36 protein-coding genes (1 of these 36 only partly in view) are annotated in these 43,142 nt (G+C 50.1%); 14 read left to right on the forward strand and 22 right to left on the reverse strand.

Translation table 11 applies throughout. The features are described from left to right. The 3 genes in view from ACG2E4_RS10350 to ACG2E4_RS10360 are tightly spaced (at most 33 nt apart) and all read right to left on the reverse strand, a layout consistent with a single transcriptional unit that may run on beyond the window. Positions 1–62 carry the 5' portion of a sigma-54-dependent transcriptional regulator gene (locus ACG2E4_RS10350; RefSeq protein ID WP_395276489.1) on the reverse strand. It extends 1,318 nt beyond the left edge of the window, so the window shows 62 of its 1,380 coding nt (coding positions 1–62); the start codon lies at positions 60–62; the stop codon falls past the left edge of the window. Positions 63–70: 8 nt separating this feature from the next. Further along, positions 71–1,537 (reverse strand): D-alanyl-D-alanine carboxypeptidase/D-alanyl-D-alanine-endopeptidase, encoded by a 1,467-nt coding sequence (gene dacB / locus ACG2E4_RS10355; protein WP_395276490.1) that lies wholly within the window; start codon positions 1,535–1,537, stop codon positions 71–73. A gap of 33 nt (positions 1,538–1,570) precedes the next feature. Further along, entirely contained in the window at positions 1,571–2,041 is a 471-nt protein-coding gene (locus ACG2E4_RS10360) for a PTS sugar transporter subunit IIA (RefSeq protein ID WP_395261078.1), read from the reverse strand. A gap of 129 nt (positions 2,042–2,170) precedes the next feature. Between ACG2E4_RS10360 and ACG2E4_RS10365 the strand changes: the two genes are divergently transcribed. From ACG2E4_RS10365 to ACG2E4_RS10380, 4 genes are read left to right on the forward strand one after another with little or no spacing between them, the layout of a single operon-like run. Continuing rightward, positions 2,171–2,839 (forward strand): heme exporter protein CcmB, encoded by a 669-nt coding sequence (locus ACG2E4_RS10365; protein WP_395261080.1) that lies wholly within the window; start codon positions 2,171–2,173, stop codon positions 2,837–2,839. Further along, positions 2,836–4,059, forward strand: coding sequence for an ATP-binding protein (locus tag ACG2E4_RS10370; RefSeq protein WP_395276491.1), 1,224 nt, complete (start codon positions 2,836–2,838; stop codon positions 4,057–4,059). The genes ACG2E4_RS10365 and ACG2E4_RS10370 overlap by 4 nt, the downstream gene beginning before the upstream one ends. Positions 4,060–4,072: 13 nt before the next feature. Continuing rightward, on the forward strand, positions 4,073–4,909 hold the full coding sequence (gene dapF, locus ACG2E4_RS10375) for a diaminopimelate epimerase (RefSeq protein ID WP_395261083.1): 837 nt from the start codon (positions 4,073–4,075) through the stop codon (positions 4,907–4,909). Positions 4,910–4,952: 43 nt separating this feature from the next. Next, positions 4,953–6,182, forward strand: coding sequence for a type IX secretion system plug protein domain-containing protein (locus ACG2E4_RS10380; RefSeq protein WP_395276492.1), 1,230 nt, complete (start codon positions 4,953–4,955; stop codon positions 6,180–6,182). Between the two features lie 23 nt (positions 6,183–6,205). On the opposite strand, the gene ACG2E4_RS10385 is transcribed toward ACG2E4_RS10380, so the two are convergent. From ACG2E4_RS10385 to ACG2E4_RS10415, 7 genes are all read right to left on the reverse strand, one after another. After that, positions 6,206–6,658 carry a methyltransferase family protein gene (locus ACG2E4_RS10385; protein WP_395276493.1) on the reverse strand — a complete coding sequence of 151 codons (453 nt, stop codon included), beginning with the start codon at positions 6,656–6,658 and terminating at the stop codon, positions 6,206–6,208. Between the two features lie 235 nt (positions 6,659–6,893). Further along, positions 6,894–7,304: a rhodanese-like domain-containing protein gene (locus ACG2E4_RS10390; protein ID WP_395276494.1), complete on the reverse strand. Its 411-nt coding sequence runs from the start codon at positions 7,302–7,304 to the stop codon at positions 6,894–6,896. Between the two features lie 58 nt (positions 7,305–7,362). Next, entirely contained in the window at positions 7,363–7,632 is a 270-nt protein-coding gene (locus ACG2E4_RS10395; protein WP_395276495.1) for a hypothetical protein, read from the reverse strand. A 25-nt stretch (positions 7,633–7,657) separates the two neighbouring features. After that, entirely contained in the window at positions 7,658–9,391 is a 1,734-nt protein-coding gene (locus ACG2E4_RS10400; RefSeq protein ID WP_395276496.1) for a SulP family inorganic anion transporter, read from the reverse strand. Between the two features lie 119 nt (positions 9,392–9,510). Continuing rightward, on the reverse strand, positions 9,511–10,926 hold the full coding sequence (locus ACG2E4_RS10405) for a rhodanese-like domain-containing protein (protein ID WP_395276497.1): 1,416 nt from the start codon (positions 10,924–10,926) through the stop codon (positions 9,511–9,513). Between the two features lie 33 nt (positions 10,927–10,959). After that, positions 10,960–11,385: a DUF6691 family protein gene (locus ACG2E4_RS10410; RefSeq protein ID WP_395261094.1), complete on the reverse strand. Its 426-nt coding sequence runs from the start codon at positions 11,383–11,385 to the stop codon at positions 10,960–10,962. A 20-nt stretch (positions 11,386–11,405) separates the two neighbouring features. Beyond that, positions 11,406–11,966 carry a YeeE/YedE family protein gene (locus tag ACG2E4_RS10415; protein WP_395261096.1) on the reverse strand — a complete coding sequence of 187 codons (561 nt, stop codon included), beginning with the start codon at positions 11,964–11,966 and terminating at the stop codon, positions 11,406–11,408. 374 nt (positions 11,967–12,340) lie between these two features. Here ACG2E4_RS10415 and ACG2E4_RS10420 point away from each other — a divergent pair, with 374 nt between their 5' ends. Then, the gene (locus ACG2E4_RS10420) at positions 12,341–13,138 is read left to right on the forward strand and encodes a GntR family transcriptional regulator (RefSeq protein WP_395261098.1); all 798 of its coding nucleotides are present in this window, start codon (positions 12,341–12,343) and stop codon (positions 13,136–13,138) included. A 281-nt stretch (positions 13,139–13,419) separates the two neighbouring features. On the opposite strand, the gene ACG2E4_RS10425 is transcribed toward ACG2E4_RS10420, so the two are convergent. The 7 genes from ACG2E4_RS10425 to ACG2E4_RS10455 all read right to left on the reverse strand — a co-directional run bounded on the left by ACG2E4_RS10425 (position 13,420) and on the right by ACG2E4_RS10455 (position 27,973). After that, on the reverse strand, positions 13,420–13,986 hold the full coding sequence (locus tag ACG2E4_RS10425) for a DUF4256 domain-containing protein (RefSeq protein WP_395261099.1): 567 nt from the start codon (positions 13,984–13,986) through the stop codon (positions 13,420–13,422). A 306-nt stretch (positions 13,987–14,292) separates the two neighbouring features. Then, positions 14,293–17,712, reverse strand: a complete 3,420-nt coding sequence (locus ACG2E4_RS10430) for a peptidase MA family metallohydrolase (protein WP_395276498.1) — start codon at positions 17,710–17,712, stop codon at positions 14,293–14,295. A gap of 54 nt (positions 17,713–17,766) precedes the next feature. After that, complete coding sequence (gene rnr, locus ACG2E4_RS10435) at positions 17,767–19,947, reverse strand: ribonuclease R (RefSeq protein WP_395261102.1); 2,181 nt, start codon at positions 19,945–19,947, stop codon at positions 17,767–17,769. A gap of 41 nt (positions 19,948–19,988) precedes the next feature. Beyond that, entirely contained in the window at positions 19,989–24,734 is a 4,746-nt protein-coding gene (locus ACG2E4_RS10440; RefSeq protein WP_395276499.1) for a hypothetical protein, read from the reverse strand. Positions 24,735–24,742: 8 nt separating this feature from the next. Continuing rightward, positions 24,743–25,837 (reverse strand): 3-dehydroquinate synthase, encoded by a 1,095-nt coding sequence (gene aroB, locus ACG2E4_RS10445; RefSeq protein WP_395276500.1) that lies wholly within the window; start codon positions 25,835–25,837, stop codon positions 24,743–24,745. Beyond that, on the reverse strand, positions 25,821–26,387 hold the full coding sequence (locus ACG2E4_RS10450; protein WP_395276501.1) for a shikimate kinase: 567 nt from the start codon (positions 26,385–26,387) through the stop codon (positions 25,821–25,823). Before ACG2E4_RS10450 ends, aroB begins: the two co-directional genes overlap by 17 nt. After that, complete coding sequence (locus ACG2E4_RS10455) at positions 26,387–27,973, reverse strand: NFACT RNA binding domain-containing protein (RefSeq protein ID WP_395261108.1); 1,587 nt, start codon at positions 27,971–27,973, stop codon at positions 26,387–26,389. Before ACG2E4_RS10455 ends, ACG2E4_RS10450 begins: the two co-directional genes overlap by 1 nt. Positions 27,974–28,022: 49 nt before the next feature. Here ACG2E4_RS10455 and ACG2E4_RS10460 point away from each other — a divergent pair, with 49 nt between their 5' ends. Then, a complete protein-coding gene (locus tag ACG2E4_RS10460) occupies positions 28,023–28,676 on the forward strand; it encodes a hypothetical protein (RefSeq protein WP_395261109.1) in 654 nt (217 codons plus the stop codon). A gap of 550 nt (positions 28,677–29,226) precedes the next feature. Here the strand turns inward: ACG2E4_RS10460 and ACG2E4_RS10465 are convergent. After that, on the reverse strand, positions 29,227–29,529 hold the full coding sequence (locus ACG2E4_RS10465) for an HU family DNA-binding protein (protein WP_395261110.1): 303 nt from the start codon (positions 29,527–29,529) through the stop codon (positions 29,227–29,229). A 209-nt stretch (positions 29,530–29,738) separates the two neighbouring features. Between ACG2E4_RS10465 and ACG2E4_RS10470 the strand changes: the two genes are divergently transcribed. From ACG2E4_RS10470 to ACG2E4_RS10485, 4 genes are all read left to right on the forward strand, one after another. Further along, positions 29,739–31,382: an alanine/glycine:cation symporter family protein gene (locus ACG2E4_RS10470; RefSeq protein ID WP_395261112.1), complete on the forward strand. Its 1,644-nt coding sequence runs from the start codon at positions 29,739–29,741 to the stop codon at positions 31,380–31,382. A gap of 169 nt (positions 31,383–31,551) precedes the next feature. Beyond that, positions 31,552–32,187 carry a uracil phosphoribosyltransferase gene (gene upp, locus ACG2E4_RS10475; RefSeq protein WP_395261113.1) on the forward strand — a complete coding sequence of 212 codons (636 nt, stop codon included), beginning with the start codon at positions 31,552–31,554 and terminating at the stop codon, positions 32,185–32,187. After that, positions 32,174–32,743, forward strand: a complete 570-nt coding sequence (lptC, locus tag ACG2E4_RS10480) for an LPS export ABC transporter periplasmic protein LptC (protein ID WP_395276502.1) — start codon at positions 32,174–32,176, stop codon at positions 32,741–32,743. Before upp ends, lptC begins: the two co-directional genes overlap by 14 nt. A 1-nt stretch (position 32,744) precedes the next feature. Further along, the gene (locus tag ACG2E4_RS10485) at positions 32,745–34,415 is read left to right on the forward strand and encodes an OstA-like protein (protein WP_395276503.1); all 1,671 of its coding nucleotides are present in this window, start codon (positions 32,745–32,747) and stop codon (positions 34,413–34,415) included. A gap of 38 nt (positions 34,416–34,453) precedes the next feature. Here the strand turns inward: ACG2E4_RS10485 and ACG2E4_RS10490 are convergent, their stop codons facing one another. Beyond that, positions 34,454–36,583, reverse strand: coding sequence for an elongation factor G (locus ACG2E4_RS10490; RefSeq protein WP_395276504.1), 2,130 nt, complete (start codon positions 36,581–36,583; stop codon positions 34,454–34,456). 655 nt (positions 36,584–37,238) lie between these two features. Between ACG2E4_RS10490 and ACG2E4_RS10495 the strand changes: the two genes are divergently transcribed. Together ACG2E4_RS10495 and sucD are read left to right on the forward strand one after the other, a co-directional pair. Then, positions 37,239–37,952: a hypothetical protein gene (locus ACG2E4_RS10495; RefSeq protein WP_395261119.1), complete on the forward strand. Its 714-nt coding sequence runs from the start codon at positions 37,239–37,241 to the stop codon at positions 37,950–37,952. A 263-nt stretch (positions 37,953–38,215) separates the two neighbouring features. Beyond that, the gene (sucD, locus tag ACG2E4_RS10500; protein ID WP_395276505.1) at positions 38,216–39,088 is read left to right on the forward strand and encodes a succinate--CoA ligase subunit alpha; all 873 of its coding nucleotides are present in this window, start codon (positions 38,216–38,218) and stop codon (positions 39,086–39,088) included. 68 nt (positions 39,089–39,156) lie between these two features. Here sucD and ACG2E4_RS10505 read toward each other — a convergent pair whose 3' ends face one another. Continuing rightward, positions 39,157–39,492 carry a hypothetical protein gene (locus tag ACG2E4_RS10505; protein WP_395276506.1) on the reverse strand — a complete coding sequence of 112 codons (336 nt, stop codon included), beginning with the start codon at positions 39,490–39,492 and terminating at the stop codon, positions 39,157–39,159. 414 nt (positions 39,493–39,906) lie between these two features. Here ACG2E4_RS10505 and ACG2E4_RS10510 point away from each other — a divergent pair, with 414 nt between their 5' ends. Together ACG2E4_RS10510 and ACG2E4_RS10515 are read left to right on the forward strand one after the other, a co-directional pair. Further along, positions 39,907–40,896 (forward strand): phosphotriesterase, encoded by a 990-nt coding sequence (locus tag ACG2E4_RS10510; protein ID WP_395276507.1) that lies wholly within the window; start codon positions 39,907–39,909, stop codon positions 40,894–40,896. Positions 40,897–40,905: 9 nt separating this feature from the next. Beyond that, complete coding sequence (locus ACG2E4_RS10515; RefSeq protein ID WP_395261127.1) at positions 40,906–41,061, forward strand: hypothetical protein; 156 nt, start codon at positions 40,906–40,908, stop codon at positions 41,059–41,061. Between the two features lie 177 nt (positions 41,062–41,238). Here the strand turns inward: ACG2E4_RS10515 and ACG2E4_RS10520 are convergent, their stop codons facing one another. Next, positions 41,239–41,793, reverse strand: coding sequence for a hypothetical protein (locus tag ACG2E4_RS10520; protein WP_395276508.1), 555 nt, complete (start codon positions 41,791–41,793; stop codon positions 41,239–41,241). A gap of 11 nt (positions 41,794–41,804) precedes the next feature. Continuing rightward, positions 41,805–42,641 (reverse strand): phosphoenolpyruvate hydrolase family protein, encoded by an 837-nt coding sequence (locus tag ACG2E4_RS10525; RefSeq protein ID WP_395276509.1) that lies wholly within the window; start codon positions 42,639–42,641, stop codon positions 41,805–41,807. Between the last annotated feature and the right edge of the window lie 501 nt (positions 42,642–43,142).

A 43,142-nucleotide genomic window follows, 5' to 3' on the forward strand; every position in this document is an offset into this window, starting at 1 on the left:
GAGTTTCGAATGCTCTTCTCGTCGTCGGTTACCAGGATATGTATGCCGGAGTTATCTGCCATCTTCGATTCTAGTAGGACTCATATATTTGCATCAACAGTTGCTGGTGAAGCCAGTCAATATAAGAAGTTTTGTTTGTGTAATTATTGGTATATATGCTGAAAACCAGCTTTTTCCCGGAGCGCGCCCGCATATACCCGCTGATTGCCCGCACCCCGGAGACATACCCCGTCTTCCCGCTTACATTGCGCTCCAGCGGTGTCCCCCGAAACCGATGTTCCAGCGTTCCGTTGAAACCGGCAACAGCCAGGCTCTTTTCATATGCCGGGAATTCAGGATGCTCCTGCATAACAGAAAGAAAATTCGTTAAATCGTCGGGCTTCAACAGCGTGGAGGAGGACATCCCCGACCCGTCGCTCAACTCAACATCCGTGGTATCCATGCCCGCGGTGTGGGCGAACTCCTCCACCAGGCCGATTCCCAGGTCAGTGGAGCCCTGGACGCCATACTTTTCGGCAGCAGCCGTCTTCAGCATCATCTCCGTATAAAAGTTGCTGCTTTCGGTGTTCACTTCCACCAGCAGTTCCGAAAGCGGCGGCGAATCGTGCCGGGCCAACACCCGAAACCGATCGCTGCTCCAGTTCCTCGGCTGGCTGTCAATGATGATCTGGCCGGTAATGTCGATGCCGCTGTCTTCCAGGTACTTGTTAAAGGTATCCATAAAAAAGAGCGGTGCATTCATGATCGAGAGAGACTCCTCCTCGTAGTAGCCCTTCGGCAGCTTGCTGCCCAGCACAATGGTGTTGGTTCCCAGCATGCGGCGGTAGAACTCATCATATTCGGTATTGGGCGGAGCGATCGTCTGCTCGTTTATAAAGTCAACATAATCGGTGTCGAAGGGGAACCACTGAATTCGGGGCGTCTCCCCCACTTCGTCATCGGCAAACACCTGGAGATCCACGGCGTTGTTGTTGAACGAAAGTGCGCTGATCTCCACCCCGTAGTAGAAGGAAAGATCCTCCCAGCTCCACCCTTTTGGATACGGCTGCTGATCAAAATAGGAGTCATTCCCGATCAGATTTCCTTCCACCCGGCGGATCCCGAGCGAGTCCAGCTGGTTGGCGATCTCTTCGAATACGTGGAAGCGGTGTTCGTGGTAAAAACGGCCCGAAATGGACGGATCACCCGAACCGCGAACGATGAGATCCCCTTTCCAGACTTCTCCCCGCTGCTCTCCCATTCCATAAATATACGTCTGATACCGAAAATCGGATCCCAGCTGGTCGAGGATGGCTGCCGAAGTCAGCAACTTGAGGTTGGAAGCCGGGCGCACGAGTTTGTCGTGGTTATGCCCCACCAGCAGCCGGCCGGTACTGTCCTTGACCGTAACCGACCAAAAAGCATCGCCCGCACTGCTCTGCTCAACAATGGATACAAGATCCGGCGTCCGGGGCTGGGCAAAGAGCGGGCCGATGGCAACCAGAAGTGCCAAGACGGCCAATCCCGCCGTTTGTTTGAACATTCTTTTTATATCCATGTCAATTTTAGTGATAACCATGTCCCCCGTTATTCAGCCCCCGAAATGCGCTTTTTCTTCCTCCTCGAACACCCCGATAATCTCATCAGCCGTAGTGCAGCTGGTCAGCCGGTTCCTGAAATCGGTATTATTCATTAAACGTGAAATCTTGCTCAACATTTTGATATGCAGGCTGTTGCTCGATTGGGGTCCCACGAGCATAAAAACCAGTTTTACCGGCTGCCCGTCTACCGCTTCATAATCGATCTGGTCTTTGAGAATCGCAAATGCGGCGTAATTATCGTCAATTCCCTCCGCCTTGCCGTGCGGAATGGCGAGCCCTTTGCCCACGCCGGTAGACATAATTTTTTCGCGTTCCAGGACCGCCTCCCGTATCGCCTCAAGCTCCTCCGCTCCCACCTGCGACTGCAGCGAGTCGACCAGCTTGTTCAAAACTTCGATTTTATCTTCGGCTTCCAGGTTGGGAATTACATTTTCGGTATGCAGCAAGCTGACGATATTCATGCAGATCTGTTGTTACAACATTAGGTTTTCTGTTCGGGGTAAAATATACTCATCGTTTATCTTTTGATACAATTATTAAACCTTTAGCAGCAAGCTTTTTGAATCTAGGTAAAATTCTTATCCTCCAGCATGGATAAACTAAAAGGTATATGGGCCGTTTTCGGGAAAGATCTCAAAACCGAATTCCGCTCTCGATATGTCATAAATACTGTTTTTGCCTTTGTGGGGGCGGCCATGCTCCTTATTCTGTTCTCCCTGCGTGCCGAACAGCTGCCCCCGACCCCCAAAAGCGGCATCGTGTGGATTGTGATCCTGTTCGCCGCACTCTCCAGCCTCTCCCGTTCATTTGTGATGGAAACCGAGCGCCTGACCTATGACCTGCTGCGGCTCCACGGGCAGGCCTCGGAAGTGTTCCTGGGCAAATTATCCTTCAACTTTTTCTTCACTCTTTTTGTGAACATCGTGACGTTCGCGCTCTATATTTTTCTGCTGGGCATACCTGTTTCAAATTATGGTGCGTTATTATTGACTCTTATTTTGGGCACAGCCGGTCTCTCGGGCGTCGCTACAATGCTGGCAGCCATTGTTTCGCAGGCAGATCGCAAAGGGGCAATTTTTTCGGTACTCAGCATTCCACTTTTTTTTCCCTTACTTTTGGTGCTTATACGAGCTACCAAGGCCGCTCTTTTTGAGGGCGCAGGCGGCTCTTTTGCCGACGATCTGGCAGCCCTTGTCGGCTATGCCGGTGTTACTATTTCAGCGGGAATTCTACTTTTTGACTATATCTGGGAAGAATGAACAGCAGTTATAAAGATCTCAAATTTTCGTTTGGCGACCGGCGACTGGTGGGCCAACAGTTTGCGCGCGAGCACCTGGAACGAATCGTGCATTCCGGGAGAATCAGCCACGCCTATCTTTTTTCCGGACCCTCCGGCATCGGTAAAACCGCCTTCGCTCTCGCATTTGCGGAAATCCTAAACGGTATTGACAACCTGACCGACTTGGGGGAACAGGCCTTCTCCAAAAAATCATCCTGGTTCCCGCACCCGGACGTTCACCTGTTTCTCCCGCTTCCCACAAGCGCAGTAAGCGGTAATAACGTCTCCACCGAGCTCCGCCCGCGGCTGCAACTGCTCAGTGAAGACCCCTATGAAATTGTAAACTTCCGGGTGCGCCCTTCTCTGACCGATGATGAGAGCTCAAAAAACTTGCGCGCTTTTTATCCCATTGATTATTTCCGGGATCATATCAGGCCAAAGGCGTTTTTGAAACCCAACGAGGGACAAAAAACCGTTATCATCCTGACCAATATTGAGGAGATGCGCGCGGAAGCAGCCAACGCATTCCTGAAGCTGCTGGAAGAGCCCTCTGAAGAGCTTGTTTTCGTGCTGACAACGGAAAATATGGAACACCTGCTCCCGACTATCATCTCCCGGTGTCAGCACATCCGCATGTCGCCGTTGAAGACAAATGAAATTGAACAGGCGTTGGTCGAGTATGATCGTGTGCCCGAGGAGCAGGCCGGCTACCTGGCCCGTATTTCCGGCGGCAACTACGCCATGACCCGCTTTTTTGACGCGGATGCGCTCAAGTCAACCCGCAAAGCCATTATCGAATTCCTGCGAAATTCATACATGCAGGAAGCGGTTGAAATTATTGATACGGCTCAACGTTGGCAGAGTGAGAACAATATTGAGGGCCAAATTGCCATTTTGAATATACTGGAGGTCTTTATCCGCGACATCATGGTTTACCGCGATACGCGAGAACGCTCGCTGCTCACTCACTATGATCAGCTCGACGTTATTGAGAAATTTTGCTCGCAACTGAGCGAGGCCAGGCTTGAAGAGATGATTGAACAGGTCAACCTCTGCAAGCCGATGATTTATCAAAACGTGCAGCCCAAGTTGATCTATACCACGCTGTCACTCCGCCTTTCAAATCTTATGAGAGGTCGGGATCCGGCCATTTCGGAGCAGGATTCCTGGAAACACCTACCCGCATTCGCAGGAAATTAACACTATGACATATATGGATATCGATAAAATTGAATTTACCAAAATGCAGGGAGCCGGTAATGACTTTGTGGTCATTGACAACCGGAAATACCAGTTCAGGATGAAAGATCTCATCCAGTGGGCTCCCCGCCTGTGCAACCGCAAGTTCGGCATAGGAGCTGACGGCTTGCTGGTTTTGAGCAATCCCCAGATCGACGGGTTGGATTATACCATGATCTACAGAAATGCCGATGGCAGCGATGCCGGGATGTGCGGCAACGGCGCCCGCTGCCTGGCCCTTTTTGCAAGGAAGTCGGGTTTCGACACCGAGCAACGGTTCAACGTGCATGACAACATCTACCGCGCAAAGGTTCGCTCCAACGATGAGGTGGAAATCTCATTCCCGGTAAAAACTCAAATCACTGAAATCACCCTGGATGACCAGCCTCTTTTTGAAGTGTATACGGGAACCGAGCACGTGGTCAGGCAGGAGCTGGATAAAAATACACTGCGCCGGGAGGATGAACTCCGGAGGATCGGGCGCCGTTTCAGGATGCACGAACATTTTCAACCCATTGGGACGAACGTAAACTTCATGCATGGCAGCGGAGAGAAGGAACTGAACATCCAGACATATGAACGCGGCGTCGAAGATCTGACCCTGGCTTGTGGTACCGGGGCGATCGCCTCTGCACTGGTATGGCACCATATCCAAAACAGTCACCGGGAGACCAAAACAGAATATACCGTCAATGTCAAAGGGGGCAAACTGTCTGTCGAATTTTCATTCGATCCCTCTACCCGAACATATTCGAATATAAAGCTAAAGGGCAAAGTAGAATTTGTTTTTACCGGAGAATATTATCTTTAAGCGTACCGGTGTTCTGTTGCTTGCGTTGCTTCTGGCTCAGTGCGTGCCACTGTCAAACAATCGGGAAGAACCTAGCAACAGTACAAAACACCTGAAAAACACTTTTACAGTCGCTCCCCAGTCTGCTCCCCCGCGGCAAATACAAAGCCTGCAGCTGTATCGCCTGGATCAGCCCTCCTCTCCCCCTGTTATCGAGCTTGGCAGCCGTCAGCAGCTGGTGCTGAAATTCGATCACCTGGGTTCGGACGCCAGGCAGTTTAAAATTGAAGTGCGTCACTATTCCGCCGACTGGCAGGAAAGTCCCCTTGCACTCAATTACTACCTGGATGGGTTTTATGAGGACTATTTCGGGGCGGGAAGCAAAAGTTATGTTCAGCGCCCCGCCTACCGGCATTACGAGTACGTCCTGCCAAACGATCGCCTATCCATGACTGTCAGCGGCAATTATTTGCTCACGGTACGCGAGCCCGATTCAGGAAACCTGCTTTTCAGCCTTCCTTTTTTTGTTTCCGAACAGGAAGGAGAACTTCAGACCAGTATCAAAACCGAATATGCCCGCCGCGAGGACCTGCGAGAACAGGATCGTCCATTCAGTGAGTACCGGTATCCCCCCTTCGTGGAGATGCCGCAGTTCGACCTGTCATTCCAATACGTGCAAAATCAGTTCTGGGGACGGGCACGACCGGTCAAACATTTTGATACCTCGACGCCCGGGTCCGTACACTTTCACCTGTCACAGCAGGAAGCGTTTCTGGGTGATTATGAGTTTAACACCCTGGATATCCGTTCTTTCACTCCCGATGGCACTCACATTCTCTCCTATGAACCGGAGTTTACGCCTCCAAATATAATTCTCCGGCGGGATGTACAACAGTTCCCGCCCGCACCCGCTTTTTGGGGTGGACCCCGTTTGGGACGTCCCGATGACGATCGCAGCGCAGAATACGCCAATGTTCATTTCCGGCTGGAAACGGCGGCTGAGGCCGATGCCCTTCAGCAGATCTACCTGGTCGGTGATTTTAACGGTTGGACGATCAACCCGCTAAACCGAATGAAGTTCAACCCCGGATCGGGACTTTGGGAAGGCAGCGCATTTATCAAGCAGGGGGAATACGCCTACAAATATGTTACTCTTGAAGAAAACCGTATAAACGACCTGGAGCTGGACAGGAGCTTTACCTACCGCAGGCAGGAATATATCACACTGGTGTACTACCGGGATCCGGTGCGCCACTACGACCGCCTGTTGAACGTCGCCAGCACGGAACATTAACCCGGCTTCCCCGATGTTCGACCCTACAGCCAGCGTCGCACTTGTGACTTATACCGGGAATACATCGCCCCGAATCTCTCTTCCATGGCGACCTCTTCCGGGATGATCTGGTAACGATTCATATATGCCACAAAAAACGGGGGCACGAAAAAAGTCAGGCTATTGCCCAGAAAAAATCCATAGCCAATTAACAGCAACAACAGGGCCAAATACATCGGGTTTCGGGATATCCGGTAGACTCCACCGGTAACCAGTGTATTTGCATTTTCCGGGCTATGGGGATTTACGGTAGTAGCATTCCTGTAGAACTGTACCAGGGCCGCCGTGCCCAGCAGTCCGCCGCATCCCAACAGAAAAACCACGACCCACCGCATACCTGAAAATATTACGATATCGGGATGGGCAAAATAATTTATGCCCCACATCACAGCCAAGAAGAAAAAGGTTACCAGAGCCGGGGGTATTTTCAGTTTCATATAACAGCCGCCCAATAGTTAATCGATCTATGGTGCCAGTATAATCAGGGCGTTGAATCAGTCTTCGGAGACAACTTTTGTCGTCCGATAAGTAACCTGAGACTCATTAAGCCGATCTAATTGCTAATGAGGTATGGCCTTTCACCCTCTTACAGGTCTTTCTATAAATGGAGATTACAGAAAACAAGGCTCTACTCCCTCAAATAACGATTATACGAATCAACCAGTAACTACCTCAATTACTTTCGAGTCCTGCACTTACCAGGTCTTCGAATCCTCCGATGTTATACACATTTTCAAACCCGTTTTCGACCATCAACTGGGCTGCTTTTCCACTGCGGTTTCCTGAACGGCAGTAGAGATAGTACGTTTCATTTTTGTCGAGTGTGTTGAGTTGGGCTTCAAAATCGCCGTTGAGCAGGTCGTAATGCCGGTCGGCTTCGGCCAGATGCCCCGCATCGTATTCTTTCTGGGTGCGCACATCTATGACAATGCCGGGTTGTTGATCTTTTTTCTGCAGAAATTCTGTTGGGCTTATGTCCATAACTTGATTGGATTCTTGTGTTGATTCGGTGTTTGAGAACAGGGTTATCGCAATAACTACTGCAATACCGATTAATGCTATGATCAGGATGGGCTTATTCATGATATCTCACTTTTTATATTAACTTGTTGATGATTGAAAACTGGACGCTTCAGCTTATTTATGTTCTTTTAGAGGACTTTGCAAAACCCTCAATTCCTCGTTCTGCAAAGGTTCCTTTAAAATATAAAGTGTTGATAATAACGTCAGCATCTCTACAAATAAAATCGCAGCCGATAAACTGCATATCCGCAATGGCGTCCGCCAGAAGTGCACCAGTAGCGTATCCCAGGTCACGCCAGATCCTGAACGCACCACCGCCTTCAAGCGTTTTGACCAGCGCCGACAGCGAAAACTGTTTCCAATTGGCTTTAAGTCCTAATTCTCGCATAAACATGTTGGGTTATCCGCCGATGCTAACTGTTGGTCTGCAGGGGTGAATATTCATAGTCGGGATGCTGGTTCTTTTCGGAGTAGAATGTGGTTACCGCATCATGCACATCGAAAAAGAAATTTTTGATGCCCATTTCCTGGATGATATCGCATGTTTTAAGCTTATCACGCACCGGCCCGATAGCACCGGCGATATATAATTCAATGCCTTTGTCTTGCAGATCTTCAATAAAATCACGGAGTACATGAATACCGGTAGAGTCGATATCGTGGATCGACGAGGCGTCCAGGATAACCAGTTCCAAATCATCCCCCCGCGCGGCAATAAGCTCATCCAGTCGATCCTGGAAATGGGTCACGTTTGCAAAAAAGAGTGCCGAATCAAATCGATAGATAAGCACTTTCCGATCCGTTTTCGCCTTGGGGTATCGCTGTATGTTGCGGAAATTTCTGGTCTCGCCAAGTCGACCCAATTCAGTACTGTGCGGTTTTGAAGAGCTGTAGATCACGACGATCAGCGAAAGAACCACACCCACCAAAATGCCCTCTTCAATGCCAAGGGCTAGCGTGGCGACAAACGTCGTAGCCAACATCGCCAGGTCTTTCCGATCGGTTTTCCACAGGTATTTCATCTCTGCAGCATCAAACAGGCCGGCCACCGCCACAATAATGATCGAAGCCAGTACTGCCATCGGCAGATAATAAAACAGCGGGGTCAACAACAGCACGGTGAGTCCGATGATAGCCGCACTGATTATGGAGGCCATTCCCGTTTGTGCTCCCGCCTGGTCGTTTACCGCCGTTCGTGAAAACCCGCCGGTTGTGGGGTAGGACTGGAAAAAGGCGCCCCCGATATTGGCTACTCCCAAGCCGACCAACTCCTGGTTCGGATCCACTTTGTAGCCGTGTTTATTGGCAATAGCTTTGGCCACAGCGATAGATTCCATATACCCGACCAGCGAAATGACCAAAATCGTGGGAAGCAGTTGCTGAAAGTCACCCAGGTTAAATGAGAATATCTCAAGTGATGGCAGTCCCCGGGGGATTTCACCCACAATGGCGACCCCTTGCTGGTCCAGCCCGAAACCGGCGGTAACCAGTGTTCCCAGCACAACAACAACCAGCGCCGAGGGAAAAGTGGGTTTCCACTTTCGGATCATGATAATAAGGACAATAGCACCGATGCCGATGGCAGACGTATAGGGATCGATAATTGCGGCTTTTTCAAAAACGCCCATCAAAATCTCATGCACATAATTGGTCCGCGGCAGGTCGATGCCAAGCAGGTTTTTAAACTGGCTGGCACCAATTATTAGGGCGGCGGCGGAAGTAAACCCGCTGAGTACCGGGTGTGAAAGGAAGTTGACCAAAAAGCCCATCCGAAACAGGCCCATCAGCAGCTGGAATACCCCCACCCCCATGGCGGTCATGATGGCCAGCTGGATAAACCGGTCGCTGCCCACTTCGGCAATTTCGCCCACGCCCGCCACCACCAGCAGCGATACCATCGCCACGGGGCCGACGGCAAGTTGACGCGAAGTTCCAAAAATAGCGTACAAAATGAGTGGCACGATGGATGCGTATAACCCGTATATCGGGGGTAGTCCGGCCAGCACGGCATATGCCATACCCTGTGGAATCAGCATGATGCCTACGGTGATCCCGGCGTTCAGGTCTCCCTTAAAGTGACCGGAGGAATAGTTCTTTATCCAGTCGATCATCGGTATAAAACGAGATAGCTTGGATGAATTTTTCATAATTCTGTAGTTAATTTGGCAAACGCGCGAGTACAGCTGCCGGCTAATTTCTCCCGCGTAAACATATAATAGTCAACAAAACCACCGGGCGGGTCAGCACCCGACGGCTGAGGTGACACTTACACTGTTTTTGCTTTTTGCTTGTAGGTGTCAAAGTTATCGTCAATCAATACCACATCGTGACCGTGTTTAGCCAGGAATGCCGAAGCCACGGACGAACGACCGCCCGACTGGCAATGCACGAGCAGCGTCTTGTCGCTGGGAATTTCGGACCTGGTTTCCATCAACCGGGTGTGGGCAAAGTTCAACGCTCCCTCCACATGACGTTCCTCAAATTCTGAAGCCTTTCGTACGTCCAGCACCTTGAACTGCGGGTCGTCTTTCTTTTCTTCGACCGTCTCAAAAGTTCCCACTTCCAGCTTGTTGAGTTCGCCGCCCTGGTTGGCGTACATCTGCAGGTCAGCCGGAGTTACGTACCCTTCTACATTGTCGAGGCCGATGCGGATCAGGTCAATTACCGCTTCCCGCACGTTATGCTCTTCAACTACCAGGTAGATGGTCTCCTCTTCGGTAATATAGGAGCCCGCGGCCGTATTGAACTGCTTGTTAAGCGTGGAAAGCAGGGAACCCGGCAAGTGCCCGTCTGCAAACGCCTCCTTAGATCTCGTATCAAGCAAAGTACTGCTGCCCTCTGCCACGATATGTTTTAGTTGACCAAGTGTAAGTCGATCCGGCTGGGGAATTCCATCAAGCAATTTGGGTCCCATTTTGTTATCGCGCTTCATGCGGGCAAAATACATCGGGGGCTCGGGCTGCCCTTCGAGGATAAACTCCACGAAGTTGTCCTCAGATGTGGCCGACTTCAGCGAATTGTTGTACCGCAATTCATAGCCGACCGTACTTTCCGGGATAGCCCCCAGCGCTTTCCCGCAGGCACTTCCCGCGCCGTGCCCCGGCCAAATCTGCAGGTATTCCGGAACCTCCTTAAATGACTCCACAGACTTGAATAACGTCCGTGCCGAGGGCTCCATCACGTCTTTTTGTCCGGCTGCCGACTCCAGCAGGTCGGGACGCCCCACATCCCCGACAAACACAAAGTCGCCGGTGGCGATACCCATCGGTTCATCCGCTGCGGCCCCGTCGGTGATAAAATAGCTGAGGTGCTCAGGCGTGTGTCCCGGCGTATGCCATGCCCTGAAGGTGATATTCCCGATATTGAATGTATCGCCGTTGTTAAGCAGCTCATAGTCATAATTACTGCCTGTAAGCCACTCATACTTCCAGTCTTTGTCGCCCTCGTCGGATGCGTAAACCTTGACGCCGCGCTCGGCGAACTCCCGCAGGCCGGAAATATAGTCCGCGTGGATATGGGTATCGGCTGCCGCTACAATGGTCAGGTTTTCCTTTGCCGCTGCATTGATATACTGGTCAATGTCTCGCATCGGATCTATCACCACGGCTGTGCCGTTGGCCTGGCACCCGATGAGGTAGGCATACTGTGCTAACTTGTCGTCGAAGAATTGTTTGAAGTACATAATTTTGCTCTTTTAGGTTATTGGATACTCTTGTTAATGGGGAAGTTTGGGGCGCAGCACGCCATACACATACGTTCCAAGCACTGCGGCCACTATAGGCACAATCATAATTGTAAGACCACTGCCGAGCAGGGCAAACATCGGTCCCGGGCAGGCTCCAAGCAGGGCCCAGCCCAGCCCAAAGATACTGCCCCCCACCAAATAGCGCGTTACCTGCGAGGAATCTTTGGGGGGGATCGAAATAGGATTACCGTTCGCATCCTTCATGTTGTATCGTTTGATAAGCTGTACGGAGATGATGCCGACTACTACAGCAAGGCCGATGATTCCGTACATGTGTATGGAATCGAACCGGAACATTTCCTGGATCCGAAACCACGATACGACTTCGGATTTAACCAACGCAAAGCCAAAGCCGATTCCGATTGCTAGATACTTCAGATATTCTGTGAATTTCATGGTGCTGGTAGTTTTTTTCGTTATAAAATCAGTGGATAGATGAGGTATGTCATCAGAAGTCCGCCTATAAAGAAACCTATGACGGCCAACAGCGAAGCCAGCTGCAGATCCGACAACCCGGAAATTGCATGGCCGGAGGTGCATCCCCCGGCGTATCGGGCGCCAAAACCGACCAGAAAACCACCCAGTGCCAATACCGTTACCCCCGTTGCTGAACCCAGAGAGCTCCATGAAAACAGGTCGTCGGGAACGAGCCCGTTAAAGTCCTGTATTCCCAGTGCCTGCAGCTCTGCTACGGTTGAAGAGGCAAGTTCTATAGGTTCGGGATTGGCAAAGACATAGCCCCCCAGGAAACCACCGATAACAGACCCCAACAGGAAGGTCAGATTCCACTTGCCGGCGGATTTCCAGTCATAATTGAAAAACTCCACATTACCAAAATTACAAGCCGCACAGGTGTGACGCAGATTGGCGGAAACTCCAAACATCTTCCCGCCCATCAGCAATAAAATGGGAACTGTTAAGCCGATAATAGGTCCGGCCACATACCACGGCCACGGCTCATATAATAGATCAATCATAGTTGACACGCTTTTTTAAGTTTATAGGCCTTTAGCTGCCGGCCTGTCCTTAGTTTCTGTCAAGAATATAGATGATTCTGCCAAACATATCAATACTTGTAATAACAAGTTGTAATTTAATTGTTTATCCACCTCATAGGAATTCTCTATCGGTTCAACCTTTAAATAGGGTTTGCCCGGGTTCCACATGAGCGTTTTCAGATACATTCCTGTAACCTTATGACCGGTGTATAGTTACACTATTTATAATGGCAAGATAATCATACTTTTCACACCCTGAATGTACTATTAGTACTACATGTAATAACAAGTCTTGATATATTCTGTAAATCGATGTATTATCATATAAACGTAATTTTATTTCTCACCACCCAATGATGCTTAAAGAAGGTATTCCGCGCCATAAACAGATCACCGAATGGCTTCGAACACAGATAGAAAAGGGCTATTACCAGGCCGATGAAAAATTGCCGTCGGAAAATGAGCTTTGCCAGAAGTTTGATGTCAGTCGTGTTACCGTGCGAAAAGCCCTGCAGACACTCGAAAACGAAGGCCAGATTTATCGGTCCCAGGGCCTGGGGTCTTTTGTCTGTGATGACCGCCCGCGCCAGTCGTTTATCCAGCTTACCGACTTTGAGGAGGATATGCATCGCGCGGGATTGAAGCCCTCCTCAGAAGTCCTTCAGTTTAAGCCAGTACCCGCCACAGACCGTATTGCCGGTATTCTAAAAATCGATCCCGACAGCACCGTTGTTCGGCTGGATCGGCTTCGGCTCGGCGACGGGCAACCGATCGCTTTTGACATTACGTGGCTGCCCATGTTCTACGGTCAGCTTGTGGAAGGCTACGACCTGCAGGGCAAAACCATTTACGATATCCTCGAAAATGATTTTGATATCCCGGTGGAGAAGGGCTATTTCCGAATGGAAGCGGAAAATGCATCCGAGGAGATTGCCGAACATCTCAATGTGAATACCGGGGCCGCCCTGCTGCTGATCGACCGCCTCTCGCTGACGGTTGGGGACAAGCCTATTTATTATCAAAAACGGTATTACCGGAGCGACCGCATCGTATATGAACTGACGGCCGAACGGGAACCAGACATGGATACATCAACCAGCCGCATGCCGCTTAGAGAGTTTTTACCGGTGTTCAACAAAGCCGAGAATTAAAAATGAGGAGATATTGTTTTATCACGTCTATCTTATCCGGCTGCTGTACTCTTCGGGAGCCTTCCAAGACCACAATCTTTCCCCCGCGTTATCAACAAGCAACAGTGGAATAGTTTCTCGTGAGCACAAAAAATCAGTTTTGTCCGTCTCCCGACAGACTCCTAACATTAGTTTGACAACCGCGTAAAGTTCACGGGCAGCTCTCTTCGTCTCCGTGGGTACGCGCAAAAGATGCCATGTCCCATCTTCCGGGATATTCACTTTAGTTTAGGATTATATAATCAGATCCGCAGGCAGCCGCGGAAACCCCTGGCTGCATAATAGGATTGTGCACCGTTATGATATATAAAGACATGTCCATAGCGAAAATCACCGAAAATAGCCCCGCCCTGTTTCCTGATATCAGCAGGTGTTTTCAACCAGCTTGAGGTTTTGGCATCAAATTTTCCAAGCTGCTGAAGCTGTCGATACTGTTCTTCTGTTAAAAGTTCAATGCCCATCGCTGCTGCCATATCAACCGCATTGTTATCTGGTTTGTGCTTTTTCCTGGACTCCAGCCCATCGCGGTCGTAACAGACACTTCGGCGACCTTTGGGACTTTCGGCCGAGCAGTCATAAAAGATGTATTCTCCCGTCTTTTTGTCCTGATCCACCACATCCGGCTCACCTCCTGTCCTTTCCATCTCATTGAGCGACCACAACTTTTCAGGATACTCCTCCAGCTTTACCTTCAGCTCATCCCATTCAATATTATCGTGGCGGTCCATATGCTTCTCAAACCGGGATTTTAGCGTTCCGAGGAGTGATTCGCGCTTTTCCCGGGACATTATTTTATTTTTGCTGCTCATATCGTCTCCACGTTTATATCGGCGTTAATATAAAACAACCGCTATGTTGGTACCTGTAAACCTTGATCCGACTGAGTATGGGCGACCTGTCCTTTGGCAAGACATCAATACTAGACTAGCGTCACATCAAACCCTGGATTTTCGGACTCTTCCTGACCGAACACGGATAAGTATCGATCATGCCAATCTACACAGGCAGCCTGGAAAGAAAGATGCTGTAAGAACTGCGGTGACCTGCAGCATCAGTGTTATGTGCGTTCCAGTAAACCTAAATGTCCATGGTTGAGATGGCACTAAAAATATGTATTAAAAATCGATGCCAATTGAGAAATAGTGAATCGGGTCTCCGCCAAATCCATCGCGATAGTATGGCCAGCCAATATCATAGCGGAACGGGAGACCCAGCAGAATCGTCCGGATGCCAAACCCGGCCCCTATCAGTACATCTCCTTGCAAAGATTCAAAAGTTGAGTAGTTCCCTCCCTCGCTTGGCGGTTCTGTAGTAAGATCACCGGTCGAGCGGTTCAGGTAATACTGGATGGGTTCGCTCACCGCAAAATCAAGCTCCGCATCATTTAACACTCGCTGGGAGCTCCCCCCCTGCTGATTTTGCAATTCAAGCGGAATATCCTGTCCCCATGCGGCCCCGGCATCGATAAAGGCGGCCCCGGTCATATTATAAAGGGGCAAGATCGGGATGGGTCCGGGCAGTATGGCTGCAAAGAGCGGGAACCGGAACTCCGCATTTATCAGGCTGAACCGGTCGCCATACAGGCTGTTATATTCATGACCGCGCAGCGGCAGTGCAGGAATGGTGAAGAAGGTATCGGCCAGTTTGTCGGTGGGGATGGAATTGCCTGACCAGCGCTGATTGATCCACCCGAGCATTCCACCCATAAAATAGGTCTGCGAGTCGGGTCCGTACGATAGAGCCCCGGATCCCCGCAGGGCAACCGAGTAACCGTACCCGAGATTGAAATATTTCCTGTAATCGCCCATTAAAGAAACAAATTCAAGACTGCCCGCCGGCGGACTCCCGGAAAGACTGAACGCGTACCGGTGACCACCCACCGGGGTAATAAATCCGGGCAGTGTACGGTCGACCGTGTATGTCGCCTGGGGATAGAGGAATGAAGAGCCCTCGTTTTGCGAGAAGTCATATCCAACGACAGTATAATCCCGGGCAATGGAGATCCCGGACAGGCTCAGGTCCAGCCGCCGGAATTTGTCAATCGGATACTGGGCCGTAATTCCCCCGCCCATTGTACGGAAGCGGTACAGTTGCCCTGAATAGGTCTGGTAGCTCGTGGCCGAGTGAGAAAAGCTGACCAGCCAATTTGTGCGCTGTTTATAGTAGCCGTACGACAGGAAATAATCGCTGTTGCGTAGGTCAAAGACCAGGTTGCTGCCAAAGGTGATCTGGTGATCGCCCAGCAGGTCGCTGAATACGACCTGGGTTAACCCGTAAGAGCCGTAGTAGGTTGAGAAACTTCCTCCGGCATAGGCAAAATCGGTGGTGAAGCGGAGGCGATACTCCCGTGGCTGATAACGGCCGTCGCGGGTGGTGTTGTTTTCCGGGTTAAAAAGCTGGGCATTCAGGTATTCATTGGCAAATGCCGTGTCCTGCTCCACCTCGGTGGCAAAGACATAATTACGGAAATCGATCTCCTCATCTTCAGTGGTATCCTGCCGTGCCTCTCCCGGTTCAATATTTTCGGCAGTCTCAGCAGTGAGCGTATCGCGGGCAGCTTCTTCTTCCCCTGTTTCTGTTCCCGCCTGTCTTTGCTGTTCTGCTATATCCGACGGCAGTGCGCCCTCCCTTCCTGCTGCTGTGGCATCAACAGATGCCCCGAACATCTGCCGAACATACAAGGTCGCCGGCACCCGTTGAGTTACAGGTTCACGCTGGCGTCGCTCGGCCCACTCGTTGGGAGCCAGCGGACCATCTTTTTTGCGTAAAAACGGCGAACGGATCAGGTAGATATCCAGATTCCCTTCATTTACGGAGTTCACGGCCATGCGGCTCCCGTCGCTGCTGAGCGAAATCTGCATTACGCCCGACTGCAGGTTAGTGAGGGGCGCGCTTGTGCGATCTTCCAAATTCAACTGGTACACATTGGGAATCCCGTTTTGATCCGAAATAAACACCATTTCTCCCTCGCGCGTGGTCATCGGCTGCCGCTCAGACCAGTTGGGCGTTTTGGTCAGCCGCGTTGCCCGGGAGCTTCCCAGTTCCACTTCGTAGATATCGGTTGAGTAGAGATCGTCACTCAGCAAAAGCGAGGCATTCTCCTTGTAGCGGTTTAGCTCAACCCTGCTGCCCCGCGCCGAAACAAAATAGACTGATTTTGAATCGGCACTCCACGCCGGTTCGAAATCAGAAATAATATCATTGGTGATATTCAGGAATTCCTGCGTTTCCAGGTTGTATACAAAAATATCCTGGTACGGACCGATGTTGCCGTCAAAAGCGATTTTGGTCCCGTCCGGCGACCAGGCAACCGAACCGATCGCATCGAGGCGGGGGAATTTCACTTTCTGTATTTCACCCGTTCTATAGTCAACAATCGCCAGGTCATCCGAGCCTTTCGATTTCGCTGAGAGCGTCAATTTCTCGCCGTCAGGCGACCAGCTGAGATTCGGGTTTAAGATATTGAGCTCCTCGAAGTTCACATTGTCATTGCCCTTGATCAGCGTTTTGAGCTTTTCTCCCGTAATGGCGCTGATCACCACGACATCAAAATAGCCCCGCTTGTTGGTAATCATCGCAATTTTATCACCCTGCGGGGAGAGCGCGGGGCTTGTATTGTACGTGCCGCTTCGATCGTCATCCGTCACCAGCGTTGCAAAGTTGTCAATATCCTCCCGTTCCGCCACTTCCGGCAGGTACCGCTTGCGGTAGTAATCTTTCCACCGTTCGGAAAGCTCGGGAATCGACAACCCCAGTGCACGCTGGAACCCCACTTCCACACTGCGCTGTGTTTTAATCGTCTGGAGAATCTCCCCGATCTTTTCGCGCCCGTATTCCTCAACAATAAAGTTCCACAGCGACTGGCCGCCCCGGTAGGCGAAATAGCCACTCAGCTGGGGAAGGTCAGGCAGGTAATTGTTGATGACGGCATCCCGAATCCACATGTCGGTATTGCTATCCCATCCCACCGAAACGTATTCGGCCAGTCCCTCGTCGAACCAGTTGGGAAATGTGAGCTGGATGTTGTTGTTGACAATGGATTGTACGCTGCCCCCATAAAACATGTCGTTGAAAACAGCGTGGGAGAGCTCATGGTGCAGCGTGCTCCGGAACTCGGTATAGTTGCCGCTGAAGGGCATCGTTATCCGGTTCTTGTACGCGTCGGTCACCCCGCCGATCCCCTCGGCGTTGGTGGGCAGGTTGACCACGTTGGTCTGGGAAAAATCGTTGTGAGAGTCATAAATGATAACCTTTATACGGTCTGCAATCTGGTGATTGTAGTCTTCCGTAAACTGCTTGAGGGAAGACTCCAGCGTACGGACCGTAAAGTCGGCCAGTTCATAGTTGAGTGACCCGTAGTAGTGAACATCAAAATGTTCCGACTGGATATATCGCCAGTCAAAAGTGTTGTATTGTACCCTGTTTTTCCCGAAAGAAAAATACTGGGCCATACTCACCTCAGCCGCCCCGAAAAGGATCAGGGCCAGCAAGACAATCGATTTAGAAAACCAGGAGTGGGTATCTGCAATTTTCATAAGCGACCTTTTGTCAAAATCACGGATTTATAAAAAGACAGCGGCCTGGCCTGGTCATCCCTCGACCAATGCCAAATCGATGTGACGCTGCTCTATATCTGTTCTAACGACTCTAACCTTCATTTCTTTCCCGAGTTGATATTTTTTTCCCTGATTTCTCCCCACAAGGCAATGTTGTTTTTGATCATACACGTAATAGTCGTCATTCAGCTCACTTACCTTGAGCATCCCCTCGCAGTGGATATTTTTCAGGTCTACGAAGATCCCTTTCTCCATTACGCCGCTGACGACCCCGTCAAACACATCGCCGACATGCTGGCTGAGGTACTCAACCTGTTTCAGTTTGATCGATTCTCGTTCCGCCTCAACCGCCATCCGTTCGCGTTCACTACAGTGCTCTCCCATCTTCTTGAGTTCCCTGTACTTGTATCCGGGCTTGTCCTGGCTGTATTTTTTCAACAAGCGGTGGACAATCACATCCGGATAGCGACGAATGGGGCTGGTAAAATGGGCATAGTGCTCAAAACCCAGTCCAAAGTGGCCGACATTATCCGGGCTGTACTCCGCTTTTGCCATCGCCCGCAGCATCAGGTCATTGACTGTCAACTCCAGCGGGGTGTCCTCCACCTGGTCCAGCAGCGTATTGATCGCCTTTGAGCTCACGGTTCTGCTGTCCAGACGAAAATCGATGCCGACCGGCTTTACCGTTTCCTGAATATTTTCCAGTTTTTCAAAGTCCGGCTGATCGTGAATGCGATACAAAAAGGGATACAGATCCTTGTCGCTCTTCTTTTTGCTGGATTTTTCCCTGAGCTCGTCGATATGGCGCGCAACCGTTCGGTTGGCCATCAGCATACACTCCTCGATCAGGCGATGGGCAAACACACGTTCTTTCAGTTCGATATCAAGCGGTTTGCCATTTTCATCAAGCACAAACTTCGGTTCGGGGGTGTCAAAGTCGATACTTCCCTCCTTGAACCGTTTTTCCAGCAGGATATGCGCGAGTTTTTCCGCCGTTTTCAGGGGGGCTGAAAATTCACTCTCTTTGCCATCCAGTATTTCCTGGGCTTCCTCGTAGGTAAACCGGCGGTTTGAGTGTATCACCGTTTCTTCAATAGAATGATCCACCAATTTTCCTTTGGGCGTCAACTCCATGAAGCAGCTGTAGGCCAGCTTGTCCTCTTCAGGCCGCAGGCTGCACACGCCGTTGCTCAGTTTTTCCGGCAGCATCGAAATCACGCGGTCCACCAGGTAAACACTGGTCGCTCGTTCGTAGGCCTCTTCATCCAAAATCGACTGTTGAGGCATGTAATAGGTAACATCGGCAATATGCACGCCGAGCAGATAATTCCCGTTGTCGAGCACCTCGATACTAAGTGCGTCGTCAAAGTCCTTGGCATCCTCCGGGTCGATGGTAAAAATCTGCTTGTCACGGATATCATTCCGCCGTTCGATCTCTTCCTGCGGGATCTCGGTCGGGATCTCTTCGGCATACTGTTCCACCTCTTCGGGGAACGGGGCTTTCAGCTGATTTTCCGCCAGGATCGACAGCATCATCGCTTCGTTGGTGCTGCCGTCGCCCAGCACCTGGGTTATTCTTGCTTCCGGCAACGAGCGGGGATGAACCCAGTCAACAAGTTCAAAAATAACCTTGTCTCCCTGCTTGGCCTCTCCAATATTTTTGGGCAGTACAAAAAAGTCGATATGAGCTGAATTCTCATCCGAGGTAATCAGATAGCTGTTATCCGACTGCTGGATGAGCGTGCCTACGAATATCTCGCGGCCCCGTTCAATAATTTCAACTATTTTGCCCTCAACGCGGCCATCTCTTCCCTTGCTCGGGAAAACCTCCACGCGCACCTTGTCATCGGGCAATGCAACCCCCAGGTGACGCGAGGAGACCCGGATATCCTCCTTGTACTCGTCACAAATAAGATATCCCGTCCCGCGCCGGCTGATATCGATTTTTCCTACAACTGTGTTGTCGCTGCGGGATCTTTTCTTCCTTGTATCGCCTTCGCCGGGAGCCAGTTGAATGGCCCCGCCTTTACGCTTTACAATCAAATTCTTGTCATACAGGCTGTTAATTGCATTCTTCAGCCTGTTATTGTCTTTTTTGGATTCTACTTGCAACACATCCTGCAGCATATCAAACTGTAGTACAGAGTCAGGATTGTTTTTCAAAATGTTGAGGATGATCTCCTCGAATGTATGTTCTTTGGTTGTCTTAGCCATTAAATATGTTTCTAACTTTGCTTTATTAAATTAATTAATCTTCAATCTTCTTTCGTTGCTTTTATCGCTGAACCCGAAGCCAGTGTTTCATCTTCGTCCTGTTTCCTGCCCGCGCCAAATATTCCAAGAATGGTTCTTTTAATGCGCCGGGCGAACTCTTTCCAGGTATTAAACTTCACCTGGGCCTCCAGGCCGATTCCGTCAACGGTACTTCCGGATCCGGGTGTGGGTGTCACATTTCCAAGTGTTTGATCCTGTCGGTGGAACGCCATAACAGATAGGCTGCGATTAATCCGGTAGGTGGCATTTAGATCACCAATACGCTCTGTGAGAGTAGCCTGATTGTCGGAACCTGTAATCATACCTTCGCGTCGTAGAATAAGCCTATCGTTGTACAAACGCAATGCCACGCCCAGATCAATTTCGTTATAGGCGTTCAGGCTGAAATCAATATCAAACCGGCTTACATCGCTGTTGAGCAGGGCATTGATCTGGCTGGAGAGCAGCGGGCTTATGACCTGGCTGGAAAGCAGCGGGTTCAAATAGGTGGAGCGGCGGGTAAAACTCTGCCCGATATTGCTGTAGGCCTCGTTCGTGCTCTGGTAGGAGATAAAGTTGCCCGTTAACAATATGCTGGTAGCCTGAATCAGTTTCTGCTGCTCATCGCGGTTCAGCTCGTTGATCTGGGCTGTCAATGTGCTGTTGGAGGAGATATCGAACGTATTTGGAATTCTGAAATAGTAATCATTTTCAACGCTGGTGATCGTCCCGGTAATTTCAACCACCAGGTCAATCGGCACCCGCTGACCCTCAAAATCGTTCTGGCCGCTCTCTGCCGTACCAACAAGCGGGGCAATGCTCGGCCTCGCATTATATATCGCATTTATATTTAGCCGGGCGTTTTGTGGATCTCCCTCCCAGATGATGGTCCCTCCTCTTTCGAGTTGCAGCGGGCGGGTAAATATTTCGCCCCCCACAAACAGGTATCTTCCGCTGGTAATATTGTACCGGCCAAAAATCTGGGTATTCTCCTCCTCCATCGTCAGGCGGATCTGTCCCGTTCCCTGGGCGGTCAGCACCTCACCGGTCACCCGGTCAAAGATGAGCTCCACCGTCATCGGATTGTTGGCATTGAACTGCAGGTCGAGGTTAAACCGCTCCGAAAAGGTGAGGTTTTCCAGCATCCGGTTAATCGACTCTTCAACGTCGACCGAGCCTCCCCCCCCGGTCTCCGATCCCTTTTTCCGGGCTGGCCTGAACTCCTCCACGAACTGGATAAATTTCGTGTTTTCATTCAATTCTGTTTCTTCAAGCAGCGGTATCGACAGCCGCGAGTCGGTCGTTACCTCCACGGGAGATTGAGTCCGGAGATACAGATCGTTGTTCGGTCCTGTCACCCGAACCGATCCCGTACCGGAAAGGCTGCCATAAAACGGAACATCGGGATCATACGTGTTGTTCAGGAAATGCAGGCGGTTCATCTCCATGGTCAGGTCCAGGTAGGTAATCGGCTCAAAATTATTGATATCCACGTTGCCGTACACCAGGCCGGTTCCTCCCTTGGTATCGGTCACATTCAGCGAATCGAGGGTTAGCCAGTCCTGCCGGTTAAATTCCAGGTGGCCATTCAAAAAATAGTTGGTATTCAAAAATTCCGGTTTGGCAAACGCATTCTGGACCTGGAAATCCAGGTTGAAATCGTAATCCTCCATGTTACCCGTGATATATCCTTCGCCGGAAGCCAGCCCTTCTACTTCCTGGAATACCTTGGGAGCGATGTAGGGGACAATCCAGAGATCGATCTCCTCAAAATTGGCATCAAAATAGTAAGTGGTGTCGCGCGGGGCTTCGGGATTGGGGGGCACAAAATACCCATCCAGGTGAAGCCGCTGGCCTACTCCGTCATTTCGGTCCAGATAATCGCTGTATTTCGTGGTATCGGTGACGATATCAATACTGGTGTTAAACCGGTTCCGGGCCGGATCGAACCGGCTTGAAAAACGGGCATCACCAATCATCCTGTTGTCCAGTTGCAGCCGTTCGACCTGCATATCTCCCTGGATGGAGGGGCGGGCCAGCAGTGAGCGGGTGGTAAGCGTGCCGTCCATCGTACCGCTGAACCGGAATTTTCCGTTGATCAGCTCAGAAATCCGTTCCAGGTTCACATCGCGCATGACAAACAGCAGTGAATCCTGTCGGCTTTCGGTTATCTCACCCCGCACCTCCAGTAACTCGTTATTGTTTCTGAACCGGAAATCCCGGAACCCGATCTCTCCGCTCCGCTGCAGGATAACTGTCGGGATGGCCTCGTTTTGCCAGGAATACCGGCTGTTTCCGAGGAAAAAACGATCGATTTTCATCGTAACTGAAGAAGGAGAAAGCTTGCTGCTCACAATAAATCGCGAGCGGGCCTCATCAGAGATATTGGCAATACTGCTTGAAATAAACAGCGAATCCTGTTCAAGTGACAGATCGAAGCGGGCTGAATCTACATTCACAAATTCGGTATGCAGGGAGTCTGCACTGGCCTGGAAATCGATATTCGAGAACTCTTTTAACGTCCGGTCGTGCCGAAAACTAGCCGTCAGCCGGGTGGTTGCCCCGCGCGCTTCATTCAGATTATAGATAAGCGTGTCAGTTCGGGTATCGGCAGTTAGCAGAAACCGGTTGGCATCGGCCCTGAAATCAAAATTCAGGGTCGAATTTGATACAACCCGCGGGAAATTCTGCCAGTAATGGCGGATCAGCCCCAGGTCCTTGGTCACCAGTTCCCCCTCGAGGTTCAACGGTGCCGGCGGCGTTGTTTCGGCTGCTTCGCCGCTGGATAATGAATCCAGCATAATTTCATGGCGTATCCGTTCATCCAGATAGCGGGCCCAGTAACGTCCCTGGCGCACGATGTTAGTGGGTTTTATATCCCCGCGGATATTCAGGTCAAAAAGGGAACTGGTCAACCGGAACGTGCGGCTGCTCAAATCGGGCGAATCCAGGTCCATGTAAACCTGGTGGGCCTGTACCGTGTCGCCGCCAATGACAGATGCTTTGACATCGAGGTTGGCGCGGCCCTGAATGCGATCTGCCTGCAAGCCCTGCAGCTCGACGTTATAATCCAGGTTGAGCTGTGTCTCCGGGACCGGCTCGTAGCCGAAATAGCGGGAAAGATTAATGTTACCCGCCTCCCCCTTCAAGGCAAACTGGGTCTCCTCTTTCTTGAAATCGATCCATCCCTGCCCGGCCATCTGTTCATCGCCCGTCCGGTAGTTGTATGAGTGCTCAAAAAATCCGTCAACCAGCATTGCTTCAAACGAAAGGTTGTCGATAGCAATTTCATCGACAGTACTGTTATATAGTGAGGCCGAAAAGTTGTGCAGATCTTTTGAAAAATCGTACCCGATACCGTTCAGGGATATATCGAAATTCAGATTAGTAGTATCGACCCTGTGTGCCAAAAAGGGCGCCAGGTCGATGTTGTTGGCGGATAGCGAGCCAGAATACTTGAATGGAGTGCGCAACTGCGTGAACCCTTTTGCCGCAATGGAGCCGGCCGGCCCCTGCAGATTAAGATCAAGGTTCAGGGAATCCGGCGTCCCTGACGTGGCACCACTGATCTGAAGGTCTTCAAACAGGCTGAACTGGGCCTGATTAAGCGGACCGGTGACCACTTCCAGATCCTGCTTTCTGAGAAACAGATCTTCTACGTTGAACAGGTAATTCAGCTCGCTTCTCTCATTTAATTTATTAATATGTCCGTCGATGCTCACGTAACTTTCACCGATCCCGAAATCAAATCGCTCAATGTGGAGCGAATCGAGATCCCCGTCGGCAACGACGTGGAAATCAAGCGGATCACTGATTGACGGAACGGAGGGAATGAGCCCGGAAAATTCGGCAAAGACCATTTTCTCCGAGTGGAAGTCAAGATCGTAGCTGGCACCGGGCAACTGCCGGCGGACCGAGTCCGATTCCAGGTTGACGCCGTCAATCTGGCCGCTGACGGTCAGCTCAGAGAGTGGCGTCGTTATATTAAAGGCGTTAAACTCCAGAAATCGGCTGTCGTTATAAATTTGACCCGAAAACCGGAGGTTGTCAAAATCCATGCCATGAAGATTGGCCGAAAAATGCTCAAAATCGAGGAAACGCTGCACCTCACTCAGCTCCAGGAACATGGCGGTGCTGATGGAATCGGCACGAAAAGGTTCCGGCAGGATCACGTTATTCTGTTCATTGTGAAACTCTTCCACGAACAATGAGCCGTTCCGGATAGTCAACAGAGGTGCAATAATCTCCACTTGCTGAATCCAGGAGCTGCCCAGTTGCTGTTGACGTTCGGGCTGTATGGAACGCCGCCGGAAGGCTTGGTTCATGGTATATTCGCCCTCTCCGTTATTCATGAAACGCAGCTCGGGCCGCTGCAGCTGAAAGGCTACAATACTGATTTTATTTTGCAGCAGGCTCCAGAGATCGATTTGCGTATGTAGTTTGGAAATGGAAATCACGCTGTCCCGGCTGTCTTGAGTCATCAGGGAATCTTCGGAGCGGGGGGCCTCCAGGGTTACGTCGGTCAACTCAAAACGGAAAGGCATCAATCCTTCCAGCTCGCCAATGGAGAGCTCCCCGTAATAACGACTGTTAAAACTCTCTTCGATCTGGTTGGCAATATAGTTTTTTGAGGTATTCAGCTGGAGCAGCCCAAACAGGCTCCCGCAGAGCAGCAGCCCTCCCACGAGGAGAACCAGGATGATTCTCCAAAAATATTTCCATACGGTATGTATCCAGCGTAAAACCACGCTCAGTGTCAACTAAATTGTTTGTAGGCGAACGACCACGCAGCCTCTATAAGACCGGTATCCTCACACGGGTAAATGTATGGACTTCCCCACTCATCTAACAGAATAAGGCGGATGTTCCCATCCTTCACTTTTTTATCTGTTTTCATAGCCCGGATCAGCTTATCCATTTGAGGCACCAGCTCGTACAGCTTTATCGGGTACAACGGCTTGAACGTTTCAAAACGTGTACTATTAATGTGGGCTCCCAGCTGTGTTGAGGCGTATACGGCGGCAATCATTCCTGCAAAGACGGCCTGTCCGTGCGATATCTTTCCGTAACCGGCCTCTTTTTCAATTGCATGGGCAAACGTATGACCAAAATTAAGGAATGCCCGCACACCCGCTTCCAGGGTATCCTCTTCCACGATTTCGACCTTTATGGAGGCACTTTGGGCTATCAAGTTAGTCCACTTTTCTGTCGGTTGAAAACCGGCACCTGATACCAGTTCAGAAGCAGTTTCAAAGATTTCCGGGGAATGAATGGCCCCGTATTTCAGTATCTCCGACAAGCCGTTGATCCACTCCTGCTTCTCAAGGGTTTCAAGGAAGCGGGTATCGGCAAATACGGCATCCGGCTGGTAAAACGCACCGACCAGGTTTTTACCGACCTTGTGGTTGATGCCGGTTTTTCCCCCGATGGAGCTGTCTACCATGGCCAGCAGAGAGGTGGGCAGGTGAACCAGCGGGAGCCCCCTGAGGGCTGAAGAGGCTGCGAACCCGGCCAGGTCTCCCGTCACGCCACCGCCAACAGCAAACAGGGGTGTTCCCCGCTCGGCGCCCTGCTCCAGGACAAAATCAACGACCTGCTGCCACTGAGTGCTGCTTTTACTCTTTTCACCTTCGGGTACCACGTATGTTCCAACCTGATCAAAATAGCTGTTAAGTCCCGCCGATATTCGATCTGCATGCAGGCGGTAGACCTTCTCATCCACCACCGCAAACGCTCTGCGCGGAGAATACCTTCCTGCACAAAATTCTGTGATTTGATCCCACAAATTGTTGCCAATATGGATCCTGTAATCCTGCTGGTAACTGATTGGTACATCAATTGTGTGCGACATGATTGCGTATTTTTTTGACGAGTGCGGCGGCGGTATCCTCGATTGAGGTCTCGTTATCGTTGCGTATGGTGATCTCCGCCTGGCGGTAATATTTGAGCCGTTGGTTATATAGTTCGCTGAGTTCTTCCTCCAGGACAGCCCTGTCCTTCACGGTACCGTCCTCATTTAACAGGAGTGGCCTGTTGTCGTGCTGCATTATGCGGTCCAAGATAACAGAAAATGGGGTCTCTATAAATATCAGCAGCCCGTTTATTTTAATATGGTCGACCAGGTGCTGGTTGTGGAGCGCTCCTCCACCCAGTGCCAAAACTCCCTCATAGTTTCTTATTGTATCCAGTAGTTGTTTGCGCTCCAGGGAGCGGAACCGTTGTTCGCCCTCCTCCTCAAAAATTTTCGGGATCGGCTTGCCGGCCTGTTTCTCTATTCTTGTATCCAGATCGGCAAAAGGAAGTTCCAGCTTTTCAGCCAGTGTCCTGCCAAGCGTCGATTTTCCAGTGCCCATAAATCCACATAAAAAAAGTATTCCGGGCAGATTCTTGATCGATTCCATCAGTGATTCGGTTTTTGTGGTGGTACCATTTCTACTTCTTCCCGTTCGACGACCACGGCGCCCGGAGGCGAACCTTTCGGACTTCGAACATATTTCACTTTTGTGTACATGACTGGCGCCGTCTTCATTCCACGCGCCTTGGAATAGTAGGCCGCGTAGCTGGCCGCCTGCAAGATGATGTTTTTGGGAGGAAACTCTTTCTGGTTTCCCATGCGTATAACGGTATGGGAGCCCGGCACACCTCGCGCGTGCAGCCACACATCCTCTTTGTGGGCCAGGCTGGTGAGCTTGTCGTTGCTCTTGGCGCTTTTACCAATCCACACCTCGTACTTACCCACCTTGAACTTTCGAAAAGGTGACTGCGCCTGGTCCTGGTCGCCGGTGCCGTACCCATATTTTTCGAGCGTCTCGTCGCGATCCTTGATCCACTTTTCCAGCTCATACAGCCGTTCAAACTCTTCCATTTCATCCAGAAGTTTTTTCAGCTCCCCAATCTCCTGCTCCACGCCGCTGATCCGCTCCATCGCTTTTTCATAGGAGGTGCGCGACTCCTTGGCCTTTTCGTAATAATGCTGCGCGTTTTCCGCCAGATCCTTCTGATCTTTCAGCGGTATCGTCACCGTCTGAGACTGGTTATACAGATCCTCAACTTCGATCTGTTGCTGATCGGGCGCCCTGTTTTCATGGGCATGTGCCATCAACAAATGACCGTATTTCTCATATTCATCGGCCCGCTCCAGGCTTTTATCCGCCTGTTTCAGCTGTTCCAGCTGGCTTTCCCGTTTGTTCAGCGCCCGTTCCAGCATCTGCTGCACCTTATGCCGGGCCTGGTGCAGCCGGCGGGTGTGCACGGCATTCCGGTAGGCATGGCGAATCATGTTATTGACGGTATCAAACGCCTCCTCCGTCTCAATGTCCAGCACCGCTTTTGACCACAAGCAGGTTTCACCGGTGACCAGCACGCGCGGGTGTGGGTTGCTTTTCAACTCTTCGGTAATCCAGCTCACAAACGACTTTACCTCCTCCGGTGCCATATCCGCCACATCATGCTGCTCAACCAGCGCGGGAATCAGATTTCTCGGGAGCAGCGGATTCAGCCTTGTGATCTGGTTTTTCGGCTTTGCCTTCGGATTGACCTCATTCGAAAACGTCGGCGCATACGGTTCAGGGGGAGGCTGCCCGACCTTTTCGCCGGGATTTTTAAACGATTCGACGATTTCGCCATCCCGAACCAGGAAGATATTGGGTTTACTGCTGAACAGCTTAAACAACAGGTGATCCTGGTCCTCAAAATTGAGGTAGACAAGCCGATCGTAATGGGCCAGTTCCACATTGACGATTTTTTTGCCCTCCACCCCCTTGAAAAATTCAATAACATTGCTCTTTTTAGGAGGACGGTACGAGTCAACAAATAGTGCCGTTTCAGTTGGATTTGCACTAAATATTAATCGCAGCGGTTCAGATAATGTGTCAAGAAATATTTCCACTACATCTTTGTGGGGAGATATTGCAACGTCAAAATAGGTGCCTTCCAACTTTTCATTTAATTCCTCATTTAAATATATTAACTCAAAATAGTTGTTCATTATCTTTCTTTAGAACAATGGTTGTAAAAAAGTTAAAGATTAAGGCGAAATGACGTACCCTATTTTTAATTCAGTTGTCAATCAAATCAAGAGTGATCTCGAAAGCAGGAGTGTCAAGATAAAAACTTTCAAGACGTGGAACGAAGACCGAATTAACGCCACGGGACTCGAAATCGTTATTGACCTGGAAGAGCGGACCGAATTTATCAAAGAGCTGTCCTTTAACTTTGACTGGGATCGCTTCCGTGAAACCGTACTGGCCAAACAGCTGGAGGGCATGGAAGAGCACCCGTTCCTGCTCGAGGACAACATGGTGAGCACCCGCATTGCCCCGGTTATCGACATTGAAGTTACCTGGAGATTCGACGAGGAACGATCGCAGACCGGCGTCTCCGGGCAAAACGGCAACCGGCGGCTGGAAACCGCCAGTGAATGGATGGAGCGAATCAGCGAGGAGGTAAACAGCCTGCTCGACGATGATGACATTATCACCCGCTGGCACATTGAAGTGGAGGGCGATGAGTATGGAAAATACTTGTCGGCTATCAATCTTATCTCCTATTTCCAATATACGCTGGCGGACCTTACCAGTCTGAACAGCGTGCACCAGTTCGTCACCGAACGCCTGAAAGAACTGCTGCTTAAATCTCAAAAAGTAATGAAAATCTCTGACCGGGTCCTGCATACGGTAGCTGCAGCCTGACCACCGGCACCGGCGGTGCAGTCATGAAATTCCAACCCCTTAACACGAAAGGCCTTCGAGAAAGCGAAGGCCTTTACTTGTACAGCGCGTCGAAGCTGCTACTTGTTTTTCTTGTGCCGGTTCTTCCGCAACCGTTTTTTACGCTTGTGCTTGGCTATTTTTGAACGCTTTCTCTTTTTTCCACTTGGCATGATTGCTCACCCATTTTTTATTCTTGTTTATATCGTGCTACATGTCTGTTGCAGATTTTAGATAAATGTGGCCCAAATATAGCAATTTATGGGTTCATTCCTATAAGGAGACTTTACCCCCCTGCGTCTGCTATACTGCGTGTTCGATATTGTAACGCGTTTACCTGTAAAAAAGAGGTTTATTTCGTTAACTCCAACCCCCCGTGTTCCAGGAGAGCGTCAGGTGGCTGAGCCATTAAAAGTGGGGTTTATTGGCTCTATGAGATTCCATCCTGCAGAAAGAGACTCCGTATACACGAACAGTCAACACAGGTCAAAACTACGAAGCGGCAGCCTCCTGTCTAATGAACATCAGCAGGTTATTCACTGTCTTCCTCCTCCATCATCGACTCATTTACCGCTTCCTTGAAGTCCTTGGAAACTTTCAGCACCGGTACATACTGTTCCGGCACAATCACCTCTTCATTAGTTTTGGGATTCCTGGCCACGCGCTCGGCGCGCTTGACGACCTTGAAACTGCCAAACCCCCTGAGTTCAATATTTTCTCCCCGTTTCATAGCGTCTATGACCGTCTCCATAAATCCGTTAACCACCGCTTCGGTTTCCACTTTGGTTAATCCGGTTGAAGATGAAATTACATCAACTATATCAGCTTTAGTCATAATTGGTCACCCTGAATAATTGTTCTTTTTGTTAAATCACTGTGAGTTTCAACTCAAAAAAGCGGAATGTTTGCACATTACCGACCATCTTAACTTTTTTAAGATGCATTGAATTCCATACACTTATTTTCACCTAAAAAAGTGCTAAATCTTTTATACTTTCACATTTGCTTAAATTAAACCGAAATTTTAAACGGTAGCAAATACGCATGGAAACATTTGACTTCATCATTAGCTGGTTAGTAGACCTTATTTGGAATACACCGGAATCGTTTCCAGCAATGGTGGTTATTCTGCTTGCGTTCGGAATATATATTACGATACGGTTGGGATTTGTCCAATTCACGCGGTTCAAACACGGGTTAAAAGTGGTTACCGGCTTTTATGACGACCCGGAGGATGAAGGAGACATCAACCATTTCCAGGCGTTGACTACCGCGCTTTCGGCCACTGTGGGGATCGGGAATATTGCCGGTGTGGCGCTGGCCATCCACTACGGCGGGCCCGGCGCCCTATTTTGGATGTGGATTACCGCACTGCTGGGCATGGCGATAAAATTCACCGAGGTGACGCTGGCCCAGGAATACCGGAGCACCAACCCGGACGGCACTGTTTCCGGCGGCCCCATGTACTATATTGAACGGGGACTGGGATCCAACTGGAAATGGCTGGCCGTGGCGTTTGCCATTTCGGCTGCCATCTGCGCCTTTTTAACGGGTAATGCCGTACAGGCAAACACCGTGGCTGACGTTATGAAAACAGATTTTATGATACCGGTTGGCGTCACAGGGTTCATTACCGCAAGCTTGGTAGCTGCGGTGATTTTGGGCGGCATCAAGCGTATTGGACGAGTGACCTCCCGCCTGGTGCCTTTTATGGGTATCCTTTACGTGCTGGGCGCCCTTGTCATTCTCTTCATAAACTACCAGGATGTTGTCCCAGCTCTTGGCCTTATCTTCAGCAATGCTTTTAATCCACAGGCCGGAGCCCTGGGAGTCGGTTCCGGAGCCCTGATATTTACCCTTAGCTACGGCGTGCAGCGCGGATTATTTTCTAATGAAGCGGGCCAGGGTTCCGCCCCGATTGCCCATTCTGCAGCCAAAACCGATCAGCCGGTTCGGGAGGGAGTTGTTGCCCTGCTGGAACCGTTCATCGATACGCTGGTCATCTGCACCATGACGGGGCTCGTCATCGTTTCCACCGGGGCATGGGACATGCGCCACAAGTCCGCCGTTGATCCGGCTGACGAGGTGGTAACATATGAGTTGAACACCCAAAACGCGCAAAGTGATAACGGGACCAACGTGCTATACTTTTCTGGTGGTCTCCCCGAAAACGGAACCATGAACTACTACGACGTGCCAGTCGACACCATGTTCACCGACCCGGCCTACACCGCACCTTTCAACGGGAGAATTGAACTAAACGAAAGCGGAGTTTCTGTCTATACCGACAATGGCGATCAGCTGACAAGTCTGTACGGCGGCGTGGTCCAAAACGGGGCCCCGCTAACCTCCGCCGCTTTTGAAAAAGGCTTGGCTCCCATATTCCCGGGAGGGGGCTATCTTGTAACATTTGCCGTTCTTCTCTTTGCCATCTCGACCTCCATCAGCTGGAGTTATTACGGAGACCGTGCCGCCCAGTACCTGTTTGGGTTCAAGTCGATCTTCTGGTACCGCGTCATGTTCGTGGGCATGCATTTCTTCGGGGCCGTCGTCACCCTCACTACCATCTGGAATTTTGGAGATGTCATGCTCGGACTTATGGCTTTCTTTAATATCATTGCCCTGTTTGCACTTTCCGGAGTCGCCTACAGAATCACAAAGAAATATTTTGAGAATACGGAGGTTTGACGTACATGTCTGCATGCGCTGCAAAGTCAGCTGTTTTGGCTGTACATATGGGGAGGATACGATACAACACTTTATGGAATTCAGCCCCAAATACCTCTGTAACAGGCAATAAACGTTTGATCAACGACCGGTCAGACGTAAATCCGTAACTTGTATACTGTCTCGTTATATGGAAAACAAAAAAAATGTCACCCTGATCCGGCACCCGGTAATTTCCCGTGATCTCACCATTCTGCGCAGCCGCACTTCGAGCATTACCGACTTCAGGGCTGCTCTCAAACGAGTGGCTACCATCCTGGCCTATCATGCCCTGCGGGAGCTGCCACTGCGCCCGAAAACGGTGGATACTCCCATTACGCAGACAGAAGGATACGATATTGATGCAGAGGTGATCGTTGTACCGATCTTGCGTGCCGGCCTTGGCCTGGTGAATGGAATCATTGAATTTATCCCCGATGCCAAAGTGGGTCATCTGGGCATGTATCGCGATGAGGAGACCCACGAGCCGGTGGACTATTATTCAAATTTACCCGACGGCCTTGATGAGGCGTTTGTTTTACTCGTGGATCCCATGCTGGCCACCGGCGGAAGCGCTAACGACGCCCTCACCTATCTTAAAAACAAAGGAGCACAACAAATCCGCTTTGTTTCGTTAATATCGGCACCGGAGGGCATCGAATTCCTCCAACAGGAACATCCGGATATACATCTTATTACAGCAGCAATCGATGAACGGCTGAACGATGACGCATTTATCGTTCCCGGCCTAGGTGATGCAGGTGACCGCTATTTTGGAACTCAATAGTACATATCTCGCTTTTGTGATTTCGCTGTTAACCGTGGCGGGGCTCGCCCTCTCTTCCTGCGGTGAGCTATCCGACTCCCAGTCCCAGCGTGTCAGGGAAGCACTGAATGACACTCTTCTTTCGAGCACGGAATCCTGGGGGGTGGATATGGAGCTGATCAAGGAAGGCCAGAAAAAAGTACGCATCAGGGGTACCTATGCCGCCTCCTACTCGATGGAAGAGGTCAATGAAACGCGCATTGCAGGACCGGTACATGTAGAAGTTTACGATTCGACCGGCACCGTGGAAACCCGTGTTACGGCCAACCGGGCGGTGTATCAGCCCAATGAATCGATATTCAACCTCCACGGGGATGTGCGCGTCCGAACGAACACCGAACGCCGGTTGCGATCGGAATTTCTGAAATGGGATTCGGGATCGAACGAGGTTTCAACCCCAAAATTTGTGATCATCACAACGCCCTCGGACAGCATCGCCGGCAACGGTTTCGAAGGCACAACCGACCTTTCGGAATACACTATCCGAGAGGTCACCGGCCAGTTCACGATCAACTGACATGGCAAATTCTTCAGCTGTTTTTCAAAAACTGCAGGCCCTTTGGCCGATCCGGAGACCGCAAAAAATACTGCTCTCCGCACTCTGCATTGTCGCCCTCACCATCCCGAAACCGGTGGAGGCTCAAAACCAGGTGACAATCAACCAGGCTGAGGAGGTAATCGGGGCCACGGTACAGGGAGAGCGGGTACGCAAACTCATCGGCGAAGTAAGCCTCCGAACCGACGATATGGTGATGTATTGCGACAGCGCCTACCAGTATCTCGAAAAAAATGAGGTGCGCGCATTTGGCAACATCGAAATTGATACCCCGGAAGAGCAGATCTACGCAGACACCCTCGTCTACTTTACGGATGTGGATTTCAGTCAGCTTCGCGGCCGTGTTATTATTGAAGCAGACAGCGCCACCCTGTTCAGCCAGGCAGTAGACTACCGGTTTTCAACCAAGGTCGGTCACTTCCTGGAGTACGTTCGCCTGGAAGACCAGGAGGGCGTCTTGACAGCCAACAGCGGCTTCTACTACCGGGAGCCCGACAGTGCCGTGTTCCGGGGTGATGTGCAGATTGCCGACAGCCTGCAGTATGTAGAGGGAGACAGCCTTTTTATCAACCGGCAGAAAGAAACCTACCGCCTGTATGGCAACATCTTTGTTGACGACCGCGAAAATAACGTCATGCTCAAAGGCGACTCCCTGAAAGCAGACACCGTGGGACACCGCAAGCTGGAAGGAGATGCATGGCTAAAAAAATTCGGAGCTGAACCGGATACCTCAGCAGATTCCAGCGACCCTTCATTAACCGACCGTTCTTCCGGGATCAACCCCCGGCCCGCGGACTCATCCACCACGCCAGACAGCATCCGGGACGATTCATTATCGCCTTATGTCCGGCAAAAGAGAGCCCGGATCGCCCCCCCCGACAGCATTAACACCTCAGGAACGCCCTCTCCCGCACCGCCCGACACCGCCGCTTCCGACACAACCCACATCAGGGCCCGGACCATCTACTCCATCCAGGAAACTACCGATACGGATACCATTTCGGTCATCAACGCCTATCAAAATGTGCGTATATGGTCCCCGAAATTTTCTGCTGTTGCGGATACGGCCCGCTACGATGATCAAACCGAAAATTTCGTTTTGCGGTCCAATCCCACTGCCTGGCATAAGCAAGTCCAGCTGACCGGTCCATATATACGCGTGCGTCTGGAAAATGGAGAGATCGACCAGCTGGTCTCATTCCCCGTCCCGTTTGTCGTGCAGCAGGATACCGCCATTGACCGGCTGAATCAGATCACGGGAGACACGCTGCGGGTAAATTTTATCCAGGGAGAAATATCGAGAATTCATGTCGCACCGAATGGACAGTTGTTACGCTTCACCAAAAACGAAAATGATGAACCGGACGGAGCTGTTGAAATGACAGCCCCCTCGATCACGCTCCTGTTTGAGGCGGGAGCCCTCGACTCTATGAAGGCACTGGGACCGGTAGACGGCATGTACCTGCCGGAAAGTCAAAAAACGGCCGAACGCCGCCTCGACGGGTTTACCTGGACCCCCGAACTGCGTCCCCAACGTCCCCGTGAACCGATGAAACGGCGGCTCCCCCCGATCCCGGAAGACCCGCCATTTGAACTGCCGGCCCGGTATCGGCAGGCTCACATGCCTGAGTAAAGGAAACCGGGATTCCCATATTCAGGCTATGTAAATCATCAATTCACCTCTTCCAGCTTCATATTTTCCTCGATTATCTGTTCCTGTTTCTCATAGGGCACCTTCGCATAATGTGAAAAAGCCCGTGTATAGCTGGCACTGCCCTGAGTCATCGACTTGAGGCGGGTGGCGTAGTGGTCCAGCTCTTCAAGTGGAACCTGGGCTTTTATCTTTTGAATGGAGCCCTCGGCATCCATCCCCTGGATCTGGCCGCGCCGGGTACTGAGGTCACTCATCACATCTCCCATATACTGGGCGGGAACGGTAATCTCCAACTCATAAATCGGCTCCAGCAACTGTGGATCTGCCTTCATAAAGCCATCCCGGAATGCCATCAGGGCCGCCGTCTTGAATGCCGCTTCATTTGAGTCCACCGAATGCATCGAACCGTCGTAAACCGAAATCCGAAGATCCCGTACCCTGCACCCGCTCATCGGCCCATTTTCCATTTTTTCCATGATCCCTTTCAGGATCGCCGGCATGAACCGGTTGTCGATTACACCACCCACAATGCAGTTCCTGAAAACCAGCTTTCCGCCCCACTCCAGGTCAATTTCCTGCACATCGCGCACTTTCAGGTCGTCATGCTCCGGCATACTCTCTTTAAGAGGTTCCATCAGCATGTAAACCTCGGCATACTGGCCCGCACCACCCGACTGTTTTTTATGCTTGTAGTGCGTTCTGACGCTACTGGTAATCGTCTCGCGGTATGGAATACGCGGCTGGACAAACTCAAAATCGAGGTTAAACCGGTTTTTCAGCTCATATTTAATTACGTTCAGGTGTTCTTCGCCCTGCCCGTGCAGTATCACCTGATTGAGTTCCTGGCTATGCTCTACCTCCATCGAGGGATCCTCATGCTGCAGCTGATGCAGTGCCGTACCGAGTTTATCCTCCTCTCCCTGCCGGTTGAGTTTGATCGCAGTGCGGATCGTCGTCTTCGGAAATTCGATCGGTTCAATGGTTACCTCTTGTCCTTTTTTATGGAGGGTCTCATTCACACCGATATCCTTCAGCCGGACGGCCGCGGCAATATCTCCTGTTTTAACTTCAGGGATATCCACCCGCTTTTCCCCGTTCGTCAGATACAGGTTCGAGAGGCGCACCGAATTGCCGGTACGACTGCTGACCAGATCAAGCCCGGAAGTCACAGATCCGCCATACACTTTAAAATAGATCAGGTCGCCGACATGAGAGGCGGCACTGTCTTTAAACGTGAACATAATCGGCGGACCTTCAGGATTGAGCTGGAGCAGATCCCCGTCAGTTGTTGCAGGCGGATTGGCCTCCAGCGGATTCGGTGCCACGTTGCCCAGGAATCCCATAACGCGCCCGGTACCCATGTTGCGGGTGGCACAACAGCAAAACAACGGGTACAGATCCTGATTCAGCAGCGATTTTTGCAAGCCCTCCCGCATCTGGCTTTCGGTCAGCTCCCCCTGCTCAAAATAGAGATCCATCAACGTCTCATCATTTTCTGCCACCGCTTCAACCAGCTCATTATGCAGCAGTTCCGCCTGCGACTTTTGAGAATCGGGGATCGGCAGTTTATCGGGCTTTCCTCCCTTTTTGGGAAATTCATACATCGTCATCTTGAGCACGTCAATGATGGCGTGAAAATCATCGCCCTCGCTAAACGGATACTGTACCACCACTATCCCCCGGCCAAACCGTTCCTTCGCCATGTCCACCGTCTTCTGGAAATCGGACTGTTCGGAATCCGGCTTGTTGACGATAAAGAGTGACGGGATGCGATAATTTTGGGTGTACCGCCAAAGCGACTCCGTGCCAACTTCAACGCCATACTCGGCGTTCAATGTGAATATGGCGGTGTCTGCCACGCGCAGCGCACCAACCACTTCTCCCACATAATCGGAGGTGCCCGGCGTGTCAATCAAGTTGATCTTGCTGCCCCGCCAGTCCAGATTCAGAAAAGAAGAAAAGACAGATTTTCCTTTCTCATGTTCAATTTCATGGTAGTCGGAAACCGTATTTTTATCCTCAATGGTCCCCCGGCGGCGGGTAGTTCCCGATTCGTACAGCATCGTCTCGGCTAGCGTGGTCTTTCCCGATCCCGAATGCCCCAGTAATACGACATTGCGAATTCGTGATGGCTGGTACACATTCATAGCTACCTCCTTTTTTTGACAGGCTATATATTCGGCGGCAGCCGGAGCGTTCACACATTCCCGATACGTACTGAACTCTCTGTTTTGCAACGTTCTGACTTCCGCCAGATATGTGGTTTTTGACAAGTAATACAAAAAACGGAATGAACCCAAAAAATTATTCAAAATCTTACAGTAAACGGGGTAGATGTTTTAAAAAATGCTGTTTTAAACCATCACAACTTCAACTGTGAAAGCTTATTTTTCCAGCTCTTGCTGGTATTCTTTCAGTACGTAAGATTATATCATAGAGGGCTTTGCAACTCCCTCAATTCCTCGTTCTGAGGGAGTGGTACTCCCGTTAAAAGGTCACCAAGGTTGGTAGTACAACTAACTCCCAACAAAATAGCAGGTTCTGCAAAGGTCCCAACACAGCTGGTTGTTTGTATGAAACGAGTACTGCTAATACAGGCGGAAGGGACATTGCAATGGCAATCAATCGGCAGGTTTTATTTTGGATCATTGGCGCCATAATATCATATTGTGTCAAATTAAAGATCCATCTCCTGAGAAGGTGGGGTTAAAATCTCTGTATAAAATCGCTGTCCCCTTGGTGCCGTGGGAAAGACCATCAACAAACAACGATTTTGGGTATTCAAATTATAGGTCAACAGTTATGTTTTTTGTATTTGATGTCGAAACAATTCCAGATTTTGAATTTGTGCGTTCGGTGCTGGAAGAGCCCGAAGAAGACCGGGACGCCCTGCTTATACAAGCAGGGGAAGAACTTGCGCGAAATCAGTCCGGTTTCCTGCCGCCAATGTATCACAAGATGATCGCCTGGGTGGGGTTATGGATTGAAAACAACGGCGTTCCCAAGCAGAAGGTATCCTGGAGTGGCACCGACGAGGTGGAGGGACTCAAATCCCTGTTCAATTCGCTTTCCACATATAAAGATTTTGGTCTGATTCACCACAACGGCCGCGGTTTTGACCTTCCCCTGCTAACCTATCGTGCCATGAAACATGGCCTGCAGATGCCGCTCAGGTTAAATCACCGCGATATTAAATACCGCTACAGCAACTCGAATGTGGATCTGCTGGATGAATTCAGCAACTACGGTGCCAGCTCCTGGCCCAAGCTCAAGCACCTCGGTTATCTTATCGGCATTCCCTTCAAGCAGACAGGGGAAGGCAATGAAGTGCTCGAAATGTTTAACCGCGATGAGATGGACCAGATTGAGCACTACTGCTACGAGGATGTCATGGCGACCTACATCGTGTGGCTCCACCTGAAGTATACTGTCGGTGATATCGGCAAGGAGCTGTTTGACAACCTGCAGGAGCGCGCGATGAACAAGCTTGCCGAGATCCAGGGAAACGAAGAATAACAGCTCCGGGTATTGCCACTGAAATGAAGTGGAGCCACCCGTTCCACTTTTAAGCCCCGGGGGTGGAGGCGTGTCTTCTCAGGAATCAACAATATGTTACAATTCGGAGAGTCCAAAAGTAGTTTTTATCGTGCTTCTGCCTGCCTTTTCACAATTCTGTCTTTCGACAAGACGGGTCACCGCCACTTTTGGCAAATCACCCGTTAGTCGGTATATTCACACCGATTAAATCAAACAATAATCCAACCCACAAATTTTGATTCATGAGCGTACTAGTAGGAAATGATACACGACTGGTTGTACAGGGCATCACCGGAAGCGAAGGCAGCTTTCATGCCGAGCAGATGATAGAATACGGAACCAACGTCGTTGCCGGAGTAACGCCCGGCAAAGGCGGTCAAACCCATCTGGATCGGCCCGTTTTTAATACCGTTGCCGATGCTGTGGAAAAAGAGGGGGCAAACACTTCTGTTATTTTTGTCCCTCCCCCCTTCGCCGGCGATGCCATCTCGGAAGCCGCTTTTGCCGGTATTGAGGTTATTATTTGTATTACCGAAGGCATTCCGGTCAAGGATATGATTACGGCCAAGCAGATTGTTACCAGTCACGGAGCTACGCTCATCGGACCCAATTGCCCCGGAGTTATCACTCCCGGAGAAGCAAAAGTGGGCATTATGCCCGGCGATATCTTTATGCCCGGCAATGTGGGACTCATCTCGCGCTCCGGTACGCTCACCTACGAGGCGGTCGACCAGCTTACAAAAGCCGACCTCGGACAAAGTACGGCGATCGGTATTGGCGGAGACCCGGTTATCGGCACCACCCACACCGATGCAGTCAGGCTTTTCCAGGCCGACACCGACACCGAGGCGATTGTGCTGATCGGGGAGATCGGAGGAAGCGCCGAAGAAGAAGCCGCCGCTTACATCCGGGATAATGTAAACAAGCCGGTTGTAGCATTTATCGCGGGAAGTACGGCTCCTCCCGGCCGGCGAATGGGACATGCCGGTGCTATCATTTCCGGTGGACAGGGCACGGCGGAAGACAAGAAAAAAGCGCTTCGTGATGCCGGTGTCACTGTCGTTGACAGTCCCGCTGAAATCGGCGTTACTCTCAAAGAACTTGTGAGCGTTTAGACTTTACATATTTTCCCATCCTTTTAGGTGTCGCTTTATCCACAAGGCGACACCTCTTTTTTTGAAGACTATTTTCCCGGTTTTGTTGCTTTCCAACAACTGGAATCCTGTCCCACGATTGGCATACTGAAATGAATGTTTTGCCCAGGTTCCATATTCGGCATGTTATCGACAAGCTCCTTTTCGGGTTTGAAATAGCGCATGTTCAATCTTATACAAGGCTTTTGCAGTTCAATCGTATCGGGATATACGATTTTAGGCAATAAAGCCAGCGAATCTTTCTGAATCAGCCCAAATGGCACATAATCATGTCTTAAATGCTGATCCATTACCCGCTGTGCCATCCCGGCAAACGAGAATGCACCCATGAAAATAACAATCAATACCGTCGTATACTTTCTCATGCTTCTCCCTTTTTAGATCCCTTAAGAAGGCTTTGAAAACCGGGGGTTTTGTCCAAGGCCAAAGCCTGAACACATTCGAAACCGCAGTTTATACCTCATAAATGAGGATGTTGAATACGCGCAAATGCCGTAATTGGGCAAAACAACGGTTTTATAAAGTCCTCTTTAACTTTATACGTAACACTATGTCAACTATTGTAACAAGCTTACATATTCAAAACAACTATTCACTTTAATTCCGGGATGGAATTTCCGGATATCTCTGTTAATTTATTGCGGGAGTTTTACAAACCTGGGTTTTCAAAACCTTCTTTAGTTATTCCATTAAAATCAACTACCTTCATGGATCGAAAAGAGTTTATTAAATCAACTTCTGCCTCCGCATTTCTTTTTTCAACAGGAGTTGGACCTGTTTTGGGATCAGCATCAGGTGCGCATCCGACTGAATCAGTAATGACCGTCACCGGCGCTGTACCCGCCCGGGAAATGGGGATGACGCTGGTACACGAACATATTCTCTCCCGGTTTGGTCCACCGCCTGAAGAACCGGGTAGATACGATCGCGCGCAGGTTCTCCGGGAGGTGGTGCCCTACCTGGACTATATTAAATCTCTCGGATGCCAAACCATTGTTGACTGCACGGCTGCCTATTTTGGCCGAAACGTTGCGCTGCTTGAGGCCATCTCTGAGCAAACGGGACTCCACGTTTTAACCAATACCGGTATTTACGGGGCTGCGGGCGATGATTATATTCCCGGTTATGCCCATAAGGAAACGGCCCAGCAGCTCGCGCTTCGGTGGATCGACGAGTTTCAGAACGGTATCCAGGGAACAGATGTAAAGCCCGGATTTGTCAAAATCGGGGTCGACCCGGGTCCCCTCTCGGATATCGACGCAAAACTGGTACGGGCGGCCGCTCTCACCCACCTGGAAACCGGACTTTTGCTGCAGATTCACACTTCCGACAATCCCGATGCGGCAAACCAGCAACTACAAATTTTAAAAGAGGAGGGCGTGGCCCCGTCGGCGTGGGTTTGGGTACACGCACACAATGTGGATAATGCGAACAAACTGCTGGAAGCGGCCGAACGAGGTGCCTGGATCTCCCTGGACGGGCTGCGTACCCCAAATTACCTCAACGGATTTGGAGACAGCTCCAGCACGGTTATGCATCACCTGGAACTGATGAACGCTTTTAAGAGCGAAGGACTGCTCAACCGGGTGTTGCTCTCTCACGACGGATCGACCTACCCACCTGAGGGAGTCGCGAAACGTCCACTGGATGTGCTTTCAAATACCTTTATCCCTGTGCTGAAAGCAGCCGGTTTCACACAGGAAGAGATTAACCAAGTCACTCATAAAAATCCAGCAACAGCATTTTCAGTGAAGGTCAGAACCCTTTAACAACACACTATGGCTTATTTTTTAATCGGATTTGGCATCGGAACCCTCATGATCAGCGGTATAAAACATTACGAGGGCAGCCACTGGAAACATTTTCCCACGAAATTTATCACCGCCACCGGGTTTGGCTGCATCGTAACGGGAATGGCCCTGTTACTGTATTGAGGGGTAAAGTGAATGTACTGATCTGAAACGAGTTTCAGCGTCTACTGTCCAATGGCCGAAAGAGACTCATTCATCAGTCTTTTGGGGCTTAATAAATGAACCAGAAATTAACGCCCGAAATAGCAACTTTTCCGTTACAACTTTTATTATCAAGTGGGCTTTTACTTTTAACTGAACCTATTCTACACTCGTAGATTTCCCGTTGAATAACCTGACAGCATAACTGAGAACCTCGGAGAGCTTCGTCCCTTTTGCTTTATCAAAATCATTTTTAAGCATAATAGGAAAATCGGCGGATTCACTAGTTTTAAGACTGGAATCCTCAAAATCATTCCTGGTTTTAATACAAAACCCGCGTTTTTCCCTGCATCGCAAAAGTAACCTGTAGGTATTTACATCGCTGGAATCTTGTTTTATTGCAGTCTCTTTCGGATCTAATTCATACAGATTCAGATAGGTATACCTCCTGGCAATTTCTTTCTCACTTCCGTTGTTGTATTTTGGATTATAGTCTGTAATTCTGAACGAGCCATATTCATCCAGATCCCAATGGAGAGATGAATTGCCGGCGATCTCCTTTAAATACTCGATACCACTGGTGTTGATCCATTCAATAGTTTCCTGTTTTGACTGGCAAAAACCAGCCTGAAAAAGGAAAAGAACCGAAATAATTGAAAGTGTGAAGAGTCTCATTAATATCCTTCTAAATAACCATAGGGAAACATATCCCACTCTTTCCGGAACTATATAGTCAGCTCTTTAAACGTTCGTGCCTGCTTTTCTATCGCCGGTTCCGTCGCCAGTCGCTCAATACTTGACGCACCAAAAAAACCGGCGACGCCCTCGGTATGATTAAAGATATACTGGGCATCCTCCGGCTCGGCAATGGGCCCGCCATGACAAAGGACAATCACATCGTCCCGGACTTCCACGGCAGCATCATGAATTTTTTGTACCCGATCAGCGGCGTCTTCCAATGACAACGCCAGTTCTGAACTTACTCCTATCGAACCTTTGACCGTTGTATTCATATGAGCAACAATGACGTCTGCACCCGCTTCAGTCATTATAACAGATTGCTCCTCGTCAAATACATAGGGACATGTCAGCATATCCATCTGGTGAGCGAGCCGCACCATCTCAACTTCCTTTTCAAAACCCATATCCGTTTCTTCAAGGGCCTGCCTGAAGTTTCCATCAATAACCCCGACCGTGGGAAAATTTTGAATGCCATCAAAGCCCATTTCCTTTAATCTTTTCAAGAACGCCGGCATTAATCGAAATGGGTCCGTACCACAAACACCGGCCAGCACCGGTGTATCTTCTACCACCGGCAACACTTCTCCGGCCATATCCACCACAATTTCGTTGGCATCACCATAAGGCATTAATCCTGCCAGGCTTCCACGGCCCGCCATCCGATAACGCCCGGAATTATAAATAATAATGATATCCACACCGCCCCGTTCGGCAAATTTAGCTGAAATACCGGTACCCGCCCCGGCACCGATAATAGGGTTCTCCTCTTTTATTTGAGCATGCAGACGATTTATACAGTTTTCATATGGAATAAAAGGCATCGTGTGTAACTCCTAATTTCAATATTCGTTTTTCATTTAAATCAGACAACCTTAATCCTGATTATTCACCAGGAAATTTGGTAGTGAGCAAGGTGAAGCAGCAGTAGTAAGTATTATTGGTGGGTCAAGCAGACCATAATCAAATTTTCAGCTTTCATTACCAAAAATTGAGCTTACAGATAAACAAATCGAACTGTACTATCAGCTAATTGCTTAACCAATTATTTCACATATATTCGTGAATAATCCGGGTTAGCAACACCCTTTCTAACGATTAAAAAACTCGAAAAATAAATCCAAAAAAGAGCCGTAAAACCATTTCAATGGCTTTACGGCTGGGCTGCTTAGGGAAATATAACTCATTCAGTCTATTACATTTTTAATCATGCCCGTCTACTTTGACAGCGTAAACTCCGGCAGGTGTTTGATTTCGCCCCCGTTCATCGCCGACTCATGCGCCAGCAGGCCCACGCAGGTCCAGTTGGCCGACTGCCGCGCGTT

Origin of the sequence: Halalkalibaculum sp. DA384, from assembly GCF_043951955.1 — a bacterium.
In the GTDB taxonomy this organism is placed as follows: domain Bacteria; phylum Bacteroidota; class Rhodothermia; order Balneolales; family Balneolaceae; genus JAMQKA01.

Coding starts and splice junctions, on each gene's coding strand:
- upp (WP_395261113.1), top strand. CDS start 31,552: ATGGAAAACAAAAAAAATGTCACCCTGATCCGGCACCCGGTAATTTCC.
- ACG2E4_RS10390 (WP_395276494.1), bottom strand. CDS start 7,304: ATGAATAAGCCCATCCTGATCATAGCATTAATCGGTATTGCAGTAGTT.
- ACG2E4_RS10360 (WP_395261078.1), bottom strand. CDS start 2,041: ATGAATATCGTCAGCTTGCTGCATACCGAAAATGTAATTCCCAACCTG.
- ACG2E4_RS10430 (WP_395276498.1), bottom strand. CDS start 17,712: ATGAAAATTGCAGATACCCACTCCTGGTTTTCTAAATCGATTGTCTTG.
- ACG2E4_RS10415 (WP_395261096.1), bottom strand. CDS start 11,966: ATGATTGATCTATTATATGAGCCGTGGCCGTGGTATGTGGCCGGACCT.
- sucD (WP_395276505.1), top strand. CDS start 38,216: ATGAGCGTACTAGTAGGAAATGATACACGACTGGTTGTACAGGGCATC.
- ACG2E4_RS10450 (WP_395276501.1), bottom strand. CDS start 26,387: ATGGAATCGATCAAGAATCTGCCCGGAATACTTTTTTTATGTGGATTT.
- dapF (WP_395261083.1), top strand. CDS start 4,073: ATGGATATCGATAAAATTGAATTTACCAAAATGCAGGGAGCCGGTAAT.
- aroB (WP_395276500.1), bottom strand. CDS start 25,837: ATGTCGCACACAATTGATGTACCAATCAGTTACCAGCAGGATTACAGG.
- ACG2E4_RS10505 (WP_395276506.1), bottom strand. CDS start 39,492: ATGAGAAAGTATACGACGGTATTGATTGTTATTTTCATGGGTGCATTC.
- ACG2E4_RS10465 (WP_395261110.1), bottom strand. CDS start 29,529: ATGACTAAAGCTGATATAGTTGATGTAATTTCATCTTCAACCGGATTA.
- ACG2E4_RS10420 (WP_395261098.1), top strand. CDS start 12,341: ATGATGCTTAAAGAAGGTATTCCGCGCCATAAACAGATCACCGAATGG.
- ACG2E4_RS10395 (WP_395276495.1), bottom strand. CDS start 7,632: ATGCGAGAATTAGGACTTAAAGCCAATTGGAAACAGTTTTCGCTGTCG.
- ACG2E4_RS10485 (WP_395276503.1), top strand. CDS start 32,745: ATGGCAAATTCTTCAGCTGTTTTTCAAAAACTGCAGGCCCTTTGGCCG.
- ACG2E4_RS10410 (WP_395261094.1), bottom strand. CDS start 11,385: ATGAAATTCACAGAATATCTGAAGTATCTAGCAATCGGAATCGGCTTT.
- ACG2E4_RS10470 (WP_395261112.1), top strand. CDS start 29,739: ATGGAAACATTTGACTTCATCATTAGCTGGTTAGTAGACCTTATTTGG.
- ACG2E4_RS10405 (WP_395276497.1), bottom strand. CDS start 10,926: ATGTACTTCAAACAATTCTTCGACGACAAGTTAGCACAGTATGCCTAC.
- ACG2E4_RS10385 (WP_395276493.1), bottom strand. CDS start 6,658: ATGAAACTGAAAATACCCCCGGCTCTGGTAACCTTTTTCTTCTTGGCT.
- ACG2E4_RS10370 (WP_395276491.1), top strand. CDS start 2,836: ATGAACAGCAGTTATAAAGATCTCAAATTTTCGTTTGGCGACCGGCGA.
- rnr (WP_395261102.1), bottom strand. CDS start 19,947: ATGGCTAAGACAACCAAAGAACATACATTCGAGGAGATCATCCTCAAC.
- ACG2E4_RS10515 (WP_395261127.1), top strand. CDS start 40,906: ATGGCTTATTTTTTAATCGGATTTGGCATCGGAACCCTCATGATCAGC.
- ACG2E4_RS10495 (WP_395261119.1), top strand. CDS start 37,239: ATGTTTTTTGTATTTGATGTCGAAACAATTCCAGATTTTGAATTTGTG.
- ACG2E4_RS10525 (WP_395276509.1), bottom strand. CDS start 42,641: ATGCCTTTTATTCCATATGAAAACTGTATAAATCGTCTGCATGCTCAA.
- ACG2E4_RS10425 (WP_395261099.1), bottom strand. CDS start 13,986: ATGAGCAGCAAAAATAAAATAATGTCCCGGGAAAAGCGCGAATCACTC.
- dacB (WP_395276490.1), bottom strand. CDS start 1,537: ATGGATATAAAAAGAATGTTCAAACAAACGGCGGGATTGGCCGTCTTG.
- ACG2E4_RS10490 (WP_395276504.1), bottom strand. CDS start 36,583: ATGAATGTGTACCAGCCATCACGAATTCGCAATGTCGTATTACTGGGG.
- ACG2E4_RS10455 (WP_395261108.1), bottom strand. CDS start 27,973: ATGAACAACTATTTTGAGTTAATATATTTAAATGAGGAATTAAATGAA.
- ACG2E4_RS10400 (WP_395276496.1), bottom strand. CDS start 9,391: ATGAAAAATTCATCCAAGCTATCTCGTTTTATACCGATGATCGACTGG.
- ACG2E4_RS10460 (WP_395261109.1), top strand. CDS start 28,023: ATGACGTACCCTATTTTTAATTCAGTTGTCAATCAAATCAAGAGTGAT.
- ACG2E4_RS10365 (WP_395261080.1), top strand. CDS start 2,171: ATGGATAAACTAAAAGGTATATGGGCCGTTTTCGGGAAAGATCTCAAA.